Origin of the sequence: Pokkaliibacter sp. MBI-7 (assembly GCF_029846635.1) — a bacterium.
Classification (GTDB): Bacteria; Pseudomonadota; Gammaproteobacteria; order Pseudomonadales; family Balneatricaceae; genus Pokkaliibacter.
The window spans coordinates 1,766,832-1,824,502 of record NZ_JARVTG010000002.1 but is presented as its reverse complement, the minus strand read 5'-3'; the positions used below and the strand labels follow the sequence as shown (position 1 = coordinate 1,824,502).

46 protein-coding genes and 1 tRNA gene (2 of these 47 cut by a window edge) are annotated in these 57,671 nt (G+C 59.0%); 24 read left to right on the top strand and 23 right to left on the bottom strand.

Annotated elements, in window-relative coordinates; translation table 11 throughout:
- From QCD60_RS27890 to QCD60_RS27875, 4 genes are all read left to right on the top strand, one after another.
- Positions 1 to 275: the 3' end of a TAXI family TRAP transporter solute-binding subunit gene (locus QCD60_RS27890; protein ID WP_279790433.1), read on the top strand. It extends 715 nt beyond the left edge of the window; only the last 275 of its 990 coding nucleotides appear in the window; its start codon lies beyond the left edge, outside the window; its stop codon occupies positions 273 to 275.
- A 64-nt stretch (positions 276 to 339) separates the two neighbouring features.
- On the top strand, positions 340 to 2,301 hold the full coding sequence (locus QCD60_RS27885) for a TRAP transporter fused permease subunit (protein WP_279790430.1): 1,962 nt from the start codon (positions 340 to 342) through the stop codon (positions 2,299 to 2,301).
- 13 nt (positions 2,302 to 2,314) lie between these two features.
- Entirely contained in the window at positions 2,315 to 3,634 is a 1,320-nt protein-coding gene (locus QCD60_RS27880; RefSeq protein ID WP_279790427.1) for a sulfatase-like hydrolase/transferase, read from the top strand.
- Positions 3,635 to 3,646: 12 nt separating this feature from the next.
- Entirely contained in the window at positions 3,647 to 4,105 is a 459-nt protein-coding gene (locus tag QCD60_RS27875) for a DUF3237 domain-containing protein (RefSeq protein WP_279790424.1), read from the top strand.
- Between the two features lie 66 nt (positions 4,106 to 4,171).
- Here QCD60_RS27875 and QCD60_RS27870 read toward each other — a convergent pair whose 3' ends face one another.
- From QCD60_RS27870 to QCD60_RS27860, 3 genes are all read right to left on the bottom strand, one after another.
- Positions 4,172 to 5,824, bottom strand: a complete 1,653-nt coding sequence (locus QCD60_RS27870) for a hypothetical protein (RefSeq protein WP_279790421.1) — start codon at positions 5,822 to 5,824, stop codon at positions 4,172 to 4,174.
- A 164-nt stretch (positions 5,825 to 5,988) separates the two neighbouring features.
- Complete coding sequence (locus QCD60_RS27865) at positions 5,989 to 6,261, bottom strand: hypothetical protein (RefSeq protein ID WP_279790419.1); 273 nt, start codon at positions 6,259 to 6,261, stop codon at positions 5,989 to 5,991.
- Entirely contained in the window at positions 6,243 to 6,836 is a 594-nt protein-coding gene (locus QCD60_RS27860; RefSeq protein ID WP_279790417.1) for a hypothetical protein, read from the bottom strand. The genes QCD60_RS27865 and QCD60_RS27860 overlap by 19 nt, the downstream gene beginning before the upstream one ends.
- Before the next feature lie 254 nt (positions 6,837 to 7,090).
- On the opposite strand from QCD60_RS27860, the gene recC reads away from it, so the two are divergent.
- Genes recC through recD form a run of 3 tightly spaced genes read left to right on the top strand, consistent with a single transcriptional unit; the run spans position 7,091 to position 16,508 of the window.
- Positions 7,091 to 10,564 carry an exodeoxyribonuclease V subunit gamma gene (gene recC / locus QCD60_RS27855; RefSeq protein ID WP_279790414.1) on the top strand — a complete coding sequence of 1,158 codons (3,474 nt, stop codon included), beginning with the start codon at positions 7,091 to 7,093 and terminating at the stop codon, positions 10,562 to 10,564.
- The gene (recB, locus tag QCD60_RS27850) at positions 10,564 to 14,409 is read left to right on the top strand and encodes an exodeoxyribonuclease V subunit beta (RefSeq protein WP_279790412.1); all 3,846 of its coding nucleotides are present in this window, start codon (positions 10,564 to 10,566) and stop codon (positions 14,407 to 14,409) included. The genes recC and recB overlap by 1 nt, the downstream gene beginning before the upstream one ends.
- Entirely contained in the window at positions 14,406 to 16,508 is a 2,103-nt protein-coding gene (recD, locus tag QCD60_RS27845) for an exodeoxyribonuclease V subunit alpha (RefSeq protein ID WP_279790410.1), read from the top strand. Before recB ends, recD begins: the two co-directional genes overlap by 4 nt.
- Positions 16,509 to 16,753: 245 nt before the next feature.
- Here recD and QCD60_RS27840 read toward each other — a convergent pair.
- Positions 16,754 to 16,830 (bottom strand) — tRNA-Val (locus QCD60_RS27840).
- Positions 16,831 to 17,077: 247 nt separating this feature from the next.
- Here QCD60_RS27840 and QCD60_RS27835 point away from each other — a divergent pair.
- Positions 17,078 to 18,085: a zinc-binding alcohol dehydrogenase family protein gene (locus QCD60_RS27835; protein WP_279790408.1), complete on the top strand. Its 1,008-nt coding sequence runs from the start codon at positions 17,078 to 17,080 to the stop codon at positions 18,083 to 18,085.
- 170 nt (positions 18,086 to 18,255) lie between these two features.
- Positions 18,256 to 18,909, top strand: coding sequence for an oxygen-insensitive NAD(P)H nitroreductase (nfsB, locus tag QCD60_RS27830; protein ID WP_279790405.1), 654 nt, complete (start codon positions 18,256 to 18,258; stop codon positions 18,907 to 18,909).
- 120 nt (positions 18,910 to 19,029) lie between these two features.
- On the opposite strand, the gene bkdR is transcribed toward nfsB, so the two are convergent.
- Positions 19,030 to 19,518: a Bkd operon transcriptional regulator BkdR gene (bkdR, locus tag QCD60_RS27825; RefSeq protein WP_279790403.1), complete on the bottom strand. Its 489-nt coding sequence runs from the start codon at positions 19,516 to 19,518 to the stop codon at positions 19,030 to 19,032.
- Positions 19,519 to 19,653: 135 nt separating this feature from the next.
- Here bkdR and QCD60_RS27820 point away from each other — a divergent pair, with 135 nt between their 5' ends.
- The 6 genes from QCD60_RS27820 to QCD60_RS27795 all read left to right on the top strand — a co-directional run bounded on the left by QCD60_RS27820 (position 19,654) and on the right by QCD60_RS27795 (position 27,083).
- Positions 19,654 to 20,616: a DMT family transporter gene (locus tag QCD60_RS27820; RefSeq protein ID WP_279790401.1), complete on the top strand. Its 963-nt coding sequence runs from the start codon at positions 19,654 to 19,656 to the stop codon at positions 20,614 to 20,616.
- Between the two features lie 238 nt (positions 20,617 to 20,854).
- A complete protein-coding gene (locus QCD60_RS27815) occupies positions 20,855 to 23,299 on the top strand; it encodes a GGDEF and EAL domain-containing protein (RefSeq protein ID WP_279790399.1) in 2,445 nt (814 codons plus the stop codon).
- Between the two features lie 102 nt (positions 23,300 to 23,401).
- Entirely contained in the window at positions 23,402 to 24,046 is a 645-nt protein-coding gene (locus QCD60_RS27810) for a TetR/AcrR family transcriptional regulator (protein ID WP_279790397.1), read from the top strand.
- On the top strand, positions 24,043 to 25,041 hold the full coding sequence (locus QCD60_RS27805; RefSeq protein ID WP_279790395.1) for an HlyD family efflux transporter periplasmic adaptor subunit: 999 nt from the start codon (positions 24,043 to 24,045) through the stop codon (positions 25,039 to 25,041). Before QCD60_RS27810 ends, QCD60_RS27805 begins: the two co-directional genes overlap by 4 nt.
- Entirely contained in the window at positions 25,034 to 25,981 is a 948-nt protein-coding gene (locus tag QCD60_RS27800; protein ID WP_279790393.1) for an ABC transporter ATP-binding protein, read from the top strand. Before QCD60_RS27805 ends, QCD60_RS27800 begins: the two co-directional genes overlap by 8 nt.
- Positions 25,971 to 27,083 carry an ABC transporter permease gene (locus tag QCD60_RS27795; protein WP_279790391.1) on the top strand — a complete coding sequence of 371 codons (1,113 nt, stop codon included), beginning with the start codon at positions 25,971 to 25,973 and terminating at the stop codon, positions 27,081 to 27,083. Before QCD60_RS27800 ends, QCD60_RS27795 begins: the two co-directional genes overlap by 11 nt.
- On the opposite strand, the gene QCD60_RS27790 is transcribed toward QCD60_RS27795, so the two are convergent.
- Both QCD60_RS27790 and QCD60_RS27785 read right to left on the bottom strand, forming a co-directional pair.
- On the bottom strand, positions 27,080 to 28,135 hold the full coding sequence (locus QCD60_RS27790; protein WP_279790390.1) for a nitronate monooxygenase: 1,056 nt from the start codon (positions 28,133 to 28,135) through the stop codon (positions 27,080 to 27,082). The genes QCD60_RS27795 and QCD60_RS27790 overlap by 4 nt on opposite strands.
- 165 nt (positions 28,136 to 28,300) lie before the next feature.
- The gene (locus QCD60_RS27785; RefSeq protein ID WP_279790389.1) at positions 28,301 to 28,906 is read right to left on the bottom strand and encodes an HD domain-containing phosphohydrolase; all 606 of its coding nucleotides are present in this window, start codon (positions 28,904 to 28,906) and stop codon (positions 28,301 to 28,303) included.
- 278 nt (positions 28,907 to 29,184) lie between these two features.
- Between QCD60_RS27785 and QCD60_RS27780 the strand changes: the two genes are divergently transcribed.
- The 3 genes from QCD60_RS27780 to QCD60_RS27770 are packed head-to-tail and all read left to right on the top strand — an operon-like array spanning position 29,185 to position 32,294.
- On the top strand, positions 29,185 to 29,853 hold the full coding sequence (locus QCD60_RS27780) for a response regulator (RefSeq protein ID WP_279790387.1): 669 nt from the start codon (positions 29,185 to 29,187) through the stop codon (positions 29,851 to 29,853).
- Positions 29,854 to 31,257 (top strand): sensor histidine kinase, encoded by a 1,404-nt coding sequence (locus QCD60_RS27775; protein WP_279790385.1) that lies wholly within the window; start codon positions 29,854 to 29,856, stop codon positions 31,255 to 31,257.
- A complete protein-coding gene (locus QCD60_RS27770; protein ID WP_279790384.1) occupies positions 31,254 to 32,294 on the top strand; it encodes an ABC transporter substrate-binding protein in 1,041 nt (346 codons plus the stop codon). Before QCD60_RS27775 ends, QCD60_RS27770 begins: the two co-directional genes overlap by 4 nt.
- A 685-nt stretch (positions 32,295 to 32,979) precedes the next feature.
- Here the strand turns inward: QCD60_RS27770 and QCD60_RS27765 are convergent.
- From QCD60_RS27765 to QCD60_RS27755, 3 genes are all read right to left on the bottom strand, one after another.
- Complete coding sequence (locus QCD60_RS27765) at positions 32,980 to 34,515, bottom strand: tripartite tricarboxylate transporter permease (protein WP_279790383.1); 1,536 nt, start codon at positions 34,513 to 34,515, stop codon at positions 32,980 to 32,982.
- A 72-nt stretch (positions 34,516 to 34,587) separates the two neighbouring features.
- Positions 34,588 to 35,037 (bottom strand): tripartite tricarboxylate transporter TctB family protein, encoded by a 450-nt coding sequence (locus QCD60_RS27760; protein ID WP_279790381.1) that lies wholly within the window; start codon positions 35,035 to 35,037, stop codon positions 34,588 to 34,590.
- Positions 35,034 to 36,017 (bottom strand): tripartite tricarboxylate transporter substrate-binding protein, encoded by a 984-nt coding sequence (locus tag QCD60_RS27755; protein WP_279790379.1) that lies wholly within the window; start codon positions 36,015 to 36,017, stop codon positions 35,034 to 35,036. The genes QCD60_RS27760 and QCD60_RS27755 overlap by 4 nt, the downstream gene beginning before the upstream one ends.
- A 397-nt stretch (positions 36,018 to 36,414) precedes the next feature.
- On the opposite strand from QCD60_RS27755, the gene QCD60_RS27750 reads away from it, so the two are divergent.
- The 5 genes from QCD60_RS27750 to QCD60_RS27730 all read left to right on the top strand — a co-directional run bounded on the left by QCD60_RS27750 (position 36,415) and on the right by QCD60_RS27730 (position 40,217).
- Entirely contained in the window at positions 36,415 to 36,726 is a 312-nt protein-coding gene (locus QCD60_RS27750) for a cupin domain-containing protein (RefSeq protein WP_279790377.1), read from the top strand.
- Positions 36,727 to 36,760: 34 nt separating this feature from the next.
- The gene (locus QCD60_RS27745; protein WP_279790376.1) at positions 36,761 to 37,435 is read left to right on the top strand and encodes a hypothetical protein; all 675 of its coding nucleotides are present in this window, start codon (positions 36,761 to 36,763) and stop codon (positions 37,433 to 37,435) included.
- A gap of 374 nt (positions 37,436 to 37,809) precedes the next feature.
- The gene (locus tag QCD60_RS27740; protein ID WP_279790374.1) at positions 37,810 to 38,262 is read left to right on the top strand and encodes a hypothetical protein; all 453 of its coding nucleotides are present in this window, start codon (positions 37,810 to 37,812) and stop codon (positions 38,260 to 38,262) included.
- A 165-nt stretch (positions 38,263 to 38,427) separates the two neighbouring features.
- The gene (locus QCD60_RS27735; RefSeq protein WP_279790373.1) at positions 38,428 to 39,201 is read left to right on the top strand and encodes an SDR family oxidoreductase; all 774 of its coding nucleotides are present in this window, start codon (positions 38,428 to 38,430) and stop codon (positions 39,199 to 39,201) included.
- Between the two features lie 14 nt (positions 39,202 to 39,215).
- Positions 39,216 to 40,217 carry an AraC family transcriptional regulator gene (locus tag QCD60_RS27730; protein WP_279790371.1) on the top strand — a complete coding sequence of 334 codons (1,002 nt, stop codon included), beginning with the start codon at positions 39,216 to 39,218 and terminating at the stop codon, positions 40,215 to 40,217.
- Between the two features lie 9 nt (positions 40,218 to 40,226).
- Here QCD60_RS27730 and QCD60_RS27725 read toward each other — a convergent pair whose 3' ends face one another.
- The 10 genes from QCD60_RS27725 to QCD60_RS27680 all read right to left on the bottom strand — a co-directional run bounded on the left by QCD60_RS27725 (position 40,227) and on the right by QCD60_RS27680 (position 53,658).
- Positions 40,227 to 40,907, bottom strand: a complete 681-nt coding sequence (locus QCD60_RS27725) for a phospholipase (protein ID WP_279790369.1) — start codon at positions 40,905 to 40,907, stop codon at positions 40,227 to 40,229.
- A gap of 284 nt (positions 40,908 to 41,191) precedes the next feature.
- The gene (locus tag QCD60_RS27720; RefSeq protein WP_279790368.1) at positions 41,192 to 41,974 is read right to left on the bottom strand and encodes an ABC transporter ATP-binding protein; all 783 of its coding nucleotides are present in this window, start codon (positions 41,972 to 41,974) and stop codon (positions 41,192 to 41,194) included.
- A gap of 10 nt (positions 41,975 to 41,984) precedes the next feature.
- Positions 41,985 to 42,758 (bottom strand): ABC transporter ATP-binding protein, encoded by a 774-nt coding sequence (locus tag QCD60_RS27715; protein ID WP_104152064.1) that lies wholly within the window; start codon positions 42,756 to 42,758, stop codon positions 41,985 to 41,987.
- The gene (locus QCD60_RS27710; protein WP_279790364.1) at positions 42,755 to 44,689 is read right to left on the bottom strand and encodes an ABC transporter permease; all 1,935 of its coding nucleotides are present in this window, start codon (positions 44,687 to 44,689) and stop codon (positions 42,755 to 42,757) included. The genes QCD60_RS27715 and QCD60_RS27710 overlap by 4 nt, the downstream gene beginning before the upstream one ends.
- A 350-nt stretch (positions 44,690 to 45,039) precedes the next feature.
- Complete coding sequence (locus tag QCD60_RS27705; RefSeq protein ID WP_279790361.1) at positions 45,040 to 46,248, bottom strand: ABC transporter substrate-binding protein; 1,209 nt, start codon at positions 46,246 to 46,248, stop codon at positions 45,040 to 45,042.
- Positions 46,249 to 46,528: 280 nt separating this feature from the next.
- Positions 46,529 to 46,993 carry a MarR family transcriptional regulator gene (locus tag QCD60_RS27700; protein WP_279790358.1) on the bottom strand — a complete coding sequence of 155 codons (465 nt, stop codon included), beginning with the start codon at positions 46,991 to 46,993 and terminating at the stop codon, positions 46,529 to 46,531.
- A 528-nt stretch (positions 46,994 to 47,521) separates the two neighbouring features.
- Complete coding sequence (locus QCD60_RS27695) at positions 47,522 to 48,505, bottom strand: XdhC family protein (protein WP_279790355.1); 984 nt, start codon at positions 48,503 to 48,505, stop codon at positions 47,522 to 47,524.
- Positions 48,506 to 48,606: 101 nt separating this feature from the next.
- Positions 48,607 to 49,257, bottom strand: coding sequence for a TetR/AcrR family transcriptional regulator (locus QCD60_RS27690; RefSeq protein ID WP_279790353.1), 651 nt, complete (start codon positions 49,255 to 49,257; stop codon positions 48,607 to 48,609).
- A gap of 226 nt (positions 49,258 to 49,483) precedes the next feature.
- Positions 49,484 to 53,092 (bottom strand): molybdopterin cofactor-binding domain-containing protein, encoded by a 3,609-nt coding sequence (locus QCD60_RS27685; protein WP_279790351.1) that lies wholly within the window; start codon positions 53,090 to 53,092, stop codon positions 49,484 to 49,486.
- Entirely contained in the window at positions 53,089 to 53,658 is a 570-nt protein-coding gene (locus QCD60_RS27680; RefSeq protein WP_279790349.1) for a 2Fe-2S iron-sulfur cluster-binding protein, read from the bottom strand. The genes QCD60_RS27685 and QCD60_RS27680 overlap by 4 nt, the downstream gene beginning before the upstream one ends.
- A gap of 398 nt (positions 53,659 to 54,056) precedes the next feature.
- Between QCD60_RS27680 and QCD60_RS27675 the strand changes: the two genes are divergently transcribed.
- The gene (locus QCD60_RS27675; protein WP_279790347.1) at positions 54,057 to 55,049 is read left to right on the top strand and encodes a BMP family ABC transporter substrate-binding protein; all 993 of its coding nucleotides are present in this window, start codon (positions 54,057 to 54,059) and stop codon (positions 55,047 to 55,049) included.
- 82 nt (positions 55,050 to 55,131) lie between these two features.
- Here QCD60_RS27675 and QCD60_RS27670 read toward each other — a convergent pair whose 3' ends face one another.
- The 3 genes from QCD60_RS27670 to QCD60_RS27660 form a co-directional block, all read right to left on the bottom strand.
- On the bottom strand, positions 55,132 to 55,575 hold the full coding sequence (locus QCD60_RS27670; protein ID WP_279790345.1) for an SRPBCC family protein: 444 nt from the start codon (positions 55,573 to 55,575) through the stop codon (positions 55,132 to 55,134).
- Positions 55,576 to 55,700: 125 nt separating this feature from the next.
- A complete protein-coding gene (locus QCD60_RS27665) occupies positions 55,701 to 56,594 on the bottom strand; it encodes a DMT family transporter (RefSeq protein ID WP_279790343.1) in 894 nt (297 codons plus the stop codon).
- 222 nt (positions 56,595 to 56,816) lie between these two features.
- Positions 56,817 to 57,671, bottom strand: the 3' portion of a protein-coding gene (locus QCD60_RS27660) for a 2,5-dihydroxypyridine 5,6-dioxygenase (RefSeq protein ID WP_279790340.1). It continues 198 nt past the right edge of the window; 855 of the gene's 1,053 nt are visible here — the last part of the coding sequence; the start codon falls outside the window, past its right edge; it ends in the stop codon at positions 56,817 to 56,819.

Here is a 57,671-nt window from a genome sequence, read left to right as displayed (position 1 = left end):
ATACCTACCCCGGTCAGGACAACGATCAAAGTGCCATTACCTGGCAAACGCAGATGATGCTGGTGGTGCGCAAGGATCTTTCCGATGAGGTGGCCTATCAGCTGACCAAAAGCTACTTCGAACACCGACAGGATCTGGCCAGCACCAATGCGCTGCTGGGCCAGCTGGCCGGCATGCAGCCGCTGGAGGGTGTCAGCGCCCCCCTGCATCCCGGAGCCGTGCGTTACTACCGCGAAGCCGGTATCAGCATCCCCGCCGAACTCTTGCCGCAATGACCGGGGGCAGTCAGGTGATGGGTACTTTCCTCAACGAATTCACGCGTAATGCAGGAGGGCTGTGATGCCTTTGCTCGCTTACCGAAATGTTTCTGCCATCCGGGCGGTTGAGTGGCTGACCTCCCTGCTGGGGCTGGTTGTCAGTCTCTATGGTCTGGCCAATGTGATGCCTGCCGTGGGTGATTTCCGTCTGGGGCCGTTTCCCATGGTGTTTTTTCGGGCGACTTTCTTTGCCCTCTGCGCGCTGGTGGTCACGCTGGCGCTGCTGACCCGTCATCGTGACAAGGCGCCGTTTGCCGCCCTGCTCAACATCGCTGGTCTGGTGCTGATGATGGGCCTGCTCTGGTGCTGCTGGTCGTTCTATCAGGTCAGCATTACGCTGGATGATGCCATGTTCCTGTTTGGTTCCGAGCAGATGTGGACTGCACTTGTCGCGGCATCGGCGGCGCTGTTTTTCTGCTGGCGCACCTGGGGAGCGCCGGTCGCACTGCTGGGCGTGTTCGGCATTCTCTATATGGCGACCGGCCCTTACTGGCCGGGCATGCTGCGCACGATCAGCAGCGGGATGGAAGAAACCCTGTCACAGAACCTGCTGTACAGTCTGGATACCGGCATCCTCGGCAGTACCTTTTCCATCGTCATCACCACCGTGTTCCCCTTCATTATCCTCGGTGCTGTGCTGGAAGGGGTGGGAGCGGGGGACTCGATGATCCGGATCGCCTTTAACTGGATGAAGCACACGGCGGGTGGGCCTGCCCATGCCGCGGTGCTGTCTTCGGCACTGTTTGGCACCGTATCGGGCAGTGCCGTCGGCAATGTGGTGGGCACCGGTGTGGTTACCATTCCGATGATCAAGCGTCGCGGCTTCTCCGCCAATTTTGCCGGAGCGGTGGAAGCGGCGGCTTCAACCGGCGGGCAGATTATGCCGCCGATCATGGGGGCAGCAGCGCTGGTTATGGCCGATTTTGCCGGGGTGAACTACCTGACCGTGATGACGGCCATACTGGTCCCTGCCATTGCCTACTATCTCAGTCTGTTTGCCATGATTGTGTATGAAACACGACGCATGGGGATCCGCGTCGATGACCAGCTCAATGCGGGTATTCCTGCACCTGATCGACAGGACTACCTCAATCTCACCCTGATCTTCCTGCCTCTGGCGATCATTGTCGCGCTGCTGGTCATGGGCAATTCACCCTCAGGTGCCTCTATCTCAGCGCTGGCCCTGCTGTTGCCACTGAGTTTTATCAACCCGGCGGTACGCAAAGCGCCACTCCTTCTGCTGCGTTGTCTGTGTGAGGGTGGTAAGACCTTTGCCCAGCTGGTGATGGCTATTGCAGCAGTCAGTATTGTGATTTCGGCGCTTTCGGCGACGGGTGTCCCGGTCAAGTTCGGCATCCTGCTGACCAATGTGATCTCCGACTCGTTACTCGTGTCGCTCGCTATCGCTGCTCTGTGCTGCATCGTCCTGGGCATGGGCATGCCCACTCTGCCTGCCTATGTCACGGTGGCGACCATTGCCATTCCGGCAATGCAGCACCTGGGTCTGGCGCCTCTGACCGCCCATATGTTTGTGTTCTTTATCGCGGTCGGCTCCGCTATCACGCCCCCGGTGGCCATTGCGGCCTTTGCTGCGGCCAGTATTTCCGGTGGTGGGCCCATTGGTACCTCGGTGCAGGCTTCGCGCGTTGGCATCATGATGTTCATCATTCCTTTCGCTTTTGCCTACAACCCGCTGCTGCTGAGCGTTGATCAGGCGGGTGTGGCGTTCGCCTTGCTGCCCTGGCTGTGGCTGCTGGTGAAAGTGCTGGTCGGCATGGTGCTGGTGGCATCGGCCCTGAGCGGTTTTGACCGTCGTCCTCTGAGTGTGGCGGAAATCGGCCTGCGTCTGCTGGCGGCCATCCTGCTGTTTGCGCCCGGATTGCTCTGGGATCAGCTGGGCGTCGCACTGACCCTGCTGGTGCTGTGCTGGCATCACCGTGTTGACTTCAAATTACGTTCGCTGAAAGCGGCTCTGCAAAAATAGAGGCTCCCATCTTATGACCAATATCATCTATATCGTGGCTGACGATCTGGGCTATGCCGATCTGGGCTGCTACGGCGGTCGTCAGGCTCAGTTCGGCAGGGTGTCACCCAATATCGACCGACTGGCCGACGAGGGCATGCTGTTTCTGGAGGGCTATTCCAATTCGCCAGTATGCTCGCCAACGCGCTTTGCCCTGATGACAATGGCCTATCAGTACCGCCTGCGTGGTGCCATGGAGGAGCCCATCAACAGCCGCAGCAAAGGCAGCAGCACACTCGGACTGCCTCCGCATATTGCCACGTTGCCTTCGCAGTTGAAGAAGGCAGGGTACTACACCAGCCTGATTGGCAAATGGCATCTGGGTTATCCACCTCATTTTGGCCCCCGTGCCTCAGGCTACGATGAGTTCTACGGCATCATGGCGGGCGGCGTGGACTACTTCACTCATGTTAGTGGTCGCGGTGATCACGATCTGTGGATCAATGAGGAAGAACACCACGAGATCGGCTATCTCACTGATCTGCTGTCGCAGCGTGCGGTGGCGTTCGTGCAGCGGCGGGCGGCAGCTGCACGCAGCGGTACGCCTTTCTTCCTCAGCCTGCATTACACCGCCCCTCACTGGCCATGGGAAACCCGCGAGGATGGCGACAAAGCTGAGGCTATTTCGACCTCCTTGCCCCATCTGGACGGCGGCAATATCCATACCTACCGCAAGATGATTCACCACATGGATGAAGGCATCGGCCAGCTGATGGCCATGCTCGAGCAGCAGGGGCTGGCAGAAGACACCCTGATTGTCTTTACCAGTGATAACGGTGGAGAGCGCTTCTCTGACAACTGGCCGCTGGTGGGCGGCAAGATGGATCTGACCGAAGGCGGCATCCGGGTACCCTGGATTGCCCGCTGGCCCGCCGTGATCAAAGCGGGCGCGGTCAGCCGGCAGCACTGCATGACCATGGACTGGTCACGTACTCTGCTGGAAGCGGGCGGCGGGCAGATCAACCCCGAATACCCGGTGGATGGTGTCTCACTGCTGCCCGTACTAAAGGGGGACGTAACGCAGTTCGAGCGGCCACTGTTCTGGCGAATGAACCACCGGGATCAGCGGGCGCTGCGGCTGGGAGACTGGAAATACCTGAAAGTGGATGAGCACGAGTATCTGTTCAATATCACCGAAGATGCGCGCGAGCGTGCCAATCAGGCGGCTAATCAGCCAGACAGGCTGCAACAGATGCGTCAGCAGTGGCTGGCCTGGAATAAAACCATGCCGCCTATTCCCACAGATGCAACCGTCAGTCTGGTGTACAACGCCAGCAATATGCCTCAGCGCTAAGCAGGACAGCCGATGCAGACACCTGAACTCAAACCTTTTGCCCGGCTGCGTGTGCTGGTTGAATCACCACAGGAAGTCGGGCCGACTCAGCACGGCGGACGACGGCTGATTCCGATCACCGGCGGTACCGTTGAGGGTAACGGCTGGCGTGCCCGGGTGTTGCCCGGTGGTGCCGACCATCAGCTGATCCTGACGCCGCGTCTGGTCGAGCTGGAAGCGCGCTATATGCTGGAAACCGACAGCGGCGAGCTGATTTATGTGCATAACCGGGCCATCCGGGTAGCCTCGCCGGAGGTGACGGCCAGGCTGGTACGCGACGAACCCGTGGACCCGGCACTGATCTACTTCCGCTGTACCCCGAGTTTTGAAACGGCCTCGCCAGCATTGCAGTGGATCACTGAGCGGCTGTTTATCGGTACCGGCATTCGCAGGCCCGATGCGGTCGAACTGGCCATCTTTGAGGTGAGTTAATGAAGGCGCTCACCACCATAAGCCGTTGCTATGGTGGTGAGCTGTCTGAATGCGGGTTGCCGCCTGTCAGCTGGCGAAGGTCAGGCTGCCTTCCTGCACCCCGGCATTAGCCAGAGCGAAGGTCTTGGCCTCGTCGGCGCTGCTGACATTACGCTGGTAATCGCCACCGCGCCAGCTGGTTGCGCCAGAGGTCTGGCCCTGCACACTGATATTGCTGCCAACATCGGTAAAGTGAGCGTTGCCCTTGTCATCCAGCATGCCGGACAGACTGGCCTGACCACCACCGTTGCGACCGTTCTCGAAGTAGTTCGACTCGGAGAAGATGGTGGCGTTGCTGGCTGCGGTGAAGCCCAGATTAAAGTCGCTGATATGGTTGTTATAGACATCGAACTGGCCGTAGCGCATTAGCCCGGGAGCGCGGACATCGAGATTCTCGAAGTCGTTGTGGGCGATGGTCATGCGCGGATAGCCGGTGTATTTGTCTGCCGCCGCCTGAGTATCTTCAGGGTAGCCGAGGATCAGCCCGTACTCGTTATTTTCAAACTTGGAGTTGGTCAGGCTGACCATATCAGCAGTGCCGCCGACGTAGAGCAGCTTATCCTTGCCGCCCTGATAGTTATCGCCCTTGCTGCCAGTGAAGGTGCTGTGGTCGATCCAGTAGCCCTTGCCCTTGTCGATGTATAACGGAATATCGCCGTTGGCGGTGTACTTGCTGTCGTGAGTGAAATGCAGGTTCTGGAAGATATCGTTGCTGGCCGAGTCACCGCTCTTCAGATAGATGTTATGCAGCTGGTTGTTTTTACCATCGCCCACTATCGTCTTGTTGGCGCCAAACTCCAGATCGGTTTTCTCTGCCGCCGAGATATTACTGCCCAGCTTGATGATTCTGGGCTCATCACCGGCCAGCGCACTTTTCAGCTCACTGACGCTATTGACGGTGACGGTCTCACCGCCCGTGCCGCCGGTGGTTCCCGCCACCTTGGCAAATCCTTCCATACCTGCGGTTGAGCCCACCGCCTGCGTCGAGCTGCTGACTGATGAGGTCTTGGTGGATGACACCTCTTTGCTGCTATCCACCGTGCTGCTGGGGGTGACACTGCTGGGTGCAGCGCTGGCCGTCACGCTGCTGGATTTGTTATCAGTACCCGCGACGCTGGGCGAGCTGGGTGTTGGCGTAGTGCTGGGCGTTGAAGTGGTGTTGGGTGCTGCAGCCAGCGAAGTGGGGGCTGCCGGAGCGGGGGTATCCGATGTCGGGCTGGTGGAGGTCCTGGCTGGCGCATTGCCTGTCTCGGCTGTTTTGGTGACAGGGCTGGTCATGGTTGGGCCAGCATCGCTCTGCTGCTGAGAACGGGGCGCTGAGCCACCACCACTGCCGCCGCCGACAGGGGCTGTGCTCTTGCTGTTGTCGCTGCTGCTGTTGGATGGCTGACCCTGGTTATTGCCCATCAGCATCTTGATCAGATCCTGCAGGATTTGTCGGATCATCTCGCCCAGCGGCTGCATCTCGAACTGATTCTGCTGACCTGCTCCATGGCTGCTTAACGGGTTGCGATTGAACTGCGGCTGGGCCTGACTGCCGCCGCCATAGTCGATAAAGCGTTGCCCGGCCACAGAGCGGTTGGCCGCAGACTGTACTGATGAGCCGCCAGACTGATCAAGCGGCATCCGGTCCTGAAAGGAAATGGAGATATCGACTCTGGCGTTATTGATCGGGTTCATGGTTTTGCCTGCGTATCCGTAGGGGGGCGCCATAGCGGCTGGACTATGCCCTATTGGTGAGACGGCAGGCGGTGGGAGTTCCGTAGGGAAGGGGGCGCTGGGTAAAACTTAAATGAAGAGAAACAACATTATGTGAGCCAGCATAGCTGGCTCATGCACTCCCACTATTTTCTGAAGCGTAATTTTATCCAGCTAAAAATAGTCAGACCGATCAGGCTGATAAGAAAACTAACTACGAGCCAGCTTATAAAAACACCCATTAATGGGCCTGCGTTCATTGTGCAGTCAGCGCTTGAAGATGGGTCACTTACATAGGTGCAGTACTCTCCCATAGGGTTGTGCTGCAAGGCTGCGTAGGTCATATACAGCGATACCGTGGTACTAAAAAAAAGCGAAGCAGTTAGTTTGGTTCTCCATTTCATTTTGTTTTCTTCCATAGCTTCTGCTTGTAGATGGTGGCAGCGCGTGCCCCGTAGTCACTCACCACTTCCTTGCCCAAAAAATTGTATATCGAGGCTATTTTTGCCACTGAAGGGTCAGAAACACGGTCCTGAATTCTTCGTAAAATCAGTGCGCCAATGTCGATATTATTTGCTGTCTGCTCAAGACTGGCTTCGCTTACACCTAAATCCTTCCAATAGGTGTAACTGACGTTCATAGGGAGAATCGTATTGCGCCAGGGATTAATTTTGTCGTAATAGCCGTGAGTCGTTTCCAGATACATGATTGCGCTGATCAGGTCAGGGTCCACATCATGTTTAAGGCATGCCGATTGAATATGGGAAATGTTCGCTTTGGTGACATCGAAATAGCTGAGTTCGATTGCGGGCTCAGAGCCATCAGCTCCGAAATTGTCCGATATGTTAAAAAACGCGGGTGTATTTTCGATAAGGCTTCTATGCCGCTCAGGAGAGTTTTGATAGACGGGTCTGCAGCTATTTTGTGCTCCGTTAGAGTTCTGGCCAAGGCGAGTTTGAGATTTGGGGCTCTTGGGGTAAATAATCGGATACATGGCTGTCCCTATTGATGCCTGTAATGACTGGTGAATTCAAACATTAAGTTCAGCGTCAGGAGAGCGGTGCAATCACACTGCGGATATCCATTCCTGTACATCTCTCGCTGGTGGGTCAGCTTAGGTGACGCAAAAGTCATCTGCAACCCATAGAGCCTAAGCAGACTAGACGTATCATCCCGATTCCCAATCCTGTCTATCCCTGACAAACTACCCCCTTGTTCTTCAAAGGCTTGCGACAGAAGGGTAGTTCGATGAGCGAGACGCCGTTATCCCCCGGACTGATGGTCATCCATGGCAATCATCCCGAAGCCCTGCGTGACGTGCTGGTGGCGTGGATGCAGCGTTACCCTCTGGCGCCACTGGAAAACGAAGTGGTACTGGTGCAGAGCAATGGCATTGCCCAGTGGCTGAAGCTGGCGCTGGCCGAACACCCGGATAACGGTGGCTGTGGTATTGCCGCAGCGATGGATGCCCAGCTGCCTTCGCGCTTTCTCTGGCAGGCCTACCGCGCCGTGCTGGGTGAGGAGCGGGTGCCGAAGACCTCCCCCTTTGATAAAGCTTTTCTGATCTGGCGGCTGATGCGTCTGTTGCCTGCCCTGCTGCAGGAGCCAGTCTTTGCGCCGCTGGAGCGCTTCTTAAATGGCGACCACGACCTGCGCAAGCGCCATCAGCTGGCAGTGCGTCTGGCTGACCTGTTTGACCAGTATCAGGTATACCGTGCCGACTGGCTGGCGGACTGGGCGCGCGGCGCTGACGTGCTGCTGACCAGTCGCGACGGCCACAAACCCGTGCCGGACAACGCCCTGTGGCAGCCACGTTTGTGGCGAGCACTGCTGGATGATGTCGGTGCAGAGCAACACACCAGCCGCGCCGAAATACACCGACGTTTTCTCGCTGCTGTGCCGGCTATGGCCAGTCAGCAGCGTCCCGACGGTTTGCCCCGGCGTCTGCTGGTGTTTGGTATTTCCTCCCTGCCGCAGCAGGCGCTGGAGGTGCTGGCGGCCATCGCCAGCTGGACACAGGTGCTGATGTGCGTGCACAACCCCTGTGAGCACTTCTGGGCCGATATTATTGCCGACAAAGACCTGCTGCGTGCCGAGCGCCGTCGTCAGTCACGCAAGTCCGGTATGCCGGAGCTGATCCCGGACGACCAGCTGCACCTGCACGCACATCCGCTGCTGGCGGCCTGGGGCAAGCAGGGCAGGGACTTTATCGGCCTGCTCGATGTGCATGACGAGCGGGAAAGCTACGAGCAGCGCTTCCTCGATATGCAGCAGCGGGTGGATCTGTTCAGCAGTAACGGTGAAGACACCCTGTTGCAGCAGTTGCAGGAGGATATCCGTGACCTGCGCCCGGTAGCGGAAAGCCGGGAGCGCTGGTCGGCGGTCGACACTGCACGCGATCATTCTCTGCGATTCCATGTGGTGCACAGTGCGCAGCGTGAAGTAGAGGTGCTGCACGACCAGATTCTGGCTGCCCGTGCCGCCAACCCCCGTTTGCAGCCGCGCGACATCATCGTCATGGTGCCGGACATCAACAATTACGCACACCATATTCAGGCGGTATTTGGCCAGTTCGGCTGGGAAGACCCGCGTTACATTCCCTACTCACTGGCTGATCGCGGGCAGCGCAGCTTTGACCCGCTGCTGAATGCGGTGGAGAAGCTGCTTGGCCTGCCTCTGTCCCGCTTTGCCGTCAGCGATTTGCTGGACTTACTGGAAGTCCCTGCGCTGCGCCGCCGCTTTGCCATTGATGAACAGCAGCTGCCGCTGTTACACCGCTGGATTGCCGCCGCCCGCATCCGCTGGGGTTTGCATGCTGAACAGCGGCAAAGTCTGGCGTTGCCGCAGGCACCGGAGCAGAACACCTGGCTGTTTGGCCTGCGCCGCATGCTGCTGGGCTATGCCGTAGGCAGTGGCGAGGCCTGGGGTGAGATTGAGCCGATGGATGAAATTGGCGGGCTGGATGCCGCACTGCTGGGGCCGCTGTCGCAGTTGCTGGACCGTCTGGATCAGCACTGGCAGCTACTCTGCAGTGAGGCCAGTGTGCAGCAGTGGGTCGGCCGGGTACGGGCGCTGATGGATGATTTCTTTGCTGCCGATGAGGCCGAAGACGGCTACACCCTGCTGCAGCTGGAAAACGTGCTGCAGGCCTGGGGAGAAGAGGCCGACAGTGCCGCCATGAACGATGATCTGCCGCTGGCCGTGGTGCGCGAGCATCTGCTCGGCCAGCTGGATCAGTCATCTCTCAGCCAGCCGTTCTTTGCCGGTGCAGTGACCTTTGCCACCCTGATGCCGATGCGCGCCATCCCGTTCCGTCATGTCTATCTGCTGGGTATGAATGACGGTGACTATCCGCGCACCCGCATCCCCATGGATTTCGATCTGATGAGCCACGACTACCGGCCGGGAGACCGCTCCCGCCGGGAGGATGACCGCTATCTGTTTCTGGAGGCCATGCTGTCGGCACGGGAACACCTGCATATCAGCTGGATCGGGCGCAGCATCAACGACAATTCGGAACGGCCGCCGTCGGTGCTGGTGGCTCAGTTACGTGACCATCTGGCAGCGGTCTGGCGGCTGCAGGGGCAGGAGCAGGATGATGCGGCGCTGCTGCATGCACTGACGGTCGAGCACCGTCTGCAACCTTTCAGCCGCGACTACTTCTCTGCACAGGGGCCGCTGTTCAGTTATGCCAGCGAATGGCGTGAAGGCTTGCCGGCGGAGCAGCAAAGTCAGGCCACCCTGGCCGACACGGCGGTACTGGAGGCATTCCCCTGGGAAGAGCCTCTCAGCCTTAAGCAACTGGCTGACTTCCTGCGTGATCCGCTGCGTTATTTCCTGCGCGTACGGCTGGGCGTGCATTTTGAGCTGGAGGACCCGGCCAGTGAGGATCAGGAACCGTTCGCGCTGGATGGGCTGGGTAACTGGCAGATTCAGGATGAGCTGATTCAGGCCCAGCTGCTGGCCGTGCAGCAGGGTGATGACCGCCTGCAGGCGCTGGATACCCAGCTGCAGCGGGTGGTGCGCCGTGGCGATCTGGCCCCCGGCAACTTCGCCGTGTTGCAGCAGGAACAGCTGATCGAGCCGATGGATACCCTGTTTGAGCAGTACGAGCAGGTGCAGGCACAGTGGCCATACGAACAGCCGGACGAGCCGCTGGAGTGCGATCTTGGCGCACAGCCGGTCAGTGACTGGCTGACCCATATGCGCAGCAACGCGGCAGGGCAGCGTGGCCGGGTGGTACTGACCAGCAGTGGCATGATCAAGAACCGCGCCTATCGCCACGACAAACTGCTGCCGTACTGGCTGGCCCATGTGGCCGGGCATCTGGGCGGGCAGCCGCTGACCACAGTGGTCATCAGCAAGAACGGCACCGTTCATCTGCCACCGCTGGCGAGCCACCAGCAGGCAACCGATTACTGGGAAGTGCTGATTACCAGCTGGCGCCAGGCCCTGCGGCAGCCACTGGCGCTGGATATTCCCACGGCGCTGGCCTGGCAGCTCAAGGGCGGGCGCCCCGATTGCGATGACGATACCCGTGCTGCCGCCAGTGACGCCGCCGCCACCGCCTTTGCCCAGCAGCAGGAGCGTAACCCCTACCTCAACCGGGTATGGCAGAACGTCGAACAGCTGCTGGACAGTGACGACTTTGCCCGCCTCAGCCAGCAACTGTTACAGCCACTGATCGATGCACTGGGCAAGCCCGCCAAAGGAGACAAGTAATGACGACCCCCATGGCAGTGGCTCCCGGCCTTCCATCGCCCCTTGCGCCGTTACGCTTCCCGCTGCATGGCAGTCGCCTGATCGAGGCCAGCGCCGGTACCGGCAAGACCTTCACCATTGCGGCGCTCTATGTGCGGCTGGTGCTGGGGCACGGTGGCGATGAGGCGTTTGCGCGGCCGCTGACGCCGCCCGAAATACTGGTGGTAACCTTTACCGACGCGGCGACCAAGGAGCTGCGTGACCGTATTCGCGCCCGTCTGGCCGAGGCGGCAGGCTACTTTCTGCAGTCACCAGACGACCTTGCCGAGCAGCCCGCAGGCGTCGATCTGCTCCATGAACTGCGCGCGGAATATGCCCCTGAGCAGTGGCCCGGCTGTGCCCGCAAGCTGCAGCTGGCGGCGGAATGGATGGACGAGGCGGCGGTATCGACCATCCATGGCTGGTGTAACCGCATGCTCGGTGAGCACGCCTTTGATAGTGGCAGCCTGTTCAGCCTCAGTCTGGAGACCGATCAGAGTGAACTGCTGAATGAGGTGGTGCGCGACTACTGGCGGACTTTCTTCTTCTCTCTCGATGAACAACAGACCAAGGTGGTGCACGGCTGGTGGCAAACGCCGGATGCCTTGTATGCAGGCATCCGCCTGTTGCTGGAGCACAGTACCGAGCTGGGCAATGCCGACGAGCCTGCTACCAGCATTGGCGCCTCTTTACAGCAACGTCGTGCTGCACTGGCGACGCTGAAGGCCCCCTGGATGCAGTGGGTGGGCGAATTGCAGGCGCTGCTGGATAAGGCCGTCGCTGATAAGGCGGTGGACGGGCGCAAGATTCAGGTACGCTATTATCAGCCCTGGCTGGACGCCCTGCTGGCCTGGGCCAGTGACCCTACGCAGGTCATGCCGCTGGATGACAGCTCCACCGGCTGGACCCGTCTGACCACTGCAGGGCTGGCAGAAGCCTGGAAAAAAGACCCTGCCCCTGCGCATCCGGCGCTGGATGCCATGAGCAGCCTGCGGCAGCAACTGCTGCAATTGCCCGAAGCGCGCAGCGATATATTGCGTCACGCGGCACGCTGGGTCTGCGAACGTTTTGCTCTGGAGAAACAACGCCGGGCGGAAATGGGCTTCAATGATCTGCTGACCCAGCTGGATGCCGCACTGCAGGGCGACAACGGTGAGCGACTGGCCGAGGTGATCCGTAACCAGTTCCCGGTGGCGCTGATTGATGAGTTTCAGGACACCGACCCGCTGCAGTACCGCATTTTTGATGCCATCTATCAGGTCAGCAGCAATGCCGCCGAACGGGCGCTGATCCTGATCGGCGATCCCAAACAGGCCATCTATGCCTTCCGTGGCGCCGATATTTTTACTTATCTGCAGGCTCGGCGGGATACCGAAGGCAGGCACTACACTCTGGGCACTAACTTCCGTTCCACCCGCGCCATGGTCAATGCCGTCAATCACGTATTCGGTTATGCCGAGGCACATCCACAGGGGCAGGGCGCCTTCCTGTTCCGTGCAGAAGACAGCAATCCGGTGCCGTTTCTGCCGGTTGAGGCCAAAGGGCGGGCCGAGCACTTCATGCTCGACGGGCAGATTGTCAGTGCCCTGACCTGCTGGACGCTTGAGGACGAGAAACCCATCAGGAAAGGCGCCTATGGCGAGCAGATGGCCGCCGCCACGGCCGCCCAGATCATTCATCTGCTGCGGCAAGGGCAGGCGGGCAAAGCGGGTTTTAGCGATAACAGTGGCGTGCTGCGGCCGGTACAGCCGGGTGATATTGCCGTGCTGGTCAACACCGGCACGGAAGCCGCGCTGGTGCGCCAGGCACTGTCGGCCGGCGGCGTGCGCAGTGTCTATCTGTCAGACAAGGAGTCGGTGTTCCAGAGCGCCGCAGCGGCTGAAGTGCAGTTCTGGCTCAGCGCCTGTGCCGAGCCGGATGATGACCGCCGCCTGCGGGCTGCACTGGGGACGCCGACGCTCGGCCTGAGCTGGGCCATGCTGGATGAGCTGAACCATAACGAAGCCGCGTGGGAAGCCCGGGTGCAGCAGTTTCGTGAGTACCGTGAGCTGTGGCGACGGCAGGGGGTCTTACCGATGCTGCGCCGGCTGCTCAACGCCTTTCAGGTGCCCCGTCGTCTGCTGGCAAGCGTGAACGAGCGCGCCCTGACCGACATTCTTCATCTGGCCGAACTGCTGCAACAGCAAAGCCTGATTGTTGATGGTGAGCATGCCCTGATTCGTTATCTGGCCGAGCAGCGGGTGCAGGCCGATGGCGATGCGGATGCCCGTAAACTGCGGCTCGAAAGCGATGATGCGCTGGTCAAGGTGGTAACCGTTCACAAATCCAAGGGGCTGGAGTATCCGCTGGTGTTTCTGCCCTATGCCTGCGCTTTCCGCCAGACCAAGGCCACCGATCTGCCGCTGAAATGGCACGATGACGACGGCAAATTGCTGCTGTCGCTGGAAGCGGATGAAGAACGGGTGCAGCAGGTGGACCGCGAGCGGCTGGGTGAGGATCTGCGTAAGTATTACGTGGCGCTGACCCGGGCCCGCTACGTCACCTGGGTGGGCATGGCCAGTCTCGATAACCTGCACCAGAGTGCTCCCGGTTATCTGTTAAATGGGGGTGAAACCATCGCCAGTGGCGAGCTGTTCGGTGCCCTGACGGCACTGGCCAGCGAGTGCGCTGATATGGCGGTCGAGCTACTACCTGACTTGCTGGTCTCCTCCTATCAGCCGCTGACAGATCAGATCCGGCTGGCCGAGCCGTTACCGCTGCCAGCACGGCCGGAACAATGGTGGATTGCCAGCTATTCCGGCCTCGAATACTCGACCGCTCACGGCATGATGGAAGCCTTGCCAGTGCTGGATGAAAGTGTCAGCAGTGGCCCGGAAACTGCCCGTCAGGATACCTTTACCGAAGCGGTGCGGGTGGAGGCGCAGGAGGAGCCTGCGTTGCCAGTGGCGCAGGGCAGTCTGCATGCCTTCCCGCGAGGGCCGAAGCCGGGCAGTTTTCTCCATGCCCTGCTGGAATGGGCCGCCGATGAAGGGTTTGCACAGGCGGTCAGCAACCCGCAGGAGTTACGCGACATGCTGGCGCGGCGCTGCCAGCTGCGCGGCTGGGAGGCGTGGATTGAGCCTCTCTGCCAGTGGCTGCCTCAGCTGCTGCAAACCTCTTTCCGTCTGAGTGACAGCCCACCGCAGGCGCACGATGGCGTGGTCAGCGCTATGCCTGCGCAGCAGGGCAGCGGCCAGCTGGGGCTGTTTGATGAGCCTGTGACGCCGGTGGTGGGAAGCGCTGCTGCCGTGCAGTTCAGTCTGGACGGTTTAAAGCAGTACCAGAAAGAGCTGGAGTTCTGGTTTGCCATCGATCACACCCGTACCGCGCAGCTGGACCGGCTGGTCTGTCAGCATACGCTGGGCGGGGTGGCCCGCCCGGCCCTGAGCCACAAGGAGCTGAACGGCATGCTCAAGGGCTTTATCGATCTGGTATTTGAACATAAGGGCCGCTATTACGTGGCCGACTACAAATCCAACTGGCTGGGGGCCGACGATAGTGCCTACAGCAAAGCGGCAATGGAGGCGGCCATTCTTGAGCACCGTTATGACCTGCAGTACGCCCTGTACCTGTTTGCCCTGCATCGTCTGCTGAAAGCCCGTTTACCGGAGTACGACTATGACCAGCATGTGGGCGGCGCGGTGTATCTGTTCCTGCGTGGCAGTCAGGCGCCGTCACAGGGGCTGCATTTTGAGCGCCCCGGTCGCGAGTTGATTGACGGGCTGGAAGCCCTGTTTTCTCCCCCGTCTGCACGCTCATCCACAGCAGCTGAAGAGGTGATGGTATGACGACGCTGACCTCGATGGGGCGTACCCCGCATTATTCCTCTGCGGTTGAACAGCATCTGCAATTGCTGCGGCAATGGACGGATCGTGGCTGGCTGCGAGAGCTGGATTACGCTTTTGTCCGTTTTCTGGCTGACCATGCCGGTGATACTGATCCGCTGGTGCTGCTGGCGGCAGCACTGGCCAGCCATCAGCTGGGCCGGGGCCATGTCTGTCTTGATCTGGGGGACACCCTGAAAGACAGCCGTTTTGCATTATCGCTGCCACCCGAAGGGGAAGAAGGTGAAGTCCAGTTGCCGGAAGAGGTGCTGAACAGTGTCACCCTGCAAAGCTGGCAGCAGGCACTGGCGGGTTCTGAGCTGGTCACGGGCGGGCAGGGCAGTACGCCGCTGGTACTGGTGAGCGGCAGGCTCTATCTGCGTCGCTACTGGCAGTACGAACAGGACGTACGCAGCCTGATTCAGCTGCGCTTGCAACAGGATGGCATGACCGCAGATGCTGAACGACAGCAACAGTTACGTCAGCGTCTGGATGTGCTGTTCCCCGTGCAGGCGGGCCACGCTACCGACTGGCAGAAAGTGGCCTGTGCTCTGGCGGCAGGTAATGCGTTCAGCATCATCACCGGCGGCCCCGGTACCGGCAAGACCACTACGGTGGTGAAGCTGCTGGCATTGCTGCAGAGTCTGTCGTTGCAGCGCAGTCAGCAGGTGCTGCGCATCCGGCTGGCGGCTCCGACCGGTAAAGCAGCAGCCCGCCTCAATGAGTCCATTGCCGGTGCGCTGGCGCGTTTGGATCTGCATGGATTACCACAGGCGGACGAGGTACGGCAGGCCATCAGTGGAGAGGCCACCACCCTGCACCGCCTGCTCGGCAGCCGCCCGGATACCCGGCACTTTGTGCACAATCAGCGTAACCCGTTATCGCTGGATGTGCTGGTGGTGGATGAGGCCTCGATGGTGGATCTGGAAATGATGGCATCGCTGCTCAAGGCGCTGCCTGCCAGAGCTCGGCTGATTCTGCTCGGCGACAAAGATCAGCTGGCCTCGGTGGAGGCCGGGGCGGTGCTGGGAGAGCTGTGCCGTCGTGCCCGTGAGGGGCATTATCTGCCATCTACCAGGCAGTGGCTGCAGGCCGTCACGGGCGAGCAGATTGATGACCAGCTGATTGATGCCAGCGGTGATCTCTACGATCAGGCGGTGGTGATGTTGCGCCACAGTCATCGTTTCACTGCCGACAGTGGTATCGGCCAGCTGGCCGAGGCGGTTAACGACGGACAGGTCGCCGCTGTCAGACAGGTATGGAAGCAGCACTTTGCCGATCTGGCGCGAATGCGGGTCAGTCGTGATGACGACAGCCAGCTGGCAGAGCTGGTGGTCAATGGCGCGGTCAGCGCCTTCGCCCATCAGGGCCAGGGCCGTCTTCGTGGTGATCAGCCGCTGCCGGCGCCGGTGGGGTACAGACACTATCTGAATGTGGTCAGTCAGCAGCGCCCCGCACTGGAGGCCGGTCACGATGCCTTTGATCACTGGGCGCGTCAGGTGCTCAGGGCGCACGGCCAGTTTCAGGTGCTGTGCGCATTGCGCCGCGGACCCTGGGGAATTGAAGGGCTGAACCAGCGTATTGCCGAGCTGCTGCAAAAGCGTGATCTGTTGCGTCTTGGCAAAGACTGGTATCCCGGTCGTCCGGTGCTGGTCACCAAAAACGATTACAGTCTGGGGCTGATGAACGGCGACATCGGCATCACCCTGATGCTGCCCGGTGAGCGTATCAATCAGGACGGTGAACGCTACACCGGCTGGGTGTTGCGGGTGGCCTTTCCGGCGGGAGATGGTCAGGGGGGCATCAAGTGGATACTGCCCAGTCGTCTGAAAGCGGTAGAAACGGTGTTCGCCATGACCGTACACAAGTCACAGGGTTCGGAGTTTACGCATACCGCCCTGATTCTGCCGGAAACCCTCAACCCCATTCTGACCCGGGAACTGGTCTATACCGGCATCACCCGTGCCCGTGACTGGTTTACCCTGGCATCAGCAGGGAGCGATACCGTGCTGCATGAGGCGGTAGAGCGGCAGGTACAACGTGCCAGCGGGTTGCGGGAGTGAAGTGCAGAAGGTCAGTACAAGGACAGATTTTGTGTCGGCGTGCTGTTCGGCTCCAGGGAAGTGACGAATGCAACGTTCGCGGGAATGACCTCCAGAGCAGCAGTGGTGCCGTCGTGTCACTGCTTCCTGGTTAAAAGATTGGGGGCAAGCGCATAGGTGCGGCCATCAGAAGTGAAAGGCAGAAGAGAAACGCACAAACAAAAACAGCCACCCGGCATGATCCGTAGTGGCTGTTTTTTTAATTCTGGTAGGACTAACTGGACTCGAACCAGCGACCCCCACCATGTCAAGGTGGTGCTCTAACCAACTGAGCTATAGTCCTAAAGTGGCTGTGTATATTACTTATAAATCCCTTCTTTGCAAGTACTTTCAACTACTTAGCTGATGCCAGCGAGGTTGGTCTTTACGCTGCCCCAGCATCGGGCCAGTGCCGGTGGTGTACGCGGTTGTCATGGTGATTTTCACTGCTGGAGTGAAAGTGCTGCTGCTTTTTCTGGCTGTTTCCGCTGTGCTGGCCTGCTTACCATGGCTCGCAACTGAACACTTTGCACTGTTAGCGAGGAAATCCCATGAAAGCCATCGTTTATACCCAGCACGGTTTGCCCATTGATGATGCCGAGGCGCTGCAGGACATCGAGCTGCCCGCGCCGCTGCCGGGTGCCCGTGACCTGCTGGTGCGGGTCAAAGCGGTGTCGGTCAATCCGGTGGATACCAAGATTCGTGCTGGTGTAGCGGTGACTGAACCCCGTGTGCTGGGCTGGGATGCGGCCGGTATTGTCGAGGCCGTGGGCGCCGAAGTAACGCTGTTTCAGCCCGGTGATGAGGTGTTTTATGCCGGTGCCATCAATCGCCCGGGGAGTAACAGCGAGCTGCAACTGGTGGATGAGCGGATTGTTGGGCGTAAACCTGCATCGCTCGACTGGGCTCAGTCTGCTGCGGTGCCGCTGACAGCCATTACTGCCTGGGAGCTGCTATTTGACCGTCTGGGTGTGGCGCAGGGCGGCGGTGAAGGTAAGACCCTGTTAATCGTTGGCGCTGCCGGAGGTGTGGGCTCGATGCTGGTGCAGCTGGCCCGGCAATTAACCGGGCTGACCGTTATCGGCACCGCCTCACGTGAGGAGACGCAGCAATGGGTCGGGGCCATGGGCGCTCATCATGTTATTGACCACCGCCAGTCTCTGGCAGAGGAGCTGGTTCGTGTTGGCGTGCCGATGGTCGACTACGTGGCCAGTCTGACCCACACCGAGCAGCACTTTGCTCAGTTGATCGATGTCATGGTGCCGCAGGGCCATATTGCTGTCATTGACGATCCGGCCACGCTGGATGTGGTGCCGCTGAAGCTCAAGAGTCTGGCGTTCCACTGGGAGCTGATGTTCACCCGCTCGCTGTTCACCACGGCTGACATGATTCGTCAGCATCAGCTGCTGAATGAAGTGGCCTCCCTGATCGATAACGGGGTGCTGAAAACCACTCTGGCTGAGCAGTTTGGCACCATTTCGGCAGAGAATCTGCGCCGTGCCCACCAGCTGGTAGAGAGTGGCCGATCATGCGGTAAGGTGGTGCTCGCCGGTTTTTGAGGGACTGCTGTGTGACCGGCTGACCGAAACAACGCTGTGATGGCGTAAATAGCGGATGCCTGTTACTTCAATCTCGATTATTGTGTCTGCCATTTTGGGAGGGGCTCTCATCTTGCAGAGAGCGAGCCCGGCTTGGGGATCAGCGTTATCCCGTTATCAGGAGAAAAAGTATGTCTGTTGCTTCCGTTGCCAGTCGTCGCTATACCACCAAGGCTTTTGATGCCAGCAAGAAAGTCAGCCAGGACAAGATTAATGAGCTGAAAGCCCTGCTGCGTCTGGCGCCTTCCTCGGTTAACTCGCAGCCATGGCATTTTGTTGTGGCAGAGACCGAAGAAGGCAAGGGCCGTGTGGCCAAAGCTACCGCAGGTAACTTTGCCTACAACGAAGCGAAAGTCAGCAAAGCCTCGCACGTGATTGTGCTGTGCGCGCGTACCGATATGACCGATGCCCACCTGCAGGCTGTGCTGGAGCAGGAGCAGGCCGATGGCCGTTTCCGCAGTGACGAAGCCAAGGCTACCCAGCACGTGGTCCGCAGCTCGTACGTCAATCTGCACCGTTTTACCCAGAAAGACCTGCAGCACTGGATGGAGAAACAGGTATATCTGGCACTGGGCACGCTGCTGCTGGGCGCTGCCAGTCTGGGTCTGGATGCGACCCCGATGGAAGGGATTGATTTCGGCGTGCTGGACAGCGAGCTGGGTCTGCGTGAGCAGGGCTTCACCAGCGTGGTGGTGGTCAGCCTGGGTTATCACAGTGAAGAAGACTTCAATGCGGCACTGCCCAAATCTCGTCTGACCGAAGAGGTGGTGTTCACCACCATCTGAGAACCCGTTCAGGATTGCGCGATCTTATAAGCGCGATGGCTGATGGATGTGACGCACGGGCGGAGTATGCACTAGCGACTCCGCCCGTTTTTTATGCTGCTCTGGCGCCTGTATCCGACCTCACTCCGGCAGCGTCATGCCATTGGCTGGCAGGGGTAGGGCGGTCTTGTAACGCACCTGTTTGAGCGCAAAGCTGGAGCGGATATTGGCCACACCGGGAATCTTGGTCAGGTGCTGCAGAATAAAGCGCTCCAGCGCCTGAATGTCGGGTACCACCACCCGCAGCAGATAGTCGGCATCTCCCGTCATCAGATAGCACTCCATCACCTCAGGCCGCGCATCGATGGCCTGTTCAAAACGCTGCAGGGCGTCCTCCACCTGCTTCTCCAGACTCACATGAATAAACACGTTAACGTGCAGGCCCAGTTTATCCGGGGCGAGCAGGGTAACCTGCTGGCGGATCAGACCCATTTCCTCCATGGCCTTGACCCGGTTGAAACAAGGAGTGGTGGACAGATTGACCGAGCGGGCCAGATCGGCATGAGTAATGCGGGCGTTTTCCTGCAGTTTGTTAAGGATGGCAATATCGGTGCGGTCGAGCCGTTGCATGATAGATATTCTTCAGAATGGATGATTGGGAGAATAAGTAACCTAAAACAGGTCTGGATGAAAGAATAATGGGAAAAATCGTCTTTCTCTAAGGGAATAAAATAGTCCTATTATGACCTGTGAGAGAGACCTGTCATGCGTTCGCAAGAGGCTGGCTGTATTGCTGAAACCCGCTATTCCCCAGCGGCGACCCTACCGCGCTGGCGCCCGCAGCTGTCGGTGCAGAGCCGCGGTTTACTGCTGCTCAGTCTGGCCATTGTGGTGTGGGGAGCCAACTGGCCGGTGATGAAGGCGGGCCTCAGTCACATCAGCCCCATCTGGTTTTCTGCTACGCGCTTTGCAACCGGCGGAGCCTGCCTGTTTCTGCTGCAGATGCTGACCGGCACCCTGCGCTTGCCAACCCGACGTGACTTGCCGCTGATTGCCAGCGTCGGCTTGTTGCAGATGTTGCTGTTCACCGTACTGGGAGCCATCGCCATGACGACTATCCCGGCCGGGCGCTCGGCAGTGCTGGCATACACGACTCCGCTGTGGGTCACACCGGCGGCTATCCTGTTGTTTCGCGAGCGCCTCAGCCGTGGCCAGCTGATCGGTACCCTGCTGGGGCTGAGTGGGGTAGCGGCACTGTTTAATCCACTGGCGCTGGACTGGAATAATGCCACTTTGCTGAAGGCTAATCTGATGCTGCTGGCAGGGTCACTGTGCTGGGCGATGTGTATCCTGCATCTGCGTTACTACAAGGGAGACTCCAGCGCTTATCAGCTCGCGCCCTGGCAGATGCTGGTGGCTACGGTGCCACTGATCGCCCTGGCTTATGTGATTGAAGGCCCTTACAGCGGTGACATGAGCCGCTCATTCTGGGAGGTCATCCTGTTTGTGGGACCGCTGGCGACGGCGTTCTGTTTTGTTGCCGTCAACGCTGCCAGCATGTGGCTGTCATCCACCAGCATGTCATCGGCCATGCTCGGTGTACCGGTAGTCGGGCTGATGATGTCGGTGGTGTTTCTGGGCGAACAGCTGAGCCTGTCGCTGATCATCGGTGTGGTCGCCATTCTCGGCGGCATTCTGGTGGTGTCGCTGGCGGCGGTGAGGCGCTGATAGCGGTGGACGGAACAGTACGTCAGGCTCTGGCGTACTGTCTGCGATGTGGCATCCGCGATAACGGAAGCGCTCAAAGATTGCTGAGAAGCGTGCAATCTGCGACAGATAGTACGCATTTTACGAATCTTAACGGCAACTCCTTTCTTCATTGACTAACATCAACCTCATTTGTTGATGTCTGCAGACAATCAGGCTGCGACAAGGAACGTGAACGTCACGCTGATTGGAGTCCCCTATGCTTGCCCTCTATGCTGCGCAAGTACTGCTGTTTTCTGCATTCCCCCTGTATTTCTCCACGCTCAGCAACCCTGTGCGGCAGGTGTGCTTCTACGTCTGGCTGGGTCTGGTGCTGCTGTTCGGCGGCTATCTGGGAGCGGTATATACCCTGCCGCTGGCTGAGGGTGTAGCCATCTCTGGCGGTAACATTTGTTATGGCGCGTTTATGATGAGCAGCGTGCTGTTCGTGATTGTTGAGCGCGACATCTTTATCCTGCGCAATATCGTGCGGCTGGTGATCAGCGTCGATATATTCAATTTTTTTCTGTCGTGGCTGGTGTCAGCCAGCCTCCGCTATGACGGTGTGATCAACAGCAACAACACGCCGGTACAACTGTTTGATGTATCAGCACCGCTGATTGCGCTGGGCGGCGTGCTGATCATTGCCGAGCTGCTATTCCTGCTGTTTGCGTTTGAAAAACTGAAGCGCCTGACCTCCAGCCTCTATATGTCTGCACTGGCTTACACCCTGCTGTTCAGTCTGGCGTTGTGTGCCGATGGCATCCTGTTCCCGCTGATCGGCTTCGGCATGAGCCAGATGGTCATCGATATGGTGATCGGCAATCTGGGAGGCAAAGTGCTGCTGGCGCTGTCGTTCAGCCTGCCGTTGCTGCTGTTCCTCTGCATCAACCGCAGTGCCTTCAGTCGTTATCTCAACCATGCTCCCTTCCGCTGGGGGCTGCTGGTGACGTCCAGTGAGCGGCTGATGCAGGACATGCAGCGCAACGAAACACGTCTGCAGCAGGCCGCTGTGTCCTTTGATCATGCCAGTGAAGGCGTCTTTATTACCGATAGCCAGCTGCGGCTGACCCGCGCCAATCCGGCCTTTCTTACCATGCTGGGAATCACAGAGGCGCAGGTGGAGCAGGGGCAGCAGACCGTCACCCAGTTGATCCAGCTGGGCGATGCCGGGCTCGGGCTCAGTCAGGCGCAGGGGTTCAGCCGTGAGGAAGTGCGCTATGGCCAGCGTGAGGGAAGCACCCGCGCCGGTCTGCTGTCACTGACGCCGCTGCGTGATAACGCGGGCGTTGTGCACAGCTATGTGGGGGCGCTGGTAGACATCCAGCCGATCAAGCATGTCCAGCAGCAGCTGGCCTATCTGGCTGAGCATGACACCCTGACAGGGCTGGCCAACCGCCGCCTGCTGGAGGAGGCGCTGCAGGAAAAGTCGGCGCGGGCGCGGGAGGCGTTGCTCCATCACGAGGAGGTGCCCCGTTTTGCCCTGCTGACGGTGGATCTCGATCACTTCAAGGATGTGAATGACAGTTATGGCCATCCGGCAGGGGATGAAGTGCTGGTGGAAGTGGCACAGCGCCTGCTACAGCTGCGGCGCCATGGGGACCTGCTGTGCCGCACCGGTGGCGATGAGTTTGCAGTGCTGATGCGCGGGCTGGATGACATCGGGCAGGCCGGGCAGATGGCAGAAGCCATTCTCCACAGCCTGCAGGCTCCCCTGTGGCTCAGCAACCATGTGCAGGTGCATATCAGTGCCTCTATCGGTATCGCCGTCTTCCCTGATCAGACGCAGGACATCAGCCTTCTGCTGCAACAGGCCGACACTGCGCTCTATGCTGCCAAACACCGCCAGCGCGGCACCTTTGCCTACTTTGTGCCGCAAATGACTGAGCTTGCCCTGAACAAACTGACCATCGAGTCGCGCCTGCGCGAGGCCATGGCGCAGGATCACCTGCAGGTGTACTTCCAGCCACAGGTGCAGCTGGCGGACAACCAGATCTACGGGGCCGAGGCGCTGGTGCGCTGGATTGATCCGCAGCACGGCATCGTCTCGCCCGCCGAGTTTATTCCGGTGGCGGAAGTCACCGGGCTGATCGAAGAGCTGGGGGCGACGGTGCTGCGCAAGAGCTGTCAGCAGGGCAGGCAATGGCTGGATGCCGGCTTCGCGCCGATGCTGATTTCCGTCAACATCTCTCCTCACCAGCTGCGCTTCGGCAATCTGGTGCGTACCGTGCAGCGCATTCTTGACGAGACGGGTTACCCGCCGCAGTGGCTTGAGCTGGAGCTGACCGAAAGTGCGCTGATTGAACGTGAGAACGAGGTGTTGCCGCAGCTGCAGGCGCTGGTGGCGATGGGCATTCATCTGGCGCTGGATGACTTCGGTACCGGCTATTCTTCGCTGTCCTATCTCAGCCGCTTCCCCATCGATACCCTGAAAATCGACAAGAGCTTCCTTGATGGCGTGCCTGGTTCTACGCGGCTGACCGAGCTGACCGCCACCATTATTGCCATGGGGCGCAATCTGGGCCTGCGGGTCATTGCCGAGGGCGTCGAAACCGAAGTGCAGCGGGCGTTTCTGGCCGAGCGCGACTGCCATCTGTATCAGGGTTACCTGAAAAGCCCGCCTGTCCCTGCCGAACGCTTTGCTGCGCTGCGACGGGCGGGCTAATTCCACGACCCCGGTCAATATGAGGAATTATTCGCCTAACTCCTCGCTGCGGAATTAACTAGCATTGCTTCATCAGCAGATGAATTAATGCGGAGTTGTCCCATGCCTGAGAATCCCGGTCGTCCCCGTGGGGATTCTGATGCCCGAGCGCGGCTGATCAGTGCCGCGCAGCAGCTGTTCACCGCCAAACACTATCAGAACGTCTCTACCCGTGAGCTGGCCCGCTATGCCGGGGTGGATGCGGCATTGATCCGCTATTACTTCGGCGGCAAGCCGGGCCTGTTTGAGCAGATGGTGCGGGAAACCATGGCGCCGATGCTGGCGCAGTTTCAGCAGCTGGCCGGTAAGGATGCACCGGCTGATCTCAGCCAGCTGATGCAGACCTATTACACCGTCATCGGCAGTCATCCCGGCCTGCCACGACTGCTTATGCAGGTGCTGCACGAAGATCAGGGCAGTGAGCCCTATCACATTCTGCTGTCGATCTTCAGTGACGTACTGCGCCTGTCGCAGCAATGGCTGATGAAGGGGCTGGTGGCGTCGGGCAGGCTGCGCGCGGATATGGACCCCCAGCTGGCCCGTCTCAGTTTTGTCAGCCTGATGGTGTTCCCTCTGATTGCTCCTCCTGCGCTGGTCAGCCAGTTGGGCGTCACCCTTGATCAGCAGGGCTTGCAGGGGCTGATTCCTCATCATCTGGCCGTACTCAGTGACGGGGTGCTGGCCCACGATGTAAAGGAGGGGCAATGATGGTTATCTGGCGACGCAGCGCTGCTGCTCTGGTTGTCTCGGCCCGGCCTGTGCTGGCGGGGCTGGCTTTACTGGCATGGGTGATGGGGCTGAGTGGTTGCAATGAAGAGGAGGGGGGCATCTACGGCACCATCGAGCGTGACCGCCTGACCCTGATTGCGCCTGCTGGCGAGCTGATTACTCAGGTCAATGTGCATGAAGGTGACAAGGTCAGTGCCGGTGCCGTGCTGCTGACACTGGATGACCGTGCCGCGCAGGCCCGGGTGGCACAACGGCAGGCACAGCTGGCACAGGTCGAAGCCAGTCTGGCCGAGCTGACCAAAGGTGCTCGCAGTGAAGAGCTGGCGCAGGCACAGGCGCAGGTGGCTGCCAGCGAAGCCACCCGTCGCGAGGCGCAGCGCCGGTTTGATCGCACCCAGCAGCTGTACCGGCAAAAGGTGCTGACGCAGGCTGATCTCGATCAGGTGCGGGCGGATCGTGACAAGGCCACCGCAGCGACCCGAGAGGCTGAAGAAAAGCTGCGTGAGCTGATCAACGGTACGCGCAGTGAACAGCTGGAACAGGCCAGTGCCGAAGTGGATGCTGCCCGTGCCGCGCTTGAGCAGGAGCAGAAAGCGCTGTCTGATCTGACGCTGGTGGCCGCTCAGGCGGCGGTGGTCGATAACCTGCCGTGGCGGGTGGGTGACCGGGTGGCGGCAGGCACGCAACTGATTGGTTTACTGGCGCTGGACCGCCCCTATGTGCGGGTGTATCTGCCTGCCAGCGATTTGCACAGGGTCAAATCTGGCACGCCGGTGCTCATCCATGCCGAAGGCTTTACCCAGAGTGTCACGGGCACGGTGCGAACCATCCGCAGCCAGCCTGCCTATACCCCGTTCTATGCGCTGAACGAGCGCGGCCGTGCCCGCCTGATGTATTTAACCGACATTGATCTGCCGCAGGGCAGTGAGCTGCCCACCGGGCTGGCGGTGGAAGTGGAGCTGCCCCATGACTGAGCTGGCGGTCGAAACTCAGGGTATGACGCGGCTGTTTGGCAGCAACAAAGCGGTAGACAGCCTTGATCTGGCCATCCCCAGAGGCTCCATCTACGGCTTTCTCGGCCCCAACGGCTGTGGCAAGTCCACCTCCATTCGCATGCTGACCGGTTTGCTGACACCCTCTGCAGGCACTATCAGAGTGCTGGGGGAAGCACTGGCAGGCAATGAAGAGCGCCTGCGTCGTCGCATCGGTTATATGACCCAGAAGTTCTCCCTCTATGAAAACCTGCGGGTGACGGAAAACCTGAACTTTGTCGCGCAGATTCATGGCGTACCAAGGCGGCAGGCGCGGGAGCGGGTGGCGGAACTGTTGACGCTCTATGATCTGACCGGCCAGCACAAGCAACTGGCAGGCTCCATGAGTGGCGGGCAGAAACAGCGGCTGGCACTGGCCGCGGCCACCTTGCATCAGCCGGAACTGTTATTTCTGGATGAACCCACCTCCGCGGTTGACCCGGAGAACCGGCGCGAGTTCTGGGAGCGGCTGTTTGACCTCTGCGCTCAGGGCACCACCATTCTGGTATCGACCCATTACATGGACGAGGCCGAGCGCTGCCATGGTCTGGCCATACTGGAGCGTGGGATCAAACGCGCTGATGGTTCGCCCAAGCAGCTGATGGCACAGATGGGCGCGCGCGTTGTGGAAGTGGGCGGTGATGATCTGCGTACTCTCAAACAGCGCCTGACGCAGCAGCCCGCCGTGCTGTCCGCCGCGCAGATCGGCAGCCGCCTGCGGGTGCTGGTGCGTGACGATGAAGGTGATCCGGTGCAATGGCTGCAGCCGCTGATCGCAGGGCGGACGCTGGAAGAGGTGCGGCCCAGTCTGGAGGATGTGTTCGTGACCTGTACCGGTGCACGGGCACACCCTGCACCACGGGAGAACAACCATGTGGAGTAGAGTGCTGGCGGTGATCGTCAAGGAGCTGCGCCAGCTGTCCCGCGACCGTATGACCTTCGCCATGATCGTGATGATTCCGCTGGTGCAGCTGATCCTGTTTGGCTATGCCATCAATACCGACGTGCGCCATCTGCCTGCCGCCGTGGTGGATATGAGCGACTCCTCTTACAGCCGGGCGTTGATTCAGGCGGTCACGGCCACGCAGGTGGTGGATTTCAGCGAGCGGCTGAGCAGTGTACATCAGGCGGAAACGGCCATTACCAATGGCCAGATCAAGGCAGCACTGGTGATCCCCGCTGATGTTGGCGAGCGGCTGGTGCGCTATTCCGCAGGCCATTATATGACTGAGCCGGTGGCGCAGTGGCTGGTGGATGGTTCTGATACCGTGGTGGCTTCCACCATCAAGGGGCTGCGTAAGATGCCGATGGACGAAGTGCTGGGTAACCCGCACAGCGAAGGCGTCCCCACGCTGGAAGTGGTGCAGTACTTCAACCCCGAACAGCGCTCGGTGGTGAATATTGTGCCCGGGCTGCTGGGGGTGATTCTGACCATGACCATGGTGCTGTTCACCGCAGTAGCCATCGTGCGCGAACGTGAACAGGGCAATATGGAGTTTCTGATCACCACACCGATTCGGCCCTTCGAGCTGATGCTGGGCAAAATTGTGCCCTATGTGATGGTCGGTTTTGTGCAGGTGGGGATCATTCTTGGCGTCGGCCACCGGCTGTTTGCGGTACCCATTCGAGGCGGGCTGGACTCGCTGGCGCTGGCCGCGCTGCTGTTCATTCTGGCCAGCCTGACACTGGGGCTGGTGATTTCCACCGTCGCCAGAACCCAGCTGCAGGCGATGCAGATGACGGTGTTTGTGCTGTTGCCGTCGATCCTGCTGTCGGGTTTTATGTTCCCCTATGAGGGCATGCCTCAGGTGGCGCAGTGGATCTCGGAAATACTGCCCGCGACCCACTTTATGCGTATGGCGCGGGCCATTGTGCTGCGTGGCGCCGAGGTGGCCAACCTCGGCTATGACGTGCTCTGGCTACTGGGCTTTACGCTGGTGGGGCTGGCCGTGGCGAGCCTGCGTTTTTCCAAACGGCTGGATTAACGGAGCAGGGCGGCTTCCCGAGCCAGTGTGGCCACCAGTTCCGCAGCAGGCATGGGCCTCGCCAGGGGCGCCCCCTGACCAGCCCATTGTGCGGCGAAATCATGACAACCCCGGGCACTGGCAGCAGCATGCAGGGCCTTGCCAGCATCATAGGCGTTGGGATAGTCCGGCAGCGCCACCGGGCTCTGGGCGCCAAGGGTATACAGCCGGTTTGGCAGCCCGCGCGCCGGGCGCCCGGAAATCGCGCTGGTAATTTGGGTCTGATAGGCCAGATCACTCTGCAGGGCGGCACGATAAGCGGCATTGGCTGACGACTCGGGGCAGAGTACGAAGGCGGTGCCCATCTGCACACCCTGGGCGCCCAGTGCCAGCGCGCCCTTGATGCCGTGGCCGTCCATGATGCCGCCTGCTGCGACCACCGGAAGCTGCGTCTGGCTGACAATCTGGCGTACCAGACTGAACGTACCGAGGCCACTATCCCCCTGTTCGGGATTAAACACACCGCGATGACCGCCGGCCTCAACCCCCTGAGCGACAATGATATCGATACCTGCAGCTTCGATCTGACGGGCTTCTTCCAGCGTAGTGGCGCAGGCCAGCAGGACGATGCCGGCCTGCTTCAGCGCGGTGAGAGTGGCACTGTCCGGCAGGCCAAAGTGAAAACTGACGAGGGCCGGACGTTCCTCCAGCAGCATCGTCAGCATCGGTTTATCAGCCACAAAGCTGGTGTAAATCTCTTGCAGCCGGGCTGGCGGTAGCGCCTCAAACTCGGCAAAGACCGGTGCCAGATAGTCCAGCCAGGCGCTTTCCCGGCGGACATCTGTAACTGCAGGGCGATGACAGAACAGATTGACGTTGAAGGGTTTGCTGGTCAGTGCCCGGGTCTGACGGATCATGTCCCGTGCCTTATCAACACTGGATGCACCCACTGCGATGGAGCCCAGAGCGCCGGCATTACAGACGGCGGCGGCCAGTTCGGGGGTGGACACGCCCGCCATGGGCGCCTGAATCAGTGGCAGCTCGGTGTTGAGCAGGGTTAGCAGGGCTGACATCGATAAGGGTTCCTGATAGGGCCGTCAGGGCACCTGATGATGGTGTGCGCAGGTGCCTCAGTGCAGGGGCGGATGACGGCGGGCTGGGCGTGTTGTTATGGATATACAGGGTGCTTTCACAGTGACTGTTTATGGCGTCACTGCGGACGGATACAAAGTGCCCCGTCAGGGTACCGGTTCAAACTGAATATGGCCCCGATTCAGCACCTCGAAAAATACTCGCAGAATATAGGGGTCATGCTTGGTGCCGGCTTCCTTTTCCAGTTCAGCCATGATCAGGTGTTGCGGACGCTGGCTCTGATAGACGCGGCGGGTCGCCATGGCATCAAAACTGTCCACAATGCCGACGATGCGGGACAGATAGGGGATGTCTTCCCCGCTGATGCGATCCGGATAGCCCTCGCCATTGAAGAACTCATGATGGTGACGCACGGCAGCGGCGATCTTCCTGACCGCGTCAATATCATGACTGTACTCGGCGCAGCCAAGAATGATGTATTCGCCCTTGGCGGTATGCTGTTTCATCAGCTCATATTCATCCGCGGTCAGCTTACCGGGCTTGAGCAGCACCTGATCGGGGATGCCGATCTTACCCACATCGTGCAGCGCCGCAGACAGTTTGAGCAGCTCCAGATCATAACTGCTCAAACCACAGGCCCTGCCCACCTCCATAGCCAGCTGGCCGACCCGTTCACCATGCTGCTCGGTGTAGAGGTCTCGCTGCTCTATGGCACGACTGAGCCAGCGGGCGAAGTGATTGATGTTATCCATACTGAGTGCCTTTTAACTGCTATGCGGGCGTATAAAACGCAAACTAGCCCAAGTTTGCCGGAGGGTAAAGCGGGGGGGACATGGCCGGGCTGCTGTATCGGGGTGCTGGTTTGACCTCGCCTCAGGGAAACGACACCATAAGCACTGCCGGTAAACAGGGACGACATGCGGGCACAATGGCTACAGCAGGGCAGACCTGGCCATCATGAACATAACCACAACAGCAACGCATACCGGGGTGTTTCAGTTGTTATCACCCCGTCAGAGGTCTCTGTAACGTGCATCTACTCCTGATCGAAGATGATCCGCTACTGGCTCAGTCCGTGGGCACGGCGTTACGCCAGCATGGCCATGTAGTGGATGCCTTCTGCTCAGCCGGCGAAGCCCTGAGGGCACTGGAAATGGGCCAGTTTGATCTGGTGCTGCTGGATCTGGGCCTGCCGGATGGCGACGGTCTGACCGTATTACAGGCGATTCGCCGCAGGCAGGACGCGACCCCGGTGCTGATTCTGACCGCCCGTGATGGTCTCGAAGACCGGGTCAAAGGGCTGGATCTGGGCGCTGATGACTACCTGACCAAACCTTTTTCACTGGTGGAGCTGGAGGCCCGGGTGCGTGCGCTGCTACGCCGCAGTCAGCAACGCCTCGATAATCATCTGCGCTTTGGCCGCATCCGGGTGGACGTCGAATCCGCCACCGCTTATGTCGACGAGCTGCCCATCGAGCTGCCCCGTCGCGAACTCACTCTGCTGGAATCCCTGCTGCTGCATGCCGGGCGTATTGTCCCGCGGGAAACCCTGGAACAACGTCTGTTTGGCTTTGAGGCGGTGGGGGCCAATGCACTGGAGGTCTACGTCAGCCGCCTGCGCAAGCGGCTGACCGACAGCGGCGTAGAAATCCGCACCATTCGTGGTCTGGGCTATCGTCTTGATGAGGCACGTGGCTAGATGATCCGCTCCCTCAAGCGCAGTCTGGCACTGTGGTGGCTGGCCATCATGCTGATGCTCGGTGGCCTGATGCTGATCGAGGCCTGGAGCAGCGCCCACCGCTCTGCCGATCAGGCGCTGGATGGCCAGCTGGAGGCGGCCAGTCTGACCATCGCCGAGGCCATGCAGTGGTCAGACGGCATGCCACTGATCGAAATCCCCGCTTCGGCGCTGGAAGTGCTGGCGACCCGCTGGCAGGAGCGGGTGTTCTATGAGCTGATCGGTGCCGATGGCCAGCTGATTACCCGTAATGCCGAACTGCCCGTCACCGACAAACTCAAACGTGCTGTCAGTAAAGCACCGGTCTATGTGGATGCCAGCTATCACGGAGAAACCATTCGCCTGCATGGGCGGGAGGTCAGCTCTGCCGGATGGGACACGCAGGAGCCGGTGCAGGTGTGGGTGGCCCATACCTGTATTGGCCGGGATGAGCTGGCGCGCACGCTGATCGAGCGCACCCTGACCCGCATTCTTGCCACCATGCTGATTGCCGGGGTGATTCTGATTTTTGCCATGCGCGCCTGGATGATGCCCATCCGGCGCCTGCGCTCAGCGTTGCGGGAACGTGAGCTGGAAGACACCCGGCCACTGCTGGTGGACGTGCCGGAAGAAATGAATGAACTCACCGACACCCTCAATCATCTGTTCGGACGTCAGCGTCAGCACCGCGACAGCCTGCTGCGCTTTATCGCCGATGCCTCGCACCAGCTGAAAACCCCGCTGGCCGGATTGCGCAGTATTTCCGAACTGTCACTCAAGAGCCCTGATCCGCGCGACTGGCAACAGGCACTGACGACCATTCAGGACGAAACCGACCGTACCAGCCGGCTGGCGACCCAGCTGCTGAATCTGACACGGCTGCGTCATCAGGTCGATCTGGCCGACACCGACCGTATTGCGCTCGACCGCCTGCTTAAATCCACCGTACTGGAGTGGGCAGAGCGGCAGGATGCCCGGGATCACGATATTGGCGTCGAGATTGTCGGCAGTGGCCCCTTTGTGGTCTGTGGTGAGGAGTGGGCGTTGCATGAGCTGATCAACAACCTGATCGACAATGCACTGCGTTACACCCCGGCGGGAACGGTGATCACCCTTGGCTTGCGTCGCCTGAACCAGCAGCTGGAGCTGTTCATTGAAGACAATGGGCCGGGTGTCGGCGTGCCGGACCCGGCCAGCCTGATACGGCCGTTCGAGCGGGCCGGGCGGCAGGATACCTGTGGTTCCGGGCTGGGATTGGCCATCGTCGCCTCCATCGCCGAGCGCCATCATGGCCAGCTGCAGTTGAGTCACTGTCAGCCCAGCGGCCTGCGGGTCAGCCTGCTGCTGGCCGTGGCCGAAAGCGGACACGGGGAGGAAGACCAATGACAGGCAGACACTGGCGCTGGGCATTGATGGCATGTGCGCTGCTGACAGCGCTTCCCGCGGCGGCCGCCACCCTGATTGTGGAGGCGGCACTGGACCGGGACATCTTCGAGCCTGTGCTGACCGCCTTTCAAAAGGCCAACAGTGATATTCAGATCGATTACCGTGATCGCTCCACCATTGATGTTGAGCAGCGTGCCAGAGCCAGTGATGATCCGCCCGATGTGGTGATCAGCTCAGCAATGCCCTGGCAGGTGGCGCTCAGTAATGACGGTCTGGCCCAGCCGCTGACCACGCCGGAGGCACAGCAGTGGCCACAGTGGGCGAAGTGGCGTAATGAGGTGTTTGGCTTCACCTTCGAGCCGATTGTGATTGCCTACCGGCTGGAGCTGGCAGCGGCGATGCCGCCTCCCAGCACCCATCGCGACCTGCTGGATATTCTCACTCATTACCGTCAGCAGCTGGATGGCAAGGTCGTCAGCTATTCACCGTACTCCAGTGGTATCGGCGATATGCTGTTCCAGCAGGATGCCCGCTACACCCCGCGCATGTGGGATCTGGTCGCCGCCATGGGGGCCGCCAATACCGATTTTCGCGGCACCACGCGCAGCATGCTGGAAGGGCTGACTGCCGGTCGCTACTGGCTGGGCTATAACCTGCTCGGTTCGTATGCGCTGGTATGGGCGCAGCGACACCCGGAAATCATCGTGCAGGTGCCCAACGACTATTCGCTGGTGATGATGCGCACCGCGCTGATTCATCGCAATGCGCGCCATGTGGATGCCGCCCAGCGCTTCGTCAACTTCCTGCTCAGCAAGGAAGGGCAGTTTGTGATGGCGGGCGAGACGCCGCTGTTCAGCGTCCGCCCGGACGTGATTGGCCCCTATACCGCGCAGCGTCTGCGTGATGAAGTAGGGGATCATCTCTATCCCATTCCGGTAGATGCCACTCTGCTTGCGTTTGTCGATCCGCTACGCCGGCAAAGTTTTCTGAAACGCTGGAACCGGGAGCTGAAGATATTGCGGCAGCCAGCAGACTAGGTATCCGGTGACAAGCCGGTGCGGTTCACTGCGTTCACCACCCCCTACGACATCTGCACCAATCGCTCCGTAGGGTGCCTGTGAGGAGCGAAGCGCACCAGTTACCAACGTAAAGGCAGGCATTTCGGGCATTCACACGGTGCGGTTCACTGCGTTCACCACCCCCTACGGCATCTGCATCAATCCCTCCGTAGGGTGCCGGTGAGGAACGAAGCGCACCAGTTACCAACGTAAAGGCAGGCACTTCGGGCATTTACACGGTGCGGTTCACTGCGTTCACCACCCCCTACGACATCTGCACTAATCCCTCCCTAGGGTGCCGGTGAGGAACGAAGCGCACCAGTTACCAACGTAAGCAGGCATTTCGGGCATTCACACGGCGCGGTTCGCTGCGTTCACCACTCCCTACGACATCTGCACCAATCTCTCCCTAGGGTGCCGGTGAGGAACGAAGCGCACCAGTTACCAACGTAAAGGCAGGCACTTCGGGCATTCACACGGTGCGGTTCACTGTGCTCACCACCCCCTACGGCATTTGCATCAATCCATCGGTAGGGTGCCGGTGAGGAACGAACCGCACCGGCACCGGGCAATCGCCATCCCGCGGAGCAAGTGGCTCTGCCAGAAACGCCAAAGCCGGAGCAGTGGCTCCGGCTTTGGCAGACAGGGTCAGGCTGATTAACGACTAATCGGCAGCCAGCTCCTCGGCCTTACTTTCGGCTGCGTGGGCGACGCTGGGGCCTTTGCGGCGTCCCAGTACCCAGGGTGCCACCATCACCGCTACGGCGGCAATCCACAAGCCCAGTGACAGGGCGGACTCCCACAGGATCGATACATCACCGCCGCTGATGGCCAGCGCCCGGCGCAGGTTTTCTTCCATCAGACGGCCCAGTACAAAACCGAGAATGATGGGCGCCAGAGAAAAGCCGAACTTGCGCAGCAGGTATCCGAACACACCGATAATCAGCATCAGGTAGATTGCCATCAGATCAGAGTGCAGCTGATAAACCCCGACAAAGGACAGGATCGCCACACCGGGTACCAGCACCCACTTGGGCACGGTCAGTACCCGGGCGAAGACGCCGGCCAGTGGCAGGTTCAGTGCCAGCAGCACCACGTTGCCGATATACAGCGAGGCGATCAGGCCACCGACAATCACCGGCTGATCACTGAACAGGGTCGGGCCGGGGGTAATGTTATAGAGCATCAGCGCGCCCAGCAGGATGGCCGTGGTGCCTGAGCCGGGAATCCCCAGCGTCAGCATGGGCACAAACGAACCCGCCGCCGAGGCGTTGTTGGCGGCTTCCGGGGCGGCCAGACCGCGCATATCACCGTGACCGAACGTACCATCGCGGTCACTCACACGTTTTTCCGTGGTATAGGCCACCGCACTGGCCACCGAGGCACCGGTGCCGGGCAGTACACCAATAACGAAGCCAATCAGGCTGGAGCGCAGCATGGTCCATTTGCAGAACATCACTTCCTTCCAGCTCACCATGACCCGACCAATGGGGGCGATGGCTCCATCGCCCTTGCTGTGAAAGGCCTCTTCCAGCATCAGCAGAATCTCGCTGATGGCAAACAGGCCGATGATCAGCACCACAAAATCGATACCGTCATACAGCTCAGGCATATCAAAGGTGAAGCGCATGACACCGGTACCGGAGTCGATGCCGATGGTGGCCACCAGAATGCCCAGCACTGCACCGATGAGGGTTTTTACCGGATCGTTACCCATCATGGCCGACATGGAAGCGAAGGCGAACAGCATCAGGCCAAAGTATTCTGCCGGGCCAAACTTCACCGAGACGATAGCCAGCAAGGGCGCGAACAGGGTCAGACCGACAATGGCCAGCGTGGCTCCCACAAAGGAACTGACCGCCGACAGACCGAGCGCAGGACCAGCCAGCCCCTTCTGGGCCAGTGGATAGCCGTCGATGGTGGTCATGACCGCACCGGCATCGCCGGGGACGTTAAGCAGAATGCTCGACATACGGCCACCGTATTCGGAGCCGGTATAGATACCCGCCAGCAGAATCAGGGCTGATTCCGGTGGCAGGCCAAGGGTATAGGCCAGCGGCATCAGAATGGCGATACCGTTGATGGGGCCGATGCCGGGCAGGGCACCAAACAGGGTACCGAGCAGCGAGCCGATCAGCACCAGACCGATATTGAGCGGGGTAATGGCTACGCCAAACCCGTGGATAAGGAAATCCCACATGGAAGAGTCCTCGCGGATAGCTCCACACCCGCTACCGGTAGTGGCAGCGGGGTGTCGGGCTCAACTGAACATTCAGCCCAGAGCGGGCAGCACGTGACCCCAGGGCAGGGTGATACCCAGGGCGTAGGTGAACAGCAGGTAACTGCCAATGGATAGCAGTACACCGGCAAGCACGGCGCGCAATGCCCCGGCGTTGAACAGATAAGCGAGAATGCCACTGGTGACAGCAGTCGCCAGCAGATAACCCAGAGCAGAGAAGGCCCAGGCATAGGCGCCCAGAACCACCAGCACACTGACCAGCTTGACCAGCAGGATGCCGCGGGGCCAGGGCTTGCCCTTGCCGGGGCGTACCAGCAGCGCCAGCGCCAGCACTGCCAGCACGGCGGCCATCAACATCGGAAAGGCTTTGGGACCTACAGGGTCATAGCTGAACGGCACTTCGAGCTGGTTGGCCTGGACGGCGACAAAGGCCGCCAGGCCGAGCAGCAGCAGGCTGAGAACTCGGTCGGCGGCAGTACTCATTTGATCAGACCTACTTCTTTGGCCAGTGCCTGGAAGTCAGCGACCTGCTTCTTCACATAACTGTCGAAGTCGCTGCCGAACTTGGCCATGGGGAACAGGCCACGGGCTTCACGCAGTTGCGCGAATTCCGGTTTCTGGTTCAGCTCTTCGAGGCGCTTGACCCAGGCCTGATAGTCCGCATCGCTGACTTTGGGGCCCATGTAGTAACCGCGCCAGATCGGCCATTCGACGTCATAACCCTGTTCTTTGGCCGTGGGGATGCTGGCATAGGGGCCGCCGACACGATCTTCCGACAGGGCTGCCAGTACGCGGATCTTGCCGCCATCCAGCTGTGATTTCAGTTCAGACAGATCGCCGGTAAAGACCTGAATGTGCCCGCCCAGCAGTGCGGCCAGCGCTTCACCACCGCCCTCGAACGACACGTAGCGCAGTTTGCGGGGGTCTACGCCTGCGGCTTTGGAAGTCAGAGCGGCTTTCATCCAGTCCTGGCTGCCGACAGTACCGCCAGCACCGATGGCTACTGCACCGGGATTGGCCTTAAGGTCATTCATCAGGGCGGGCAGATCTTTCCAGGGGGCATCAGCACTGACCACGATGGCACCGTAGTCCACCCCCAGCGCGCCAACCCAGCGCACATCACTGGCCGTGTACTGCTTGCCGAATTTGCCCAGTGCCAGGTTCAGCGCCGCACCGGTACTGGCGGCGACAATCAGGTCGGGGTCATCACTGCGCACCCCGTTGACGTGGTTATAGGCCACCGCACCGATACCGCCGGGCATATAGTTGACCAGCATCGGCTTATCCAGCAGGTGAGTCTGCTCCAGGCCATTGGCAGCCAGACGGCAGGTCAGGTCATAGCCACCACCGGGCTTGGCTGGGGCCAGACATTCAGGGTTACCGGACTGAGCATGGACGGCTGTGATGGCACCGCTCAGGGTGAGGGCAATCAGGCTGCGACGCAGCAGGGTAGGTACAGACATGAAGGGTTCCTTCTTATTGTGCTTTTGGCGTTCTTGTATTTGTGCAGATGGCTGAGTAAAACCGCTGCCGCTATGGGTAAACGGTAGTCAGTCAGCCAGTGACATCGACCAAGGATCGACGATGTCAGCAGTGGATACTAAAGCCTGTACCTTTCATGAACCTGTCATGGGGAAAATCAATGACACCCTCTGTCGCAGACTTATGCTCGGTAAGCGAGAAACACAGGGAGCGCAGCAAAGAGGCATGTCATCAGTGCAGGGCACGGCGTGTATGTGAAAGCCGAGAAGTGTTATTCAGGCCCTGTCTGCATGGGTTTTAAATATCTGATGGGTGGTTGTATGCTGGCCTGATTTACACAACCGGTAATTCGGTCAATAGCATCTGAGGCAGGGAAACGTGGAAATTATCAGAGCTAAACAATTTAAAGCCGACCGCTCTTGGGGAGCGAAAAATATTGCCAATATGAACGGCGTGACAACGCGTTTGCACTGGACGAAAGAGCCTTACAAGTGGCACGTAAATGACGGTGAAGAGGTATTTGTCGTACTTGATGGCACTGTGGAAATGTTTTTTAAAGAGGATGGTCTGGAGAAATCTGCCTTGCTGAATACTGGTGATATTTTCTTTGCGTCCGCAGGCACTGAGCATGTCGCTCATCCAGTGGGTGAAGCAAGAATACTGGTGGTTGAAAAGGAAGGTAGTGTGTGATCAGTGAGGTCGTCTTTTAAAGAGGTTGATTATCATGGATTGGTCTTACAACACTATCTGGTATGAACAGCTTGAAGAAGGAAAGTTTTACCATACTGTCTTTAACCAGACAGAAAAGGCATGGAGTGTTCCAAATGGTGGAGCTTACTTCGTTATTGACGACTTCAAACCAAAATCAAAGTGCTTCTCGGAGCTGAAAGGTCTGGATTATCCTGTATATCTTAAGTTTAATCGTTCAAATATCACTGATTTCCAGGGCATTGATTCATTCAGAGGAGTGAAGCGGCTTGAACTTCATTACTGTATCAAGTTGGAAAGTGATGCAGGTATATCTGATTTGGGTCAGGATCTCGAATGGCTGCATATCGGTAATAGCAGGAAGTTTGTGATAACAGACGAAATTAGATCTTTGTCTAAACTGAAAGTGCTCTGCTTGAACGACTGTGCTCCAATTGAAAGTCTGGATTTTATTCATGATTTTCCTGAGCTTGTTGATCTCAGATTTGTTGGGACAAATGTGGTGGATGGTAATCTGCGTCAACTATATGAGTCAGAAACGCTGCTGAATGTAGCCTTTTCAAATAAAAATCACTTTGACTGCCGCTATGAAGAGTTAAGTAATTTTCTTCAACCCAGAGCGGCAGATGCTAAGTCATCTGTATACAGCAATGGCCGATCTACATTTAAGTACAATCTCTTTCGAGATTAGCCACGCTGCGTGAAAGTGATTTTTTGAAAGATGTTGGTTGGTTTTTTATTTGCTTGTATATCCAAAGGTTGGAGTGCGGAGATTGAATATCTGGCAAATAGTTGAAAGACTGCTCGCCTTAGTAATGAAAGGCGAGGCGGGATTGAGCGTGAGTTTCTATCTCTGCTCGATCAGCTGGCCTGGAAAATATCAGGGATGACACCAAAGGATTATCCTGTGGGAGTGGAGGTTTCTGACGGTGATTATTTCGCGATTAGAAAGGCTGCTGCGCAATGCTTCCCTGATTGGGGGCTGTATAACGTAGCTGGAAATGAAGCGTCTGTGAGTCAAATTCTTTGAAAAGAGCGTGCGGTTGCTCAGTCTGGAGGCGAAAAATGGAATTTGAAGAATGGCAAACGCCTTTTACCGGCGGCAAGGTGTTTCTTGTCGACCTGTCATGGGGAAGGGAGAACTGGGAATTAACGACCTCGGATGGCAAAAAGTATCAGGTCGCCGGCGACAGCAAGCATCGAAATAATGACCTGATCGCCCGCATTTTCCATAAAGAATCGGAAAACCTGTTTGAAGTGCATTATGGCTGGGTCTCTGGTTTTCGATGTCTTGATGAACATGGTCTGGATGAACTTTGGAGTAGCTTGCCAAAAGGGCTGGGCTGTACCTTCAGAGTGAAGGGCCATGGCTGGCATCGGGAAAGTCCGCTCACTTTCTTTATGGGCAATAAGGGCGAGTGGTCACATATGATCGTGACGCAGGACGATTGTCTGGAAGTGGTCTGTGCTGACATTCCGATGATCAGGCTGATCGGGAGAATGACTCCGAGCCCCTGAATGTGGTGCATGCAACCCAGTATGTGTTCCTTTCACAGGCAGCTCACTCTAAATGGCACACTCTGCTAGCTGAATGGCGCTGTCTGCGAGTTTGTGCGACCGCTGATCTCTCTACACTGTGCTCGTCAGCTATTCATTAATTAGCCAGAGGGCAGGAGAGAAAGAGTGACCAGCACCGCACTGATTACAGGCGCTTCCGGTGGTATAGGACTGGAATTGGCGCGTATCCACGCCAGCAGACGGGGCAATCTCGTGCTGGTGGCCCGTTCTGCTGACAAGCTAAATAGCCTCGCTACTGAGCTGCGCAAGCAGTTTGGTGTAGAAGTATTGGTGATCGTGGAAGATCTGGCCGAGCCTGAGGCCGCCCAGCGTATCTTTGCCAGAACGGAAGCGGCGGGCATTGAGATTGATGTGCTGATCAACAACGCAGGCTTTGGTGGGCACGGTTTGTTTGTTGAGCGCAGTCTGGACTCCGAGCAGGCGATGATGCAGGTGAACATGGTGAGCCTGACCAGGCTGACCCATTACTATGTCAAAGGTATGGTGAAACGCAGAAAGGGCAGAATTCTGAATGTCTCTTCTACCGCGTCGTTTATGCCAGGCCCGCTGCAGGCGGTGTATTACGCGACCAAAGCCTACGTTACCTCCTTTACACAGGCACTGGCGGAAGAGCTGCGGGTACACAATGTCACTGCCACAGCACTGTGTCCGGGCGCAGTGGCGACAGACTTTGTCGCCGCCGGCAATCTTGAAGGTGTGACACTCTGGAAGCACGCCAGATCGGCTCGTTCTGCCGCTGAGTGTGGCTATGAGGCCATGCAAAAAGGCGAGCTGGTGGCCTTCAACCAGAAAGATCTCAGGTTCCTCCTCAACTGGATTGTGCCGCTGTTACCACGCAAACTGATCCTGAAAATGTCACGCAAGGCGATGGAAAAATAAACGCAGGAGCAGTGATGAAACAGGCTTCTCATTTCCGTGTTTCTCCCAACTGGAGAGTGCTGCTGCATGACATGCAGATCGACAGTAGCGACGTGCTGACCTACGCCGGGCTGCCTGCCGATCTGTTCAACCGTGAAGGCGCAACTCTGACCGTGCTGGATTATTTCCAGCTGTGGCAGGGGGTGGAAAAGGCCAGTCGGGGTGGCGACCTGCCGCTGTTGCTGGCTCAGCATATGACGGTCGAAGCCTTTGATGCGCCGATCTTTGCCGCGCTGTGCAGTGCTGATCTGAACACGGCGCTGCGGCGGATTCAGCAGTACAAGCCCCTGATTGGTCCACTGCAGCTGGAAATTGACAGCGATGAGCGCCATACCGCAGTCGTCATCAGCTGCTACGGACACAGCAGCAATATGCCGAAGATGCTGGAGCTGGCCGAGCTGGTGTTTTTTACCCAACTGGCGCGGCTGGCGACCCGTATATCCATCGTGCCGTTGAAGGTGTATGTCTCTCGGTTGCCCGAAGATATTCAGGCGTACCAGCAGTACTTTGGTTGCAAGCTGCTCAGGGGGCCATTGCCAGCGCTGTGGTTTGCCGCAGAGGACGCCCGCCAGCCGTTCCTGACGGCGAATACCAGTATGTGGAGCTATTTTGATGCAGGGCTCAGCCAGCGGCTGGCTGATCTTCAGCCTTCAAGTTCGTTTATCGAGAAAGTCCGCGCGGTGCTGATTGAACTGCTGCCAGCCGGTTTGAGTTCCATTGATGCGGTGGCGGACAAGCTGGCACTAAGCCGGAGAACGCTGCAGCGCAAGCTGGAGCAGGAGTCAGCAAGCTACCTGTCGGTGTTACAACAGATCAGGTCAGATCTGGCCGATCACTATCTGTGCCGCTCCACACTCTCCATTGGCGAAATTGCCTTCCTGCTGGGCTATCAGGATGCCAACTCCTTTATCCGCTTCTTCACCGCATTTCACGGCAATTCACCCCACGCCTATCGCACCGGTCGCTGCCCTGTCTAGGGTGATCCGTCAGCCGAGGAGGGTCTGCAGCCACCCGGCAAAATCAGCCACTACCTGCCGGTTCAGCTCATGCCCCATGGGGTATAGCCGGACCTGATGAGCTACGCCCAGACGCTCAAGCCAGGCTGTGGCCTTGTGAGCCCAGTCCACCGGCAACTTGTTGTCAAACTCACCGTGAGCAATAAAGCCCTGTACGCTGGCCAGTGCCGCGCTGTCTGCCAGCAGGGGTTCGATTTCTGGCAGGATACGGCCACTGAGAAGGCCAAAGCCGCTGACGCTGGCGGGCGAGGTGAGGGCAACACCGGCGCTCATGATGCCGCCCTGACTGAACCCGGCAATCACTGTAGGCAAGGAGCGGGTGCTTTGTAGGCTGGCAATCAGGCTGATCAGCTGCTGGCGGCTGGTGTTGGCCTGTTCGGCGTTGATCACCGGACTGCCGGTCTGGAAGCTGACCATAAACCAGGCGTACTGGCCTGCCGCCAGTGTCAGCGGCCCGCGTACCTGCACGACTTCCAGATCGGGGTCCAGCTGTTCGGCGATACCGTCAAAATTGCCTTCGTTACCGCCAACACCGTGTAACAGCAGTAGCCGCGCTCTGGCGGCGGCTGAGCTGGTGCGCGGGGCAATGCGATATTGCAGGCCTGAGGCCGGATCAGTGGTGAGGGCGGCAGCAGAAGAGAAAAATCCCATGATAGTCACTCTGGTAGTGGGGCCGATGTTATCTGCTTAGCCTAGGGCTTCCGGTATGGCGGAAAAAGCCGGGGGAGCAAGATGGATTCTTTCTGAAATGGCGGGTAATCAGCAGGCGGTGGGATAAAAAAGCCGCCTGACGATAACCCGGCAGGCGGTAAGGCTGGCGTTCCTGAGGTCAGAACGTCCAGAGGTTGCTTGTCCTGAAGGAACATTGTCCTGAATGAGCATGCTGCAGGTTTTTTCACGCCGCGTTACTGGCGCGCAGCAGGCAGAGGGCGGTCTCAGACGGCCAGATAGGCGCGCCGTGCCTCCTCATCGGCCGCCAGCTCGGCCATGCTGCCCTGATAACGGATATGGCCATTTTCCAGCACATAGGCGCGGTCACTGACCAGCTCGGCAAAATGGACGTTTTGCTCAGACAGCAGGATCGACAGTCCCTCGCGTTTCAATGCCAGAATCATATTGGCCATCTGCTCGACGATCACGGGGGCTACGCCTTCCGATGGTTCGTCCAGCAGCACCAGATAGGGATTGCCCATCAGGGTGCGGGACACTGTCAGCATCTGTTGCTCACCGCCGCTCATCTGACCACCGGGGCGATGCGGCATTTCCCCCAGATTGGGGAACAGCCTGAACAGCTTTTCCGGGGTCCAGTGGGGAGCGTCCTGGCGGATTGCCTGCCGGCCGACTTCCAGATTTTCCATCACGGTCAGATCGGTAAACACCCGCCGGTCTTCGGGGACGAAACCCATGCCCATCTGTGCGATACGGTGAGGGCTGGCCTTGCGGATGCTTTCACCGCAGAAGCTGATATCGCCCTGAGTACGGTTGAGCAGGCCCATTACGGCTTTCATGGTGGTGGACTTACCTGCGCCGTTACGCCCCATCAGAGCGACCACTTCACCGCGGCCGACCGTCAGGCTGACATCGAACAGGATGTGCGCGCGGCCATAAAAGGCATTGAGGTTTTTGACCTCCAGCAACGGCTGCACTGTGCTGCTGACCGGGTTGACCATGGCCGGATGAATACGGGATGCGCCGCTGGCGGATGCTATCTGTGACATGGCTGGCTCCTCAGGCAGCTTCAAAGGATTTGCCGCTGCCGAAATAGACCTGACGGACCTTTTCGTCATTGCGGATGGCATGGCTGTCGCCGTCGGCAATCAGCTCACCGCGGGCGAACACGATCATGCGGTCGGCGTGGGCGAACACCACATCCATGCTGTGTTCGGTAAACAGCACGGCCAGATTGCGTTCCACGACCATGCGTTTGACCAGCGCCACCAGCTCGTTACGCTCCTTCGGCGCCATCCCGGCGGTGGGCTCGTCCATCAGTAGCAGCTTGGGCTGATGTGCCAGCGCCATGGCCAGCTCCACCCGTTTGACATCGCCATAAGCGAGCACGCTGCAGGCGCGGTTGGCCTGACGCTCCATGCCCACCTGCTGCAACAGGTGCATGGCTTCATCGCGATAATAGCTGCTGACCGGCTTCCACCAGCGACGCAGCTGGTTGTGATGAGACAGCAGTACCATCTGCAGGTTTTCCAGTACCGTCAGCGAACCAAAGGTGGCGGAAATCTGAAAGGTACGGCCTACGCCCTTGCGCCAGATGTCGCGCGGGGCGCAGCCGACCAGCTCATCACCTTCGAGCAGGATGGAGCCGGTATCGGCCCTGAGCTGACCGTTAAGCATGTTGAAGCAGGTGGACTTGCCGGCGCCGTTGGGGCCCAGCAAGGCCAGCAGCTGGCCCCGTGGCAGGTCAAAGGACACACCCTTGACCGCCTTGACGCCACCAAAGGACTTGCTGATGTTCTGCACACTGAGCAGGGTCGTTGGCTGAGCGGTCATAGCGCCTCCTTCAGTTCTTTGGCGACGGGTTTGGCCAGCTTGCGGCTTTTGCTCAGCAGGCTGAGGTAGGCATGGTGCAGGGTGCCGACGATACCGGCCGGGAAAAGCAGCACCAGTACCAGCACCACCAGACCCAGCACGGCTTTCCAGTATTCGGTTTCGCGGGCAATGGAGTCGTGCAGCCAGGTGAACAGCGAAGCACCGGCTATCGGCCCGATCAGGGTCTGAATACCGCCCAGCAGCACCATCACCAGACCATCGATAGAGCGGCCTACGCCAATGGCCTCGGGGGAAATACTGCCTTTGGAGAAGGCAAACAGCGCCCCGGCCACACCACCGAACAGGCCAGCCACGGCAAAGGCCATCCACTGCACCCGTTTGACGTCGATACCGATAGCGTCGGCCCGCAGCGCTGAGTCACGGGCGGCACGCAGGGCATAGCCAAAGGGCGAGAACAGGATGCGACGCAGCAACAGGACGCCCGCCACACAGAACACCAGCGTCAGGTAGTAGTAAGCGGTGGGGGACGACAGCCAGTCAGCAGGCCACAGGCCCACCAGACCATTACTGCCGCCGGTCACATCATCCCACTGATAGATGACCGACCAGACAATCTGGGCAAAGGCCAGGGTCAGCATGGCCAGATAGACCCCGCTCAGGCGCACCGAGAACCAGCCGAACACCAGCGCGCCCATGACGGCCGCCAGTGGGCCAAGTAGCAGCGCCAGCTCCATAGGCATGTTCAGCAGGGTGATCAGCATGGCTGCGCCGTAGGCACCCAGACCGAAATAAGCGGCATGGCCGAAGGAGTGCATACCGCCGGGGCCCATGATGAAGTGCAGGCTGGTGGCAAACAGCACGGCAATCATGATTTCCACCAGCAGGATGGTCAGGTAGGGGAAACTGTCGGATGCCAGTGGCACCAGTGCCAGCACGGCCAGCAACAGCAGACCGGCGGTCTTCAGCCCGGCTGAGGCCGGACGCAGGGGCATTTCAGCCATATTGCTGTTGCGTGAGGCGGCCTGTGGCTTGCCCATCAGACCCCAGGGGCGGATGACCAGAATCACTGCCATCACCAGGAACTCCACCACCAGAGTCAGTTTGGACACGGCGAAGTCCATGCCGAACAGGTGCAGGGTGCCGATGGCAATACACAGTGCCTTAAGCTCAGAGATCAGTAGTGCGGCAAGGAAAGCACCGGGAATCGAGCCCATGCCACCTACCACCACGATGACGAACGCGGTGCCGATGGATTCCATATCCAGCGCCAGGTTGGCGGGGATGCGGGGTTCCTGTAATGCGCCACCCAGACCAGCCAGAAAGCAGCCAAGGGCAAATACACCGGTAAACAGCCAGGCCTGATTGACGCCCAGCGCGCCGACCATTTCACGGTCCTGAGTGGCGGCACGAATCAGCGTGCCCCAGCGAGTGCGGTTGAGCAGCAGCCACAGCAGACCCAGTACGACCGGGCCGATTACCATCAGCACCAGATTGTACTGAGGGAAGCTGCGTCCAAGAATTTCGATAGAGCCGCTGAGGCCGGGCGCACGGGGGCCAAATACATCTTCCGGTCCCCAGATGAACAGGGTGGCATCCTGAATAATCAGCACCAGAGCAAAGGTCGCCAGCAACTGGAACAGTTCCGGCGCGTGATAGATGCGACGCAGAATCAGCACCTCGATCAGTGCGCCGATCACCGCCACTGCGGCGGCCGAAAGCACAATCATCAGCCAGAAGCTGCCAACACTGTGGCCAAAATGGCTGACCAGGGTATAGGCCATGTACACGCCCAGCATATAGAACGAGCCGTGGGCGAAGTTGACGATACGGGTGACGCCGAAGATCAGCGACAACCCTGCCGCCACCAGAAACACTGATGAGGCATCGGCCAGTCCATTCAGGAGCTGGACCAGCAAACCTGAGAAGTTCATATGAGTCATCCTCTTACCGGCGTGCATGCCCTGTGAGGAGCAGGGCCGCCAGTACTGCCGTGTTGAGTCGTGCATGCACGCAGGCTGCGGGCCATTCTGGCGCCGCTACCGGGTCGGTGCAGAGCAGACCAGGATCGGGGCTCTGTGGCTCCCCGGCGATGCCGGGGAAAGCGGTGTTTGTTACACCTGTGATTGTCATATCGGTGGTGGCAGGAAGGTGTGCACGCCCGGCGTTATGTCAGTCACTCGTTGTCCTGACCGGCACGGGCTACCGCTGCGTGCACCTTCCTTGCAGAACCGTTACTCAGACGCGGTCAGAGCGGCGTCTGAGCGTGGGTTCCATGCAGGATTCAGTCCTGCGGACGCATGGCTTTGACGTCGTCATCACTGGGCTGGACGCTGGCGCCGTCCACATAGTGGAAGGAGGTCATCACGCCTTTGCCATCCTTGAGACCGGTTTCACCGACGAAAGCGCCCATGGTGGACTGGTGATCCTGCGCCCGGTAAGTGATCTTGCCGAAGGGCATATCCACTTCCAGACCACTAAAAGCAGCGATCAGTTTGTCAGTGTCGGTTGAACCTGCCTTGCTGATGGCGGCCGCAATACTCTTCATAGCGCTGTAGCCCACCGCTGAGCCGGCACGTGGATAGTCGTGGTATTTGTCTTCATAGGCTTTGAAGAATGCCTTGTGCTCGGGAGTCTCGATGCCGTACCAGGGATAGCCGGTGACGACCCAGCCAGTGGGCGCTTCGGCACCCAGCGGATCGATATATTCAGGCTCGCCGGTCAGCAGGGAGACCACCTTAACGTCCTTGAACAGATTGCGGGTGTTGCCTTCACGGACGAACTTACCAAGGTCTGCACCGAACAGGGCATTGAAGATGGCGTCAGGTTTGGAGTCGGCCAGTGCCTGAGAAACGGCACCTGCGTCGATCTTGCCCAGCGGGCTGGCCTGCTCGTTGACGAACTCGACGTCAGGCTGGGCCGCTTTCAGCAGCTTCTTGAAGGTTTCCACCGCTGACTGGCCGTATTCATAGTTGGGGTACACCAGCGCCCAGCGCTTCTTGTGCAGCTTCACTGCCTCGGGCACCAGCATCGCTACCTGCATATAGGTAGAGGGGCGCAGGCGGTAGGTGTACTTGTTGCCATTCTGCCAGACCATTTTGTCGGTCAGGGGTTCGGCAGCGAGATAGACGATCTTGCGCTGCTTGGCGTAGTCGGTCAGGGCCAGACCGGTGTTGGACAGGAAGCCGCCGAAAATCATGTCGACCTGTTCACGGGCACGCAGTTCCTCGGCGACGCGAATGGCATCGCCGGGGTTGGCGTTGTCATCACGTGAGACCACTTCCAGCTGTTTTCCCAGTACGCCTCCCTGAGCGTTGATTTCTTCCAGCGCCAGTCCCCAGCCTTTCTTGTACGGGTCAAGGAAGGCAGGCATCGCTTTGTAGCTGTTGATTTCCCCCAGCTTGATAGTGTCAGCGGCCAGTGTGTGGCCAGCGCCAAATACGGCGGCAGACAGCATGCTGACGCGGGTCAGGGTACTGAGAAATGTCTTCATTGTATCTCCTGCAGGCTTCGTGGGTGTTCCTGTTCACGGCAAGGAACGGGTTGGTCGGTTGGCGATGTGGCTGCCTGGTAATTCAACGTATGAAGCGGGTATTCAAGGAAGCACAGTACTCAGCAGAGGGGCTGAATTTCATGTAGTGCTTACTACATGAGTCAATGCAAGGAGCAGGCCAGAACACTCAGTGAGCGAACTGGCCGTAACCGCAGGCGAGGCAGGCGAGAGGCAATAAAGGCAGTAACAAGGTGAGCGGCAGGAGGAGCGGGAGCGCGACTTACTCGCTCTCCACGGGCAGGTCCTGCTCATACATCTTCTTGAGCAGATACAGCAAAGCCACGCGTTCTGCAGGGTTCAGGCTGCCCATGGTGTGCTCGGTAATGACCCTGGCGCAGGGGATCATCTCTGTCAGTAAGGTCTTGCCACTGTCCGTCAGCTCTATCACCACCTTGCGTTTGTCGCTGGGGTCAGTGGACAGCGCTATCCACTCCCGTGCCCGCAGGCGGTCGACGACGCCACGCATGGTGGCCTGATCAATATCCGTCGCTTTGACAATATCGGTAATCGAGCATGGCCCCTGATCACGCACGGTACACAGGGCCACGAACTGCGGTGCCGTCAGCTGACGGTCACTGGCATGCTGCTGAAAGATGGCGACGTGGCGCTGGTATGCCTTGCGCAGCAGGTGTCCTACCTGCTCGGTAAACTCGTAGTCTGGCTGACTGGTTAGCTGTTCTGACATGTGAAGCTTCTGTCTCTGCGAAAAAGGTGGGGCAGATAAAAATATGGAGTGTTCACTCTATTTTGTCGGCAAGTATAGCGGCGAAAAAAAAATCAGGGCAAACAAAAAAATGGCGGGAGCCGTCTCAGGAACAGGGCGTTGCCATAGCGCTTTTTCGGATTTTCGACATTGACCGGCATCAGTATGGTGCAGGCCGCTACAACTTGGTGCAATTATGGTGTGTACATTATTAACAAAGTGGTGAGAAAGGTTGGGTAGTTAAGTAATGCTGCGATTCTTGCTTTGTAGGTGCAGGGGAAGCTGTCAGGTAGGCGTTATAATTATATAAATAGCAATGTATACGTTATTAATGTGATTTGATCTAAAGCGGCTGAAAGAGGCTTCCAGGGGTAATGGGGCGAGTGGCTGCTGCTATTCTGGCAAGGGTTGTGGCAGGAGTTGAAAGCCACGGTGTGGATGGCAGCCGCTACCCGCGAGTGTGTCGGGCGATCAGCTGCAGATACGGCTGATCGTCGGATTTAACGCTATTCAGGGGCAGCCGTTGCGGACACGCAGTATATCCGCCATGACGGACAGCGCGATTTCAGCAGGAGTTTTGCTGCCAATCGCCATACCCACAGGAGCATGAATGCGCGTCAGCTCCTGCTCTGACAGGCCGCCGATACGGCGCAACCGTTCGCGGCGATGATCGGAGGTACGTTGTGAACCCATGACGCCGATATAAAACGCCTGAGTCAGCACCGCTTCCATCATGGCCAGATCATCAATGCGCGGGTCGTGAGTCAGGGCAACAATGGCGGTGTGCTGATGGGCACCGTGCTGCTCAAGATAGCGTGACGGCAGGATGTTCAGCAGCTGCACGCCCGCTAGTGTGAACTGCTCGCACAGCTCGGGGCGCGGATCGCAGACGATCACTGTAAAACCCAGCGTCAGGGCAAACTCGGCACAGTAACGGGAAACCGTGGAAATCCCTGCGATCAGCAGGGTGTAAAGTGCCCCGACCCGGATCTGCAGTTGCTGCCCCTGACGCTGCACCCGCAGCCCCTGACTGAGGTCGGGGCTGAGGCTGGTGGTTCCCTGTTGCAGGTCGATACTGCGGATCAGGCCCGCAGCGCCACTCAGGGCGGCCTCCATACGCTGCAGTAGCTGCAGCGGAGAGTCGTCACTAAAAGGTGTTCTGGCAGGGGAGTCAAAACGCTCGATCAGTATGTCGAGGCTGCCGCCACAGGGGAGGCTGACCTCAGGTGTGTGGCCGGTAGCTACTCCGCCATAGCTGACCGTGGTCAGCGCTGCAGGCCAGGTATCGGCACGCACGGCATCAATGAAATGGGCTTCCACACAACCACCGGACAGGGAGCCACAGTGCTCACCGGTTGCGTTGACGACCAGCATGGAGCCGGGCGGACGGGGGGAAGAGCCGTAGGTGCCCGTCACTGTCGCCAGCCAGATACGCTGACCCTGTTCCAGCCACTCACGGGCCTGGCGGATGACAACCAAATCGAGTGGCTGCATAACTCATCTCCTGTGCAATGCCAGAAGTCATGCAGCTTTCATGCTCATTTTTAATGAAGTGTCTGCTTCATCAAATGGCGATCAGCGTTAAGTTCGAGCTGCTAGAGACTGATCAGTACCGAGCGCATGACCACATCCTTGATATGTGCCAGCCATTCCTGCTGGAAAGTGCTGCTGGCGAAGTCTTCATCCATGAAGACGCTCAGGGTGTACTGGTTGGAGTTATAGAAATAGGTCAGCGACGAAATGGTCAGATAGAGATTGCGGGCTGAAGCATCCTTACGGAACAGGCCGCGTTGCTGGCCTGCCTCCAGTACCGGCGCCAGGTTGGCCAGAATGCTGCTGGAGATTGTTTTGATATTGGCGGACTTCTTCGAGTGCTTGCCCCGGTGCAGGTTTTCAGTGCTGAGAATCAGCACGAACTCAGGGTGCTTGAGGTAGTAACTCCAGGTGAACTCGACAATGCGCTGCAGGGCTTCTGCCGGGTCGGCAAGGTCCAGTTTGAGTTTGCGCTCGGCCTGATTGAATTGCAGATAGATATGCTCCAGCACCTCGATGAACAGCTTCTCCTTGCTGCCGAAGTAGTAGTAGATCATGCGGTCATTGGATGCGGCCGCCTTGGAGATGCTCTCGATGCGTCCACCTGCGTAACCATTTTTGGCGAAGATCCTGACGGCTGCCTTGAGGATCTTGTCGCGGGTATCTTTGGCTTGCTGGGCGCGTTTGCCCAGTGGCAGGTCACTTGTGGTCATTGCATCCATCACTGCTTTCTGTGGCTGGGGTGATTGTCGTCATCTGGGACTAACTGACCCGCTATTGATGAAGTAGTTCCTTAATGCAGGGGCGCTATCGCACATTCACGATCTGCTGCGCGCCCCTTGTGGAAAGCTAGCATTGACCGAAACGAGCGTTGTTGACAAGTCACCCGGCTGCCTGTCAGGAGGCTGGCCGGGCGCGAAGCCGATCGTGATGATGTTGTCAGTGGCTGCCGGGGTTGGCGCGGAGGAAGGCCACGCGTTCGCTGACGTTGCTCCAGGCAGCCTTGTCACTGGCGAAGGTCTGGCGGATGTAGTTGACCAGTCCGCTGATCTGCTGATCGTTCATGCTGTTGGCAAACGCCGGCATATAACCCAGTTCGGGATTGGCCGGTGTGGGGATGCCGTTCAGAATGATGCGAATCAGGTTATCCGGGCTGTCACTGTGGACGTTGGTGTTGACCGCCAGAGCGGGTTTGACGCCGAACAGGTCCAGGCCTTCATTTTCGCTGTGGCACACCGCGCAGCTGCCTTCAAACTGCCGGGCCGCCGCGGATGGGCTGCTGGCGGCAATGGCCTCGCTGCGCTGCTGCAGATAGCTGATCTGCTCTGCCTGACTGAGGCCGGGTGATGGGGTCTCCGCAGGCGTGGCCACCGTCGCACCGTTTACGGTGGCCAGATAGTGGGCGATGGCGCGCACATCTTGCTCGGGCAGGGTGGCCAGTTCGGCCACCACCGGTGCCATGGGGCCGGCAGCCACACCGTGATCCGGGCTGTGGCCGGTACGCAGGTAACTGAACAGGCTGTCTTCGGTCCAGCGGATGGGTGACTTGTTCAGTGCGGTCAGGGCGGGGGCTTCCCAGCCATCGACTATGCCGCCGCTGAGATAGGCGTCGCCTGCTTTCTCCGCGCCCAGCAGGTTACGGGGGGAATGGCAGGCGGTGCAGTGGCCCAGTCCGTCCACCAGATAGCGACCCCGGTTCCAGAGATCCGTCTGGCTGGGGTCGGGCTGGTAGCTGCCCTGCTTGAGAAAAAGGCTGTTCCAGCCTGCCATCAGCGGACGCAGACTGAACGGGAAGCTCAGCGCCGTTTGTGGTGGTGAGGAGCGTACCGGCGCCATCGACATGATGTAGGCATACAGCGCCTGCATATCGCTGTCGGTCATATTGCGAAACGAGGTATAGGGGAAGGCAGGGTAGAGATGACGGCCGTCGCGGCTGATGCCCTCACGCATGGCGCGCTCGAAGGCGGTGAATGACCAGCGACCAATGCCTGTTTCTTCATCGGGTGTGATGTTGGTGCTGTACACCGTGCCGAACGGCGTGTCCATCGCCAGCCCGCCTGCATTGGCGATGCCACCGGGAGTGGTATGGCAGATGGCGCAGTCTCCCGTGGCAAACAGCTGTTTACCGCGTGCCAGCGTAGCCGCGCTGTACAGGGAAATATCCGGTCGGGTAATGGGAGCGATAGCCGGGCGCCACGGCATCAGGGTGGTGGCGACGCCGACGGCGGTTGTCAGACAGGCTGCCAGGGAGCCCAGCAGCCAGTTACGCTTCTTTCGTTTGGCTTCCTGCTGTCCGTTTTGCTCCTGCTGGGGGCCATAAAGTGCGGCGCGAACCTTTTCCGGCGTGAACGGGGGCTGGCGCAAACGCACGCCGGTGGCATCGAAGATGGCGTTGGCAATGGCAGCTGCACTGGGCACCGAGGCGGATTCACCTGCTCCCTGCGGAGGCTCCTCCGGCCGCTCGGCCATGACGACATCAATCTCCGGCATTTCCGGAAAGGTCAGAATGGGGTAGCTGCCCCATTCACGGCTGGTGACGGTGGACTCGTTGAAGGTGACCTGTTCCTTCAGGGCGCGACTGGTGGATTGCAGCACGTTGCCATGAATCTGATGGCGCACGCCGTCGGGGTTGATCATCAGCCCGGCATCGTGGCCGATCACTACCCGGGTGACGTTGACCTCGCCGGTGCTTTTGTCCACTTCCACATCCGCTACCCAGGCAGCCCAGGCCGCGCCGAAGCCGGGGAATTTGCTGTGGATGTAACGGGCGTAGGCAAAGCCGCGGCCCTTGACGATGTTGCCGACGGCCGCCCTGGGCTTCCAGCTGCCCTCACGTGCTTCCCAGTTGGCGCGCTGTGCCACGGATTTGACCAGATCGACGGCGCGGGGGTCTTTCAGGTAACGCAGGCGGTATTCGATGGGGTCTACACCGGCTTCATGGGCCAGCTCGTCGATATAGGATTCATGGGCAAAGGTGTTGGGCAGTGCCGACACCCCGCGCAGCCAGGCTGCGCGCACTATTGGCGCCATGTCATTGCAGACGACCCGCATATGGTCGAACTCGTAGGGAGGAATGCTGGTGCGGTCGCCCATTTCCAGTGCCGCAGGAATCGCTTCGACCACACCGGTCAGCATCAGTGCCAGCATGGGCGCCCCGTTGGACGGGTAGGAAGTGGCGAAGTCATAGGCTGCCGGGCTGCCATCGGCATTGATGCCGCCGTTTACGTCCATCAGCTGGGCGGCGCCCTTGGGTTCCCAGGCGTGTTCCTGTTCGCGGGTCAGCTGCACTCGGACGGGTCTGCCGACGGCGCGGGACAGTAGCACCGCATCACCACAGACATCATCGGCACAGTTGCGGCCGTAACAGCCGGACGCTTCGTAGCGGACGATTTCGATGCCAGCCTCATCAATATTCAGCAGAAAGGCCAGATCAGCGCGCAACAGGTGAGGGTTTTGTGTGCCGGACCATACTGTCACCCTGTCCTGCTGTACATCCGCTACCGCGCAGGACGGGCCAATGGAGGCATGCATCTGGTAGGGCCAGACATAGGTACGTGGCATGACCTTGGCCGCTTTGGCGATGGCCTCATCGACATTGCCTTTATCCAGCAGCAGACGTTGTTTGGCGCGCGGGTTGTTGCGTACGGCAAATTCGAGATCCGTCAGGTCGGGCAGGTCGGGGTGTGGCTTCCAGTGTACCTTCAGTTCGCTGGCGGCACGCATGGCCTGCTCTTCGCGCTCGGCGATGATGCCGACAAAGTCACCGATCACCTCAATATGAACGATGCCGGGCAGATGGGCGATGGAGTCACGTTCCACTTCCAGCAGCGAATTACCAATGAAGTTGCCGCTATCAATGCCGGCATAAGGAGGGCGCACCACCCGGCCATGCAGCATGCCTGGGACGCGCACGTCATGGACGTAAGTCAGGCCGCCGGTGGCTTTGGCGGGAATATCGCTGCGCCGGGAGGATTTGCCGACAATGCGGTAGTCCTCCACTGGCTTGAGAGGTGTGTTGTCATCCACGGGCAGTTCGGTGCGCGGGCCAGTCACCAGCTGGCCGAAGCTGATGCGTTGTGTCGCGTCATGGCGGCTGAAAATGACACCCTGGTCCATCGACAGCTCGCTGGCGGGCAGGCGCAGCTGCTCCGCCGCCTGGTTCAGCAGGTAGTGGCGGGCAGTGGCCGCCGCCTTGCGCAGGGGGATGGCAGAAATCTGGATAGTGGCGCTGGCGATGGTGGCGCCCTGATTGGGGACGCGCTCAGTGTCACCCAGTACCATCTGCACCTGCTCAAACGCCAGATCCAGCTCTTCGGCAACGATCTGTGCCAGCGAGGTGCGAATGCCGGTACCGAGATCAACATGGCCGTTGAAGGCAATCACCTCATTGCTGGCGGTGATGGCAATGAAGATCTCCATCAACGGCGCAGGCGGCGGATCCTTGGGTTTTTCCGCCGGGCTCAGGGGAGGCTGGCTGGCGCGTACCAGCAGCAACACGTCATCACGTTCAAACCAGGCCTGGCGGCTGAGAGGGAGGGATTGGGTCATGCAGGCTGTCCTTCTGTCACCGTGGTGCTAGCTTGGGCGTCAGCAGCGGTGGTGTGCGGTTCGACGGGCGCAGGGGTATCAATGGTGCTGAGCAGTTCGGCGGCGCGCATGACCGCCCTGATGATTTCCACATGGGTGCCGCAGCGGCACAGGTTATGGGCAAGCGCCTTGCGGACCTGTTGTTCGCTGGGGTGGGGGATGCGCTGTAACAGTGCTGCTGTGGTCATTACCATCCCGTTCAGGCAGTAACCACACTGTGCTGCCTGCTCCTCGATAAAGGCCTGCTGCACCGGATGCAGATGGTCGAGGCTACCCAGGCCTTCCAGTGTTGTTACTTCGCGTCCCACTGCTACCTGTGCGGGTAACATGCACGAGCGTGCCACTTTTCCGTCCAGTAATACCGTGCATGCACCACATTCGCCCAGCCCACAGCCATATTTCGGGCCGTTCAGTTGCAGGTCGTTGCGCAGTGCCAGCAGTAGGGGGGTATCTGCTGAAATGGTCAGTCTTACCGGTTTGCCATTGACCGAAAAGATCAGCGGACGGTCTGGGTTGTCTCTCATCATCGGCAGTCGTGATCAGCTTAAGTTAATGTAGTGTTTACTTAACCAAGCAAGATATGGGCCTTGTTTTTACTGGCTGATAGGGCTTCTCTCAGGTGATGTTGATGATCTGTTTAATAATGTGTGCATGATTGTCGCCGGCGTCTCGTCAGGCCGGACTGGCGTATGGCGGTAAATCCACACTGAGCTGAGATAAATTTGCGCAGTGAAGCGGGTATGGCGTTGTCACCATCGGCATTAGCTGTTATCTGTTTTGCTCTGATTGAAGAGTGTGCACTGAATTTGCTAGAGAAATTGACCATCCAGTCTGAAAGTGGTGTCAGCCACTGGAAACGGCTGTGAAGGATTAGTCGGGTGCAGCAACAGAAAGCAGTGCCCAGGACCACTAACAAGGGTGACTCATGAAGAAAGTACTGGCAGTAACAGGTTTGGCTTTACTGGTGGCGTCTCAGGTGCAGGCAGCAGAGTTCAAGCCGGCAGTGGTGTATGGGCTTGGTGGAAAGTTCGACAAGTCATTCAACGAGTCAGTGGTCAATGGTGTGGCGCGCTTCACCAAGGATACGGGCATCAAGGTGTTTGAGTTTGAGCCAACCAACACGCCACAGATCGAGCAGGGTCTGTCGAAAATGGCCAAGCGCAAGATGAATCCCATCATCGCGGTAGGCTTTGACGAGGCCAATGCACTGGAAAAGGTCGCCAAGGAAAACCCCGAGTCGAAGTTTGCCATTATTGACTCGGTGGTCGATCAGCCCAATGTCGAGTCCATTGTCTTCAAGGAGCAGGAAGGTTCATTCCTGGTTGGTGCGCTGGCGGCCATGGCCAGTAAAAGTGGCAAGGTGGGCTTCGTCGGCGGGATGGATATCGGTCTGATCCGTCGCTTTGAGTGCGGCTACGAACAGGGTGCCAAGTACATCAACAAGGACATCACGGTGTATCAGAACATGACCGGCTCCACTCCTGAGGCCTGGAATAACCCCGGTAAAGGCGGTGAGCTGGCCAAGAGCCAGTTTGATCGCGGTGCCGACGTCGTGTTCGCAGCAGCAGGCGGCACTGGTCTGGGGGTGTATCAGGCTGCAGCGGATGCGCATAAATATGCCATCGGTGTCGATTCCAACCAGAACTACCTGCATCCCGGCGTAATGTTGACGTCCATGGTGAAGAGCGTGGATGTGGCGGCCTACAGCACGTTCAAGGAAGTGCAGGATGGCACCTGGAAGCCGGGCGTGAAGGCGCTGGGTCTGGCAGAGAATGGTGTGTCATGGGCTTATGATCAGTACAACAAGGATCTGATCACAGCTGAAATGAAGGCCAAAATGAAAGAAATTCAGGCAGATATCGTCTCCGGCAAGATTCAGGTCCATGACTACATGGCGGACAATGCCTGTACTTATTGATGCTGTGACTATTTTGGGATAATGCATCTGTTCTGTTTTTTGATAGCGCCCGGCTCTGGCCGGGCGTTTGCTTTTGGGTAGGTCACTCACCCACTTTAGCTTCGACCAGCAACGCCAGCAGTTGCAGTGATTCCTGCCAGCCAAGGTAGCAATGCTCAACAGGAATCGCTTCGGGGATGCCTTCCTGCACGATGTGAAGCTCGGTGCCGCAGGAAACCGGGGCCAGTGAAATCGTTGTCACCATGGTGCCGGGCAGGCCGGTGTCTTCAAAAATATCGGTATGGCGGATGGTCTCGCCGGGCTCCAGCTCCAGATACTCACCACCGAAGCTGTGTTGCTGGCCATTGCTGAACTGAGTGAAGGACATGCGGTAGCGGCCGCCCACTCTGACGTCCATCTCATGCACTGTGCAGGTAAAGCCGTGGGGTGGCAGCCACTTGCAGAGGGCGTCCGCTTCCAGAAAGGCCCGGTAGAGAACGTCAGGGCTGGTGCGAATGACTCGGTGCAGGCGAACGGTATTGGACATGGCTGCTCTCCTTGAGCTTCGTTGTAGTGTTTTACCATCGGGGCGGGTGGCACACAGGGAAGTCGCAGAGAGATAGTAAAGTCGGCAATCGCCGATGCCGCCAGTTTCCTGGCGGCGGGGGTGGTTCAGATGTCCAGTTCCAGGGCGGGGGTCCGACGCTGGGGTATCAGCCCCAGCGCCAGTGCGCAGCCGCAGAAAATGATGACAGAGCCTATGAGCTGCAGGGTGGACAGGTGCTCGCCCAGCAGTAATGCACCAATAACCATGGCGACAAGGGTGACCACAAATTCCACGCTGATGGTCTTGGTGGCGCCGATGGTGGCCACCAGCCGGAAATAGATCACATAGGTGAGGGCGCTCATACCGCAACCCAGAATCAGCAGGAAGAGATAGTCCAGAGCTTGCGGCCGCACGGGAACCGGAACCGCAAACAGTAGTGGCATGGTCATCAGGCCTCCGGCCAGAAAGGACGCCATGGTGACCTCAAAGGAGCCGACCCCTTTCAGATGCAGACTGGCGTAGTTGCTGCCGAATGCCGCGGACAGTGATGCCAGCAAACAGGCTGCGCAGCCAATAATGAAGGAGTGGGTAATGGGGGCGCTGGGGAAGCCAACCAGCATGACAATGCCGGTGAAGCCCAGCAGCAGGCCGGCCATGCTGCGGGGTGTTGCGCGCTCAAGGCCCCACAGTTGTGCCATGACCATGGAAAAGATGGGGATCGACGCCACCAGAATGGCTGCCATAGCGGTGCCGATCAGCGGGGTGCCGAACGACAGGCCGATGAGCTGGCCTGCCACCGTAGTGGCGCCGACAATGGCAAAGTGATGCCAGCGAACACCAAACTGCAACTTCTTGCGCAGCATGGCGGCAATAATGCCCAGTGCACTGCCAGCCACCAGACAGCGAAACGTAACGGCGCCGACCCAGCCAAAGGAATGAACTACCTTGACCAGAACGAGGAAGGAGACGCCCCAGGTAAACGCCAGAAATAGATAGGCGGCGAGATCTTTTGCTTTCATTTGCTGCTTTATGAAGTGCTACAGAATAAGAAGGTATTCGCGATCTCGCGACGTTACGGGGCTGCTCCGCCCTAGTCAAAGCAGATATTTTGATGAATAGACCTAATAATTTTATGGCTGAGGTAGGGCAGGTCTTGAGATTGCCTGCCCCGGAGGGGCCGTGTTGCTCTGCTTGCCTACAGGGGAGTTGTGTTCTGCAGGGCGAGAGCACGTGCCAGTGTATCAGCTGGCCTTTGAGCTTTCAGGGTGGACCACATCGCCTGCCAGAACGACAGCAGTGCCATCCAGATAGATGTCGCAATGACGTAGCGGAATATCCATATGGCACGGCGTCTTGCGTTTGCCACCTACCTCGGTATTGGGGCCGGTGGAGAACAGGAAATTGCCGTAGAAGGCGCGGGCATCCATGCACATGCCGTCGTTCTTGTCATGCAGCCCCATGGCTGTCCACTGGGCGCGAGGTTGCAGGCCCCAGCCAATATGGGAAATCCCGTACACCTCCGGGTCCTTGAAGTAGGCCATGTAGTCACGCAGATATTCCGCTTCAAAACCGCCATGAATTCTGGTGATAAAGCCTTTTTCAATTTCCAGCGTGATGCGCTCGCGGCAGTAGGTCTTGAACGGCAGCAAAATGTCGCCGACATCCAGTACCAGTGTGCCTTCAGCGGTTTCCTCGTTGGGCCAGGTGAAGAGGAAGCCACTTGGCCAGTGATCCCAGCGGCCGGGCTGATCGACAAAGCCATATTCGGTGACAGCGGGGTATTGCCCCAGCTCGGCACGGAAGTCTGAGCCTGCTCTGGATTTGACCTGCATGGTGCGAGCGCTCTTCAGTACCTGCTCTGCTGCCATTACCCGCTCTTTGTCTTCCAGTGTTGGCAGCATGCGCGCCAGCACCTCAGGAGGTTCCACGGCCAGCAGGATGCGTGTTCCCGTCTTCAGAATCTGCTCCTGCTCAGGCGAGTGCAGCAACATCATGGTGTCCACAATCAGGTCGGCCGCTTCCAGTGCTATCTGTGCCGCCTTGTTGCCTGTCAGGGCGGTGTCGCCGCAATAGGCTGTCATGTCGAAGCCCATCGC

Coding starts and splice junctions, on each gene's coding strand:
- QCD60_RS27885 (WP_279790430.1), top strand. CDS start 340: ATGCCTTTGCTCGCTTACCGAAATGTTTCTGCCATCCGGGCGGTTGAG.
- QCD60_RS27880 (WP_279790427.1), top strand. CDS start 2,315: ATGACCAATATCATCTATATCGTGGCTGACGATCTGGGCTATGCCGAT.
- QCD60_RS27875 (WP_279790424.1), top strand. CDS start 3,647: ATGCAGACACCTGAACTCAAACCTTTTGCCCGGCTGCGTGTGCTGGTT.
- QCD60_RS27870 (WP_279790421.1), bottom strand. CDS start 5,824: ATGAACCCGATCAATAACGCCAGAGTCGATATCTCCATTTCCTTTCAG.
- QCD60_RS27865 (WP_279790419.1), bottom strand. CDS start 6,261: ATGGAAGAAAACAAAATGAAATGGAGAACCAAACTAACTGCTTCGCTT.
- QCD60_RS27860 (WP_279790417.1), bottom strand. CDS start 6,836: ATGTATCCGATTATTTACCCCAAGAGCCCCAAATCTCAAACTCGCCTT.
- recC (WP_279790414.1), top strand. CDS start 7,091: ATGAGCGAGACGCCGTTATCCCCCGGACTGATGGTCATCCATGGCAAT.
- recB (WP_279790412.1), top strand. CDS start 10,564: ATGACGACCCCCATGGCAGTGGCTCCCGGCCTTCCATCGCCCCTTGCG.
- recD (WP_279790410.1), top strand. CDS start 14,406: ATGACGACGCTGACCTCGATGGGGCGTACCCCGCATTATTCCTCTGCG.
- QCD60_RS27835 (WP_279790408.1), top strand. CDS start 17,078: ATGAAAGCCATCGTTTATACCCAGCACGGTTTGCCCATTGATGATGCC.
- nfsB (WP_279790405.1), top strand. CDS start 18,256: ATGTCTGTTGCTTCCGTTGCCAGTCGTCGCTATACCACCAAGGCTTTT.
- bkdR (WP_279790403.1), bottom strand. CDS start 19,518: ATGCAACGGCTCGACCGCACCGATATTGCCATCCTTAACAAACTGCAG.
- QCD60_RS27820 (WP_279790401.1), top strand. CDS start 19,654: ATGCGTTCGCAAGAGGCTGGCTGTATTGCTGAAACCCGCTATTCCCCA.
- QCD60_RS27815 (WP_279790399.1), top strand. CDS start 20,855: ATGCTTGCCCTCTATGCTGCGCAAGTACTGCTGTTTTCTGCATTCCCC.
- QCD60_RS27810 (WP_279790397.1), top strand. CDS start 23,402: ATGCCTGAGAATCCCGGTCGTCCCCGTGGGGATTCTGATGCCCGAGCG.
- QCD60_RS27805 (WP_279790395.1), top strand. CDS start 24,043: ATGATGGTTATCTGGCGACGCAGCGCTGCTGCTCTGGTTGTCTCGGCC.
- QCD60_RS27800 (WP_279790393.1), top strand. CDS start 25,034: ATGACTGAGCTGGCGGTCGAAACTCAGGGTATGACGCGGCTGTTTGGC.
- QCD60_RS27795 (WP_279790391.1), top strand. CDS start 25,971: ATGTGGAGTAGAGTGCTGGCGGTGATCGTCAAGGAGCTGCGCCAGCTG.
- QCD60_RS27790 (WP_279790390.1), bottom strand. CDS start 28,135: ATGTCAGCCCTGCTAACCCTGCTCAACACCGAGCTGCCACTGATTCAG.
- QCD60_RS27785 (WP_279790389.1), bottom strand. CDS start 28,906: ATGGATAACATCAATCACTTCGCCCGCTGGCTCAGTCGTGCCATAGAG.
- QCD60_RS27775 (WP_279790385.1), top strand. CDS start 29,854: ATGATCCGCTCCCTCAAGCGCAGTCTGGCACTGTGGTGGCTGGCCATC.
- QCD60_RS27770 (WP_279790384.1), top strand. CDS start 31,254: ATGACAGGCAGACACTGGCGCTGGGCATTGATGGCATGTGCGCTGCTG.
- QCD60_RS27765 (WP_279790383.1), bottom strand. CDS start 34,515: ATGTGGGATTTCCTTATCCACGGGTTTGGCGTAGCCATTACCCCGCTC.
- QCD60_RS27760 (WP_279790381.1), bottom strand. CDS start 35,037: ATGAGTACTGCCGCCGACCGAGTTCTCAGCCTGCTGCTGCTCGGCCTG.
- QCD60_RS27755 (WP_279790379.1), bottom strand. CDS start 36,017: ATGTCTGTACCTACCCTGCTGCGTCGCAGCCTGATTGCCCTCACCCTG.
- QCD60_RS27745 (WP_279790376.1), top strand. CDS start 36,761: ATGGATTGGTCTTACAACACTATCTGGTATGAACAGCTTGAAGAAGGA.
- QCD60_RS27740 (WP_279790374.1), top strand. CDS start 37,810: ATGGAATTTGAAGAATGGCAAACGCCTTTTACCGGCGGCAAGGTGTTT.
- QCD60_RS27730 (WP_279790371.1), top strand. CDS start 39,216: ATGAAACAGGCTTCTCATTTCCGTGTTTCTCCCAACTGGAGAGTGCTG.
- QCD60_RS27725 (WP_279790369.1), bottom strand. CDS start 40,907: ATGGGATTTTTCTCTTCTGCTGCCGCCCTCACCACTGATCCGGCCTCA.
- QCD60_RS27720 (WP_279790368.1), bottom strand. CDS start 41,974: ATGTCACAGATAGCATCCGCCAGCGGCGCATCCCGTATTCATCCGGCC.
- QCD60_RS27715 (WP_104152064.1), bottom strand. CDS start 42,758: ATGACCGCTCAGCCAACGACCCTGCTCAGTGTGCAGAACATCAGCAAG.
- QCD60_RS27710 (WP_279790364.1), bottom strand. CDS start 44,689: ATGAACTTCTCAGGTTTGCTGGTCCAGCTCCTGAATGGACTGGCCGAT.
- QCD60_RS27705 (WP_279790361.1), bottom strand. CDS start 46,248: ATGAAGACATTTCTCAGTACCCTGACCCGCGTCAGCATGCTGTCTGCC.
- QCD60_RS27700 (WP_279790358.1), bottom strand. CDS start 46,993: ATGTCAGAACAGCTAACCAGTCAGCCAGACTACGAGTTTACCGAGCAG.
- QCD60_RS27695 (WP_279790355.1), bottom strand. CDS start 48,505: ATGCAGCCACTCGATTTGGTTGTCATCCGCCAGGCCCGTGAGTGGCTG.
- QCD60_RS27690 (WP_279790353.1), bottom strand. CDS start 49,257: ATGACCACAAGTGACCTGCCACTGGGCAAACGCGCCCAGCAAGCCAAA.
- QCD60_RS27685 (WP_279790351.1), bottom strand. CDS start 53,092: ATGACCCAATCCCTCCCTCTCAGCCGCCAGGCCTGGTTTGAACGTGAT.
- QCD60_RS27680 (WP_279790349.1), bottom strand. CDS start 53,658: ATGATGAGAGACAACCCAGACCGTCCGCTGATCTTTTCGGTCAATGGC.
- QCD60_RS27675 (WP_279790347.1), top strand. CDS start 54,057: ATGAAGAAAGTACTGGCAGTAACAGGTTTGGCTTTACTGGTGGCGTCT.
- QCD60_RS27670 (WP_279790345.1), bottom strand. CDS start 55,575: ATGTCCAATACCGTTCGCCTGCACCGAGTCATTCGCACCAGCCCTGAC.
- QCD60_RS27665 (WP_279790343.1), bottom strand. CDS start 56,594: ATGAAAGCAAAAGATCTCGCCGCCTATCTATTTCTGGCGTTTACCTGG.